This window comes from Winogradskyella aquimaris, from assembly GCF_042676105.1.
GTDB lineage: Bacteria > Bacteroidota > Bacteroidia > Flavobacteriales > Flavobacteriaceae > Winogradskyella > Winogradskyella aquimaris.
Genome location: NZ_JBHTJQ010000001.1, coordinates 57,672 through 114,288 on the forward strand (window position 1 = coordinate 57,672; position 56,617 = coordinate 114,288).

A 56,617-nucleotide genomic window follows, 5' to 3' on the forward strand; every position below is an offset into this window, starting at 1 on the left:
TCTTTAAGGCTTCTGGCTCTTCAGGGTTGGGTGATACTACAGTTGGAAAATCACCGTTAGGGTCTTTTTGTTCTTCAACAATATTTACATTGGTATAACCAGCTCGCTTTAGTGTTTCTGGAATAGCAATGATGGATGTACCATGAAGTGAAGTAAAGACAATGTTTAAATTTTCTTTGGCTTTTGCTGATGTATTAAAACTTCCGTTTTTGATAGAAGCCTCAATGAAGACGTCATCGACATCCTTACCGATATATTGAATTAAATCTTGGTTCGCTTCAAACTTAATTTCGGCATAATCTAGTTTATTGATTTCTGCAATAATTTCTCCGTCCTGTGGAGGAACTAATTGTCCTCCATCTTGCCAATATACTTTATAGCCATTGTATTCTGGAGGATTATGAGATGCTGTTAATACAATACCACAGTGACAACCTAAATGTTTTAGTGTAAACGACAATTCGGGAGTTGGTCTTAAGTCTTCAAACAGATAGACTTTTATACCATTAGCTGAAAATACATCAGCCACAACTTTACCAAAAGTTTTACTGTTGTGTCTACAGTCGTACGCAATCGCTACTTTTATTTGTTCGCCCGAAAACACCTGATTTAAATAATTACTCAGGCCCTGGGTATTCTTACCGAGCGTATATTTATTTATACGGTTGGTGCCAAGTCCCATAATACCGCGCATACCACCAGTACCAAACTCTAAATTTTTATAGAAACTTTCTTCCAAGCCCTTTGGGTCAGAAGCAATCATATTTTTAATTTGGTCTTGTGTGTCTTGATCAAACGTTGGCGTTAACCAAGTGTTTACACGTTTGAGTATTTCAGGTTTTATATAAATCATGGCTAATAGTATTATGTCACAAATTTAAAAAATCTTAGGACGCATCAATTTATCTTGAACGATTATTATGCTTTAGCTTCAAGATTTAATGCTTCCTTAATGTAATAGCGTTTTTGTTGACTTTTAGTCCTCAGAATGAGTTCTCCTAAAAAGCCTGCAATGAATAATTGCGATCCTATGATCATAGTCGCTAAAGCGATATAAAACTGTGGTCTTTCTGTTATTAGTCGTCCTGTGGGATTAAAAAATAATTTGTCTAAACCTAAATAAAAGGCAAAGCCAAAACCGATGATAAACATAATCACACCAAGTGCACCGAACAGATGCATAGGACGTTTTCCAAAACGTGAGATAAACCAAATCGTTATCAAATCCAAAAAGCCATTGATGAAGCGATTCATTCCAAATTTTGTGTGACCGTACTTTCTGGGCTGGTGCTTAACGATTTTTTCACCAATCTTTATAAAACCAGCATTTTTGGCTAATACAGGAATATAACGATGCATTTCTCCGTATACTTCAATGTGTTTTACCACTACGTTGCTATAGGCTTTAAGTCCGCAATTAAAATCGTGTAGTTTTACTCCAGAAGTTCTCCTTGCCGCCCAATTAAAAAGTTTTGAAGGTATATTTTTAGAAATTACCGAGTCATAACGTTTCTTTTTCCATCCTGAAACCAATTCGTATTGATCCTGGGTTATCATCTTGAATAACGCTGGGATTTCATCAGGGTTATCCTGCAAATCGGCATCCATAGTTATAACAACATCACCTTTAGCTTGGGCAAAACCAGCATGTAAAGCTTGAGATTTGCCAAAATTTTTTAAAAATCGAATGCTTTTAACATTAGAATTTCGTTCAACGAGTTGAGAAATAACTTGCCACGAATTGTCAGTACTACCATCATCAATAAATAAAATCTCATAAGAAAACGAATTGGATTGCATCACAGATACAATCCAATCGTGTAATTCCTTTAAAGAATCCTCTTCGTTAAGTAGTGGTATTACTACTGATATATTCATATTTTGAATGGTCTAATTTTGTAGACTTCAAAAGTACGTAAATTATTTAAGCGTTAGTTGTCGCTTTTCATTACAAGACCAGCGATCAACGAAACAATAAGGCCGAATACCAGAGAACCAATAATAGACATTAAACTGAAAAAACCAGGATTCATAAACATACCGCTTATTTCCATGGCTTGGTCTACTTGAGCCTGTGTCATTTCTGGATTTTGTTCTGTCATTTGTTGGTATGCTGTTTCTTTCTGCATTTCTATAAATTCAGGATAAATAAACTCATAGTGCACATAAGAGTAGATAGCAGTAATTAGTCCGCCAACCACAGCAATGGCTAAACCCACTTTGATGGCCTGTCCAAGTGTTAAGGAATTTGCATTGGAGTGTTTGTATGCCTTTATTCCATATACGAGTACTAAAACTCCTAGTACAAAACTTGCTCCAGACAAAATCCAGCTTTTATCCAGGTTAGCAACATACATAATAATGAGTACGGCAATACTTATTAATGCTGAGTAAAGACCATATGTGTATGCAATCGGTTTAATGGGTGCAGTTTCATGTTCCATAATTTAGATGAGTTTTAAAGTTAATTGACAAGTTAGTACTCAAAGATACTAAATTGTTACACTAAAAAGGTGAAATAAAAATTCTTAAAAAGATTGTAGAATTACAAAATTTACTTAAATTTGCACCTCGAAAAAATCGAAATTATTTAAAGATATTAGTGATGAAAGCAGGAATACATCCAGAAAATTATAGAGTAGTAGCATTTAAAGATATGTCTAACGACGATGTGTTTTTAACTAAGTCTACCGCAGAGACAAATGAAACTATTGAGGTTGATGGTGTTGAATATCCATTAGTAAAATTGGAAATTTCTAGAACTTCTCATCCTTATTACACTGGTAAATCTAAATTAGTAGATACAGCTGGTCGTATTGATAAATTCAAAAACAAATACGCTAAGTTTAAAAAATAATCTTAGTTTACATATAAACGTTAAAAGCCTTTCTAAAAACAGAAAGGCTTTTTTGTTTTCTGTAATTCAATTACTTTTGATTAGTAACAGTGCTTTAGGTTCAATGATATATTTAACTTGCACTTAAAACTTCAAGCGTAGCATGAACTATATACTTTTTGACGGACCATACAGGGGCAACCTCTTACCCTTCACATATACAAGACCAGTTGCAGATATTAGAGTGGGTATACTAACGATTCGCCAGAAATGGGAATCATTTTTAGAATATACCACTACAACGGTTACTGAGGATTATTTGTCTGATAAGTTTCCAATGGTAGAAATGGAAGAGAATATCATGATTAATGCTTCTTTTTTGCCAAATTCTGAAGTTATAGAGGTGATTAAAAACTTAAGTGATAACCAAGCAGTATTTAAGGGGGAAGATGTTATTGCGTTTTTCACCAAAGAAGGTGATGAGGTCACTGACTTTTCAAGTTTTGAAGCCATTGAATTTGAGGGCGATATTTTAAAAATTGAAAATACTTGGGATATTTTTTCAAAAAATGGTGAGGCTATCGAAGAAGATTTTAATCTAATCACAAACGGGAGGAAATCTGAGCCAATTCCAGCAACGGTTAAAACCTTGAATCCTGAAAATATTTTTATTGAAAAAGGTGCAAAGCTTAATTTTGTAACACTAAACGCCAGTTCAGGTCCTATTTATATAGGTAGGGAAGCTGAAATTATGGAAGGATCTGTCGTTAGAGGACCTTTAGCGCTTTGTCATAATGCCACCCTAAAATTAGCAACTAAAATTTATGGACCAACTACAGTAGGACCACATAGTAAAGTGGGAGGAGAGGTTAATAATTCTGTAATTTTTGGTTTTACAAATAAAGGACACGATGGGTTTTTAGGGAACTCTGTATTGGGTGAATGGTGTAATATTGGTGCAGACTCTAACAATAGCAACCTAAAAAATAACTATGCAGAAGTACGATTATGGAATTACCAAACCGGTGGTTTTGCCAAAACTGGTTTACAGTTCTGTGGACTAATGATGGGTGACCACAGTAAATGTGGTATAAATACCATGTTTAATACTGGTACAGTTGTTGGTGTAAGTTCAAATATCTTTGGAAGTGGATTTCCTCGAAATTTTGTGCCGAGTTTTTCTTGGGGAGGTAGTAAAGGCTTCGTGACCTACAAAACCAATAAAGCTTTTGAAGTTGCCGAGGTAGTTATGGCGCGAAGAAATGAGGAGTTTACGGATAAGGACAAAGCCATTTTAGAACATGTTTTTGAAGAAACAAAACAGTACAGAAGAGAATAACAACACCTATTAACAAATGAAAGCCAAATTTACCCTATTTACAGTATTATTATGTTTTATTTTCGGATTTTCACAAAGTGAAGATGTTGAGATAAAAAAATTGAAAATCAATACCGATTTAGATCATTTTGCAGCACGAGTTGTAGGTGATAAGGTGTTTTTTAGCCACAATCTTACCACAAAAAGAGGTCGAGCCATTAAAGATAAGTACGATGGTTTTATTTACATTATGTATGAAGCTCCCTTAAGTGCTGATGGTGAAATTAAGGACGAAAAACCAATAACAAAAACGGAATTGGGTCGTTTTAATATGTCTTCGGCTACCTTTTCCAAGGATGGAAAGTATATGTACTTTACCACGAATCAAATCGATAAAGGCACCAACAAGCTAAAAGGTGTTGACACCTATAATTTACAAATACAACGTGCGGAATATGAAGAAGGTAAGGGGTGGACGAATTTTGAAACCTTACCATTTTGTGATCCAGATCATAACTATGCGCATCCAGCCTTAAGTCCAGATGGGAGTACCCTTTATTTTATTGCAGATGTAAAAGGTACTAAGGGGAAATCTGATTTATATAAAGTTTCTGTGTCTAACCATAGCACCTATGGAGAGGTGACAAGTTTGGGTGAAACCATCAATTCATCACGTACCGAAATTTTTCCGTTTGTGAGCGCAGATAACAAATTGTATTTCTCTTCTGACAGGAGAGGTGGAAAAGGCGGTTTGGATATATATGTTTATGATTTAGACACAAATGATGCCAAGCAAGAGCCAAAACCTTTAGAAGAGCCTATAAATAGTAGAGGCGATGATTTTTCCTTTTTCTTGAATGAGGATTTAACCACGGGTTATATTTCATCAAGACGCTATAAAGGCGAAGGTGGTGATGATTTGTATTATTTTGAGAAATTCTGATTTTTAAAGTATTAAATAGTTTATCAAATTACTAATCAATTTTCTTTACTTCTTTCAATTCCAATAAATTAGTAGCATTAATCCCTAGCCCTTTTATTTCTTTTCTGGTAAAACGTACCACTTCGTCATAAAACATTGGGACAATAGGTGCCGCACTCATGACCAAAGAATCCATTTTGGTATAAAGCTCAGCTCTGACTTCGGGATTGGTTTCCAAATAGGAAGCTTCGTACATATTATCAAATTCGCTATTAGAATAATGCGTATAATTGGGTCCATCTGGCGCAAAGTTCTTACTGTAATACAGTGATAAGTAATTTTCAGCATCGGGATAATCGGCAATCCAACTTGCTCTAAAAAAATCAAGTTGCCCATTAGCTTTTGCATCTTTTAAACTTGAAGCAGGAATCACATCGACATTGACACTGATTCCAATTTTTTGTATTTCACGTTGAATAAATTCACAAAAGCTCAGATAGTTGCTTGTTGTGGTTAAGGTCACTTCGGGATTTTGAATACCGGTTTCAGATTTAAATTCTAAGACCAACTGTTTTGCCTTTTCAGGTTGATAGGTAAAGCCTACAGAATCATCAAAACCTGGCAGGCCTTTAGGGATAAATCCTCCGGTGGCTGGTATGCCAATACCATTGCGTAAATAGGTAATCATTTTGGTTCTATCAAACCCAAGGTTAATAGCTTGTCTTAGTTTAAATGCCTGAATTTCTGTAACCTCGGTTTCCATAAAAAATGCCAGATACTCAGTGTTCAGGTATGGACCTCGGATCATATTAACATCATCAGCATATAGTTCCCTAAGCTTTCCTTCGGCTGTTAAAATTTCATCTTTGTATGATGCATCCAATCCCGATACAAAATCGATATTGCCTTGTGCAAACTGTAAAAACTCACTCTGTTTATCGGGTAAAAATGTAATGGCTACAGCTTCGAGATACGGTAATTGCTCACCTTTAGCATCTCTTTCAAAATAGTTGTTATGACGTCTAAAAACAAGCTTAATATTTTCTTCCCATCGTTTAAATTTAAAAGGACCCGTACCTATAGGATTCGACCTAAAATCACTACCATAATGGTCTACGATTTCCTTTGGTACTACCGAGCAATACTTCATGGTTAAAAGTCCTAAAAAAGCAGGAAATGCTTGTTTTAATTTTATTTGAAACGTGGAATCATTCAAAGCTGAATAGCTTTCAACTTTTTTAAGAACCCAACTTCCAGGTGAGGCCAGTTTTTCATCTTTCAACCTATTAAAGCTATATTCAAAATCTAAGGCGTTAACCGTTCTTGTTGAATCTTTACCAAATGCAAAATGCTTATGGAAATAAACATCTTTCCTAAGGTTAAACGTGTAAGTTTTGGCGCTATCAGAAACGTTCCAGTTTTTAGCTATACATGGCTTTACGTTAAGTTGGTCATCCATTTGTACCAAGCCATTAAACAATTGATGTGTAGCCCAGATATCCGCCAGATCTTTAGAAAATGCTGGATCTAGAGACCCTATATTTTTATGCTCATTATATCTAAACACCAGATGGTCTTTATTGGCGTTGTTTTTGGATGAACAAGAAAACAAGGCAACACATAAAAATAAGTGACTGAATAATAAGAATTTACTGAGTTTTTGCATCTAACTATTATGTTGTAAATTTGCAAACTTGGTAAAAATACAAGAATGAACCCAACAAAAAAAGTTGCATTTTACACTTTAGGTTGTAAGCTTAATTTTTCTGAAACTTCTACAATAGCAAGAAGTTTTAAAGATGAAGGTTTTAACCGTGTAGACTTTAGTGAGAAGGCAGACATTTATGTAATAAACACTTGTTCGGTTACGGAAAATGCAGATAAACGTTTTAAAACCATTGTAAAGCAAGCCCAAAAGGTAAACCCTGAGGCCTTTGTTGCTGCCATAGGATGTTATGCTCAGCTTAAACCTGAAGAACTAGCTGATGTGGATGGGGTGGATTTGGTACTTGGTGCAACCGAAAAGTTTAAGATTACGGATTATCTGAATGACTTAACCAAGAATGACTTTGGTGAAGTGCATAGCTGTGAGATTGCAGAAGCCGATTTTTATGTTGGAAGTTACTCTATTGGAGATAGAACAAGGGCGTTTTTAAAAGTGCAGGACGGCTGTGATTACAAGTGTACTTACTGTACCATTCCACTAGCAAGGGGGATTTCTCGTAGCGATACTATGGAAAATGTTCTTAAAAACGCCAGAGAGATTTCTGAGCAAGGTATTAAAGAAATCGTTTTGACAGGTGTAAATATTGGTGATTATGGTAAAGGAGAATTTGGCAATAAAAGACACGAGCATACTTTTTTGGATTTAGTTACAGAGTTAGATAAAGTAGAAGGTATTGAGCGTTTACGAATTTCCTCAATAGAGCCAAATTTATTGAAGAATGAAACAATAGAACTGGTATCAAAATCTAGAGCATTTGTACCCCATTTCCATGTGCCTTTGCAAAGTGGTAGCAACGATATTCTTAAGAAAATGAAACGTCGTTATATGCGGGAATTGTATGTAGATCGTGTTTCAAAAATAAAGGAAGTGATGCCGCATGCGTGCATTGGAGTGGATGTTATTGTTGGTTTTCCAGGTGAGACTGACGAAAACTTCTTAGAGACGTATAACTTTTTAAATGAACTAGATATTTCTTATCTGCATGTATTTACCTATTCTGAGCGAGATAATACCGAAGCTGCAGAAATGAATGGTGTAGTACCCAAAAATATAAGATCAAAGCGAAGTAAAATGCTTCGTGGCCTTTCGGCAAAAAAACGAAGAGCCTTTTATGAAAAGCAAGTAGGAACCACAAGAACCGTTTTGTTTGAAGGTGAAAACAAAGAAGGCTACATTCACGGCTTTACAGAGAACTATGTCAAAGTAAAAGCTCCTTGGAATCCAGAATTAGTGAATACATTACATAAAGTAGAGTTAACCAAAATTGATGATGACGGTTTGGTGAGATTTAATCTTGTCTCTCAATTGGAATTAAACCGAGCTTAATAAATTAGTATATTTGTTTATATTAATTTATAACAGAATGATTATGAAAAGGATACTGTATTTAGCTCTAATTTTTTTAGGATCATTTTTGGTAACGGATTGTAGTAAGGACGATCCTATTCCTGAACGTTTGGAGGTGACCATTAACAACCAAGACTTAGTTTTCAATTCCATCTTGGTGGATCGTCAAGGATCTAATAATAGTAGATATTTTACAGCAGTAATTAATTATAGTACAGGCAGAATTATAAATTTTTATGCTAACGTAGGGGACGAGGGCAGTGTACAAAATTTTACCTATACGATTCGCGGTAAGGTCTATAAGCAATTACAAGACAGCGATTTCCTCAATACGAATATTAGCGTAAATACCAACGCTCGATTTACCATGACGTTTTCAGGTGTACTTTCTTCATTTAATACTGTGACCGAATCTTATGAAACCATAGAACTCACTGATGGTTTTATGGATGTAGAATATTAAAAAACCCAAAGCAGTTTGCTCCGGGTTTTAATAGTTTTATTAAAAATTACAAATACAAAATTATATTCGAATACCAACGGGTAGCATTCTTTTGTATTTTCTATTGCTTCTTACAAATTTTGCAATCTCAGGGCTTGTTGGCACGACGCTGATATTTCTTTCTTTAATATCATCGAAAACCATTGCTAAAAACTCTTTTTCAAATTCCGCAGACTTTATAGATGCGGGAATAACCATTTTTGTTAAGAAGATCTTGCGCTCTTGCAGAGAATATTCAATAACGGCCATGTCGTTTTCAACCTTTAATTCATATTGACGCAGAAAGTCATTATCAATCAGTTCAGCAGTTTCTGTCATAATTTCCTTGTTTTATGTTAGCGGTTGGCAAGTAGATACTATAAATTATTATAGTTTTGCTGTGCAAAGGTACAAAAAATTGACGTAAATCTTAAGGCAAGGTTGTTAAAACGTTAAATTATAAGTCTTTAAAATGTCAAGTCGAAGACTTAGATTAATTTAAGAACGAAAAAGATAGAATATGCCCTCCCATATCACACATGTTTATTTAATGCCAGGAATGGCTGCAAGTCCAACTATTTTTGAATATATAAAATTACCAGAAGATAGGTATGAAATTCATTGGTTAGAGTGGCAAATGCCAGAAAAGGATGAAACTTTAGTTGCTTATGCTAAACGGATGTGTCAATTTATAAAACATGACAATGCCGTTTTGTTAGGCGTTTCTTTTGGTGGTATGTTGGTACAGGAAATGAGTAAGTTTTTGAAGCTTAAGAAACTCTTTGTGGTATCGAGTGTAAAATCGCACCATGAGTTACCAAAACGAATGAAAATATTAAAATATACCAAGGCGTATAAGATTTTACCAACGCAATTAGTGGGTAATATAGAGCTTTTGGCCAAGTATGCTTTTGGTGAAACCATTAAAAAACGTGTGGATCTATATAAAAAATATCTTTCTGTAAATGACAAAGTGTATTTAGATTGGGCTATAAAACAAGTAGTGTGCTGGGATCAGGAAGAACCGAATCCAGATGCTATTTATATTCATGGCGATAAGGATATCGTGTTCCCTCATTCATGTGGAGGCGATTGTATTGTGATCAAAGGTGGAACGCACATTATGATCATTAACAAGTATAAATGGTTTAATGAAAATTTGCCAAAACTTATAGAGTCGGGTACTTGAAAGAGTTCAGTAGATTACTTACATTTATAAAAAAATTATGAGAGGTATGAAGATTTTAAAAAATATATTGGCAGTAGTAGGTCTTGTATGTATGTCTGGATTATTTATTTTTTCTATGCAGAAAGCGCCTTCAGACGACACTATAGGAAAGGAAGAAACGTTAATAAACGATTATAATGTTTATGCATTGGAAATGCCTGAAGGTCTGAATTTTGCAGGTGAAAAGGTGCCTGTCGAAAATCCGGATATTTATGAGCGTATGGACAGGGAACTCTTAGTAAATACCTATTGGCAATCCAATGGTTTGCTGCTTTTTAAGCGCGCTCAGAAGTATTTTCCTATTATAGAACCTATTCTAGAGAAGAATGGAGTACCAGATGATTTCAAATACCTAGCGGTAATAGAAAGTGGATTAATACCTACAGCGGTATCACCTGCGGGTGCCAGAGGATTTTGGCAAATAATGAAGGCTACTGGTAGAGAAAACGGACTTGAAATTAATTCTAATGTCGATGAACGCTATAACATAGAAATGGCCACGGAGGTGGCTTGTAAATATTTAAAGAAAGCCAAAGAAGAGTTAGGGTCATGGACACTAGCTGCAGCTGCATATAATGCTGGTAATGCTGGTATATCTAGACGTTTAGAAGAGCAAGGAGTTAGTGATTATTATGATTTACTACTTGGTGAAGAAACAGGACGATATATTTTTAGAATTGTAGCTTTAAAAGAAATTTTAAATCATCCTTCTAAGTATGGATTCAACTTTAATACTAGTGACTTATACAAATATATCCCAACTTACAAAGTTGAAGTTGATACGGCTGTTACGGATTTTTCAGAATTTGCTAAGCGATTTGGTATAAATTATAAAATACTTAAGATTCATAATCCTTGGTTGCGAGAAGGACATCTTAACAATAAATCCCGAAAATTGTATACCATTGACATACCGAAAGAAGGGTATTATAATGTGCAACCATAGTACTTGGAATACATAAGGGAACATATCTGGCAGATTCTTATTGCGCTAAACTACATATTAGCATTGTCTGCCGTGATTGCAGTACTTTTTAAAAAAATAAACCCAACAAAAACCTTAAGTTATATTATTGTTTTGTTGGTTTTTCCTTTTTTAGGGTTAATCGTTTATTACCTTTTTGGGCAAGAGTACCGTAAATCTAAAATTTTCAACAGGAAAAATGTTTTAAATCAATCGGTTGTAAAACAAATTCAGAAGGAACTCGAATTAGATACCAAGACCATTGAAAGTGTAGATGAATTATTAGAGGAAAAATCCAAACTCATCAGGCTTCTTTACAATAGTGAGAATTCAAAAGTCACCATAAAAAATAGCGTAGAACTTATTAAAGATGGTGACCATAAAATGGAACTTTTATTTGAGGATTTAAGAAATGCCAAACACCATATACATATTGAATATTTTATAATTAAAGATGATACAATTGGATCCAGGTTTCTTGATTTGATATGTAGTAAAGCCGAGGAAGGTGTTCAGGTAAAAATGATTATAGACGATGTTGGCAGCGCTATTTCTTCAAAGACAAAACGCAAGTTGAATCAAAGTGGTGTGGAATTGTATAAATTTATGCCCGTTTTGTTTTCGAGATTTACAGGTAAGATGAATTACCGTGACCATAGAAAGATTGCTATTATAGATGGTAACGTTGGGTATGTTGGTGGTATTAATATTTCAGATAATTATATAAACTCCAAGAATAAAAGGTATTGGCGAGACACTCATATTAGGGTTGTTGGTGAAGCCGTAAGACAACTTCAAATTTTATTTTTTACAACCTGGGACTTTGTAAGTGATGGCAAATTGAATATTTCAAAAGATCACTTTCCTGAAAATCAAGTTGAGGAAAATGTGGCCTTACAAGTTGCCGCTAGCGGACCAGATACAGACTGGTCTAACATTATGGAAGCCCTTTTTGTCGCCATTACCAATGCCGAGGAATATATTTATATTACAACCCCATATTTTATTCCAAATGATGAAATTGTTACAGCTTTACAGGTTGCTGCAAGAAGTAACATAGAGGTTAAACTCATAGTGCCAAAAGTATCGGATTCTTGGATTGCAGAATACGCAACTAACTCTTATTTAGAAAAGCTTTTGGAGGCTGGAGTGGAGGTTTATCAATATACCAAAGGTTTTGTACATGCCAAAACAATCGTTATCGATGGTGTTTTTAGTACCGTAGGTACTGCAAATATGGACTACAGAAGCTTTAATATTAATTTTGAAGTCAATGCTTTTATTTATGACAAAAAGTTTTCTGAAAGTCTTAAAAGTGATTTTAAATCAGACCTTATGGACACTCAACAAATACATTTAGAGACATGGGTGAACAGGTCTAGAAGAAAAAGGCTTATAGAAGCCTTAGCACGTTTAGCCGCCCCACTATTATAAAATTATCGTCTGCTTCGTCGGTTTTGTCTTGCAGAAGTCGGTTGTCCGTAATGTTGTTTTGGGATGGATGCTTTTTTCATTTGCTGTTTCATCATCTTAATTTGGTCGGCAAGCATATCACGCTTATCCAGTTTTTCCGCCTCAGATAACAACTTTTGTGCCTCTTGCTTACGTCGCTTTGAAAAGGCGATACCGGCTAAATTCAATTTTGCCATGGCTAAATCATGATCCATTGATAGTCCAAGGCTTATGGCTTTTTTAAAGTATTTCTCGGCTTCGTTCATATTGGTTTGGGAAACCATAATACCATTAAGGTAGTTTAGATAGCCTTGTTGCTTTTTAACAAGTGCTGCTTGAGGGTTCTTTATTTTATCTAGCCATTTTTTAGCACCATCAAAGTCTTGTTTTCTTAATCTAAAGAATGCCAGAAGAATCAGTTCATTCTTAAAGTAAAGAAAAATAAATATGGTGGAAAGTAGGATATACATAATACCATTGCCAATATAACCTTCGGTAAACTGATAAATTGCATAGCCTATTATAAGTGCAGCAAGAACTAATTTTATATTTTTATTGAACATTGTTCCGTTTTTTTAAGGATGGCAAAGTTAATAAAATTCTATAGAAATATTTTTAATTTCAGACTTGCTAAAGTAAAAACTTGTTGTATATTTGCACCCAGTTTTTGAGAGACCTCAAACAAAAAAATAGTTTACTCAGATTATAAAAAGATAAGACATGCCAAAAAGAACGTTTCAACCGTCAAAGAGAAAGAGAAGAAACAAGCACGGTTTTAGAGAAAGAATGGCTTCTGTTAACGGAAGAAAAGTTTTAGCACGTAGAAGAGCTAAAGGAAGAAAAAGATTGTCTGTATCTTCAGAATTAAGACATAAAAAATAATGATTAACAATTGTTAATATTTTAAAGGTGTTACTTAGGTGTAACACCTTTTTTTATACCCAATCGATATTTATTTTTGCAAACCAAAAGATAATCCCATGCCTAAAAACAAAAACATCAAATCTATTTTACTAATCGGTTCAGGACCAATCATCATAGGTCAAGCCTGTGAGTTTGACTACTCAGGATCACAAGCGTTAAGATCATTGAGAGAAGATGGTATCGAAACGATTCTTATCAATTCCAATCCTGCTACAATAATGACAGATCCAACAATGGCGGATCATGTATACTTATTGCCTTTAACAACAAAATCTATTATAAATATTTTAAAAGAACATCCCCAAATAGATGCTGTATTACCAACTATGGGTGGACAAACGGCATTGAATCTATGTATAGAAGCTGATGAAAAAGGGATTTGGGAAGATTTTGGTGTAGAAATTATTGGTGTTAATATTGATGCTATTAATATCACAGAAGACAGAGAAAAATTTAGAGAGCTAATGCTTAAGATAGGTGTAGGTATGGCGCCACAAGCAACAGCAACCTCCTTTTTAAAAGGAAAGGAGATAGCTCAAGAATATGGTTTTCCTTTATGTATTAGGGCCTCATTTACATTAGGTGGTGCAGGTGCTTCTATCGTTTATGACGAAAAGGAATTTGATGAAGCGCTTACCAGAGGTTTAGAGATTTCACCAATTCATGAGGTGATGATTGATAAGGCCATGATGGGATGGAAGGAATATGAGTTAGAGCTTCTTAGGGATAGAAATGACAACGTAGTGATTATCTGTACCATTGAGAATATGGATCCTATGGGAATTCACACTGGTGATTCCATTACAGTAGCACCTGCTATGACCCTGTCGGATAAGACATTCCAGAAAATGCGAGATATGGCTATCCATATGATGCGTAGTATTGGAGACTTTGCTGGTGGTTGTAACGTTCAGTTTGCTGTAAGTCCAGACGAAGATGAAGAAATCATTGCCATTGAGATTAATCCACGTGTATCGCGTTCCTCTGCATTGGCAAGTAAAGCTACAGGATATCCAATCGCTAAAATAGCCGCTAAGTTGGCGCTAGGTTATACCTTAGATGAATTAAGCAATCAGATCACAAAATCTACATCGGCATTATTTGAACCAACATTAGACTATGTTATCGTAAAAATACCTCGTTGGAACTTTGACAAATTTGAAGGTTCTGATAGAACTTTAGGTTTACAAATGAAAGCTGTAGGTGAAGTGATGGGAATAGGTCGTTCCTTCCAAGAAGCTTTGCATAAAGCCACTCAATCCTTAGAAATAAAACGTAATGGCTTAGGTGCTGATGGGAAAGGTTACAAGAATTATGACCAAATTATTGAAAAACTGACTAATGCAAGTTGGGATAGGGTTTTTGTTTTATATGATGCTATTCAAATGGGAATTCCTTTAAGTCGTATTCACGATATCACAAAAATTGATATGTGGTATCTAAAGCAATATGAGGAACTATTTGAATTAGAAAAAGAGATTTCTACCTATACAATAGACACCATTCAAAAAGAACTGTTACTTGAAGCGAAACAAAAGGGTTATGGTGACAGACAAATAGCACATATGTTAAAGTGTTTGGAAAGTGAAGTTCACAACAAACGTAGGGAGCTTAAAATAAACCGTGTTTACAAACTTGTAGATACATGTGCTGCGGAGTTTAAAGCGCAAACTCCTTACTATTACTCAACTTTTGAAAGTGAAGTAGAAACAGCAGACGGTCAGGTTTCTGTTGCTAACGAAAGTATTGTAACAGATAAAAAGAAAATTATTGTGCTGGGTTCAGGTCCAAACCGCATTGGTCAAGGTATTGAGTTTGATTACTGTTGTGTACATGGTGTCTTAGCCGCAGCAGAGTGTGGATACGAAACCATTATGATCAACTGTAACCCTGAAACGGTTTCAACAGATTTTGATATCGCAGATAAACTATATTTTGAACCTGTCTTCTGGGAGCACATTTATGATATTATCCAACACGAAAAGCCAGAGGGAGTCATTGTACAGCTTGGTGGACAAACGGCATTAAAGCTTGCTGAAAAGCTAGAACGCTATGGTGTTAAGATTATGGGAACTAGTTTCCAGTCTTTAGACTTAGCTGAAGATAGAGGAAGTTTTTCAACCCTGTTAAAAGAGAATAATATCCCATATCCAAAATTTGATGTCGCTACGAATGCTGAAGAAGCACTCAAGGTTGCTGAAGAATTAAATTTCCCAATTCTTGTAAGACCCTCATATGTCCTTGGAGGTCAAGGAATGAAGATTGTGATCAATAAACAGGAATTAGAAGAACACGTTATTGATTTATTAAAATCCATTCCTGGAAACAAGTTGTTATTAGACCATTATCTCGATGGAGCAATTGAAGCCGAAGCAGACGCAATTTGCGATGGTGAAAATGTGTACATTATTGGTATAATGGAGCATATAGAACCTTGTGGAATACACTCTGGTGATAGTAATGCCACATTACCACCATTTAATTTAGGTGAATTTGTGATGCAGCAAATTAAAGATCATACCAAGAAAATAGCATTGGCTCTGAACACTGTAGGCTTAATCAATATTCAGTTTGCTATTAAGGATGACATCGTTTACATTATTGAAGCGAATCCAAGAGCCTCACGTACTGTACCATTTATAGCTAAAGCCTATAAAGAACCCTATGTAAATTATGCAACCAAGGTGATGTTAGGCGATAAAAAAGTTACTGATTTTAATTTCAATCCACAGTTGGAGGGTTATGCCATTAAACAACCTGTATTTTCATTCAATAAATTTCCTAATGTGAATAAAAAATTAGGACCAGAAATGAAGAGTACGGGTGAAAGTATCTTGTTTATTGAAAGCCTTAAGGAAGATGAGTTCTACGATTTATACTCTAGACGAAAAATGTATTTAAGTAAATAATGGCATAGTTTTAGCTGAATTTTAATAGAATTTGCTATAAATTATTAACTTAGCTAAAAATTGGATTGTATGGTTAGAACTTTACTTTTATTAATACTTACATTATTTATGGTGCCTGTGACGAATGCACAGGTTACCTTAAATCAAGTTGACGACTTTCAAGATGGCACAACTCAGGAGTGGCGTATAGGTGGAGCTGGTAATGCTACGAATGGTCCTATAAACGTTGCTGATGCCGGACCTGCAGGTGCAGGTGACAATTGTTTGCAATACACATCCTTGGGAGGTAATGGAGTTGCCAGTAAAATGGTGTTTTACTCTCAAAACCAACAATGGAGCGGTGATTTTTCGAGTGAGAATGTAGACCGCATAAACATGGATGTTAATGTACAGACCAATGATCTAAACCTAAGAATTGCAATGCAAGGTACCAATGGTACTAGAATATGTTCTACGAACGCTATAAATGTTGTGGCTAATGGTACGTGGTCTAATATTACATTTCCTATATCTGCTGCAGATTTTACAGTAGTTAGTGGTGGAGGTGATGCTGCTTCAGTTTTATCAAGTGTTTTTACTGTTAGGATATTGAGCAGTGCTTCACCGACTTGGGATTTGCCTGATGTTATCGCTGCCACCATACAGGTTGATAATATTACGGCTTCATCATCGCTAAGTGTTACGGATTTTGAAAGTAACACCAAGGAATTTACGATTTCACCTAATCCTTCAAAAAATAAATTAAATGTAATCTTACCATCAAATGAAGAAATGGATATCGAAGTATTTGATGTTTTAGGTAAGCGTGTTTATAAAGGGGTGCTATCACAAATATCATCTTCAGTCAATGTATCAAACTGGAAGAGTGGTGTTTATTTGGTGAGAGTATCTAATGATCAGGTTTCTCAAACTAAAAGGTTCGTGAAACAGTAAGCACAAATTTTAATAATAATGATAAAAAAAGCAATCCTAAATATGGGTTGCTTTTTTTTGTGTTAGTTGTCAGGAAGATTTATTTTCACTCTATAGCCTTTAAGTTTATCAAGATAATTTTCTAGTGAAAAATTGCTATGGTCAAATTCTTCTTGCCTATGCTTTTTGGTTTCCATGCGTTTTAACGCCTTCAAAAAACGTTTCACCTCGGTTTTGTCATTTAAAATGAGACCAGGAACCGTTTTGGCCTTTCCTTCTTCAGCCTTGGCAACCATTGTGAAATACGAGGAATTACAATGTTTTATAATGCCGCTTTGAATATTTTCAGACTCTACCCTTATACCAATAACCATTGATGTTTTACCAACATAGTTAACAGATGCTTTCATGGTTACGAGTTCACCAACTTCAATAGGGTTGATAAAATCTACGGTATCTACAGACGCCGTTACACAATAGGATCCAGAATGTTTAGAAGCACATGCAAAGGCAATCTGATCCATAAGATTTAATATAAATCCACCGTGAATTTTACCGCTAAAATTAGAGTGTGAAGGCAACATTAATTGCGAAATCTGTATCCTTGAAACGTCAACTGTTTTGTACATGAGATTATATTATAATTCCTCCGATGCTCTTTTTATAATATTTTCAGGAAGTGATTTTTTGGCTTTAGCTCCCATTTTTTTGATTTTCTCGACTCTAGAGATCAAGTTACCTTTACCCTCTACCAATTTGTTCATTGCGGCAGAATAATCACTTTTAGCTGCGTCAATCTTTTTGCCAACACCAGTTAAATCAGTAACTAGACCTTCAAATTTATCATATAGGGCTCCAGCTTGTTTCGCAATTTCTATAGCGTTTTGCTGTTGTTTTTCGTTATTCCACATGGTATCTATGGTCCGTAAAGTCGCTAATAGGGTGGAAGGTGTAACAATAACAATGTTTTGCTCAAACGCTTTTGTATAAAGGGTGTTATCTTCATTAATAGCTACTGCAAAAGCAGGTTCAATTGGGATGAACATCAAAACGAAGTCAGGGGACTCAATATCATATAAATCTTGGTAGTTTTTGGCTGATAACTGATCTACATGCTTTTTAATAGAGTTAACATGTGCTTTTAAATACATAGGGCGTTCCTCTTCCTCGGCATTAACCAGACGTTCGTAATCCGTTAAAGACACTTTGGAATCTATAATCATCTTTTTATTATCTGGAAGATGAAGTACAACGTCCGGCATGACACGCGATCCGTCGTCACGCTGAAAATTTTGCTGTACAAAATATTCTCTGTCCTTTTCCAAACCAGACTTTTCCAAAACGCGTTCTAATACCAATTCGCCCCAATTCCCTTGGGTTTTACTATCTCCTTTTAAAGCTTTGGTGAGGTTGGTGGCTTCCTTGGCCATTTGTTGGTTAAGGTCTTTAAGTCCCAATAGTTGCTCTTTTAAAGCAGAGTGCATACTAATACTCTCTTTTTGGGAATCTTCGACCTTTTTTTCAAAGGTTTTTATTTTTTCTTCGAGCGGATTAAGAATGTTTTTAATGTTTTCTTTATTCTGAATGGTGAATTTCTCCGACTTTTCATCCAGAATTTTAGATGCCATTAATTCAAAATCTTTTCTGAGTTGTTCTTGTTGCTTTGCCAGCTCTTCGTCCCGTTTTAAATTCTGCTCTTGTAGATTATCGTATTCAGCATTTTTTCGAGTTAATTCGCTGTTTAAAAACTCTTTTTCTTTTCTGATGTCTTCACGTTCTTCTTCAATTTTAGAAATATTTTGTTTGAGTTCGCTTATCATTAAAGTCAATTGATTTTGACGTTCCTCAAGTGTGCTCTGTTCACTTTTGGATTTTAATTTTGTAAAAAGCATACCCAAATAAGCGCCAATGATGGCTGCAATACTAATGGCAATTAAAAGAATAAGTGTGTCGTTCATGTATAAATTAAGCGTATTGATCAAATATAAAGATTTCGCTTAAAATCTGAGATGTGAAGGTAGGCAAAAAAAGACTATTTCTTAACCCTAAAACTTCCAGATGTATTGTCAAAAGAGATTAAATCGTCCGGAAAAAGTGATTCGAAAACACCTTTGGTAATAAGGTTACATGGCTGATCATAATATACGCTTTGGTTTTGCATAACGATCATCATATCGCAAAGTTGGATGGCCAGATCAATTTCGTGAGATGAGAATACAATGGTTTTCCCCGTTTCTTTGGTCAACTTTTGGAGTAATTTTAAGATGTAGGCCTTGTGATACATGTCGAGATGGGTGGTTGGTTCATCTAAGACAATGATATCAGTGTCCTGGGCCAATGCTCGGGCAATCATCACTTTTTGTAATTGACCATCACTGAGCTGGTAACATTTCTTGTCCTTTAGCTCTGTGATATTTACCAATTCAAGAGCATTTTTTACAATCTCAATATCTTTTGTGTTCAAATTACCAATCCAATTGGTATAGGGATACCTTCCAAGCGCAATAAGTTCATATACTGATAGATTTTTTGAAGTGACCGTTTCGGTCAAAACGATACTTAATTGCTTGGCGAGCTCTAAAGCAGATACCGTCCGCAAATCTTTTTGATTTAGATATACCGTTCCGGATAATGCAGGCTGAACTTTTATAAGTGTTCTTAAAAGTGTCGATTTACCTATACCATTGGCACCGACCAAACCTATGAGCTGTCCTTTTTCAAGTTCAAAATTGATGTTTTTGGAAATGACCGTTTCTTCTTTTTTGGTTTTATAACCAATAGAAAGGTTTTCGGTTTTTAGAATTGTATTTCTTTTATTTTTTAGCATTAAAACATCATTTTACGTTGCCTTACCAATAGCCAAATTATTACCGGTGCGCCAACCAAGGCTGTAATCGCATTAATAGGTAGGGTATAATCACTTCCCGGAACTTGTGCAATGCTATCACAAACGAGCATGATAATGGCACCCAATAGAAAAACAGCAGGTAATAAAACTTTATGGTTTGAGGTTTTAAATATTTGCCGTGTTAAATGCGGAATAGCCAAGCCTATAAAGGCAATTGGGCCTGCAAAGGCTGTAATAGTACCAGCAATTAAACTGGTAGCTAAGATGATGATAAACCGACTTTGTTTGAGATTAATACCTAAACTTTTAGCGTAGTTTTCACCTAATAGAAGACTATTTAATGATTTTATAGAAGTCACACTTAAACTGATGCCGACAATATAAATTATAAAAAAGATACTAAGTTCTTGCCATGATAAATTGCTTAAACTTCCAAAACCCCAAAAAATGTATTGTTGTAGTTGTTCTGCAGAACTAAAATAAGACAGTACACTTACGACTGCAGCAGTGATACTTCCAAACATTAAACCAATAATCAATATAGCCATGGTATCCCTAACTTTATAAGACACTGCCAAAACGGCTAATAAAACCAAAAAACTTCCGAGGCTTGCGGCAATAACGATACTCCATTTAGAAACTAAGGCTGTGGCAAAAAAACCTCCAAATAAACCCGAACCAAGAATTATCAACGCAACACCTAAACTTGCACCAGAAGTTATTCCTAGAACAAAAGGACCAGCCAACGGATTTCTAAATAGCGTCTGCATGAGGAGACCAGAAATCCCTAAACCTGAGCCCACTAAAATAGCTGTGACAGCCTTGGGTAGACGATAGTTGGTTATAATTACCTCCCAAGTAGAATTATTAATATCACCAATTAGACTTCCTATGATGCTTTTTAAAGGAATATTTACGGAACCTAAACTTATATTAATAAAAAAGCAGGCTAAAAGCACTATGATTAGTAAAACATACTGAAAGCGATATGTCTTTTGTTTTTGCAATTATTGAAGAGGTTTAAAGAAACGAGGATTATAGTTTTCTAGTAGTTCTGGATGACCAATTTTTATAAGATCTTTTAATACCAAATCGGGTCTTGAAGTGCCTAATTCATAATATAAAACACCCCCTTTAGCACCTGTAGTTGTTGAAAATGTAAAAATAGACTTGTTTTTAAAGGCATCAAAATTTGTATATAGCTTACTCGCTTCTTCTAATTGCTGGTAGCTGGTGTAGTACGATGGACTTAACCAGATATCGGCTTGTTGCGCTTTTTCTAAAACGACCTCAAAGCTCAATGCTAAGCTCCCATTTCCAGAAGTGTCACCCCACAAATAATTAAGATTAGCGTCCTTTAAAAACTGAGCTTCCGGACTAGATCCATTTGGTAAATACCAAACTTCCTTGTGCATCGCTCCGCTTAGAATAGTCGGTTTGCTCTTTGCTTTATTAGCTAATTTTTTTGCATTTAGGTAGTTGGACTCAATAGACTTGAAAATAGAATCCGCTTCTGTTTCCTTATTGAATAAAGCTCCAAAGAATTTAATCCATTCGGCTTTGGCCAGTGGTGTCGATTCTACCCAATCCCCATTATAAATTACAGGGATACCAGCCTTTTTAATGGTCTCAAAACTCGTATTTATACCGTCCACTCCAAAACCAATTACGACATCAGGTTGAAGTTCTAGTAATACTTCGGTATTCAGGCCTTCATTTTTCCCCAGTTCTCTGACCAATCCATTGTCTATACGTTGTCTCGTTTTTTCAGAAGATATATAATCTGTACCAGGAAAGCCTACTAAAGTGTGTTCCATACCAAGCAATTCTAAAGCAGGGATATGCGTGGTGGAAGTCACTACAATTTTTGTTATGCTATCCGTTATAATGCCATCGTAAGCTTCCTTTTCAAACGTCATTTGTGCCAATTCATTTTTTGAAGCGATGAGGTATTTAGAGTTCTTTTTTGCTTCTGGCCATGGTTTCTTAATGGTTAAAATTTTATGGGAGGAATAATCTTGAATGGAAAATCCTTCTGCATGATTTAATATCAAATCGCCTTGGTCTTTATTAGGTAGATTAGGAAGAATTCTTGAGTTACCCTTGTCGTCCTTACAGTTGAGGAACAGGGCTAAAAAAAATATTAAAACAAGAGATTTTTTCATATGTAACTAATGTAACTCATTAATAGTTTTTGGAATTGTACATTTATTAAAACTTCTACAATGAGAGACAATTCAAATTTAACATTATATATCGTTGCAGCTGTTATTATTGCTCATTTTTTAGTTGGCTTCATTTATCTTATTTATAAAATGAATAAGAAAAAGGACAATTAATCTTTCCATGTATTTAGATTACACTATTTTTGTGGTGATATTTGGTTTCATTTAATTTTTATTGAATGAATTAAAAGGGAATTTGGTGAAAGTCCAAAACTGTTCCCGCAACTGTAAGCTATTAAGCTTGTTATTACCTTCATTGTCACTGGAAAACTTCTGGGAAGACCAATAGCAAGACGCAAGTCAGGAGACCTGCCAATTTCAACAAAGAAGTCAAACTTTCGGGATAAAAGTTTACTCGGTATTTGAGAAATAGGGTCTTTTGAGAGGTTCACATTCTCATCATCGTTGTATGTTCTCTCGAGCAATTTATGAATGAAATGAACAAAACAAAATTGTTTTGTAGCATATTGTGTTTTGGTATGCTAACAATTGGGTCTGGACAAATTGAACAGGATTCGGTTGAAGTTGAAAAATTGGATGAAGTGGTATTATCGGACTCGCGATTTGCTTTAAAACGTGAAAATTCGGGTAAAGTCATCACAAAAATCACTTCAAAAGAATTGGAAAAGTTACAGGGACAATCGGTCGCTGAAATTATTGGAAGAACGGTTGGTGTTGAAATTAACGGAGTTCGGAGTAATGCTGGGCAAAATCTAAGTTATTTTATTCGTGGAGGTAGAAATCTTCAGGTTTTAATTATGATTGATGGAATACAGGTTACCGATCCATCCCAAATTGCAAACGATTATGACTTACGTTTGCTTAATACAGACCAAATAGATTCTATTGAGATTTTAAAAGGTGCTTCCAGCACACTTTACGGAACTGGTGCGGCAACAGCCGTCATCAACATTAAATTAAAGGATCCTTCTAAAAAGTCATTTAATCTTAACTTGAGAAGTACGTTTGGTACCAATCAATCTTCTGATGAAGACAACTATGCATTAGAAGACTTTAGAAACAGTATTTCGTTAGATGGAAGCTTGGGTAGTTTTAACTATCTCGCCAGTTTCGGACAACAGTTTACAGATGGTTTGTCGGCTATTGAAAACGGTACAGAATCTGATGCTTTCAATAGTTATAATGGTAATCTTAAGCTGGGTTATAAGTTTAATAATGCTTTTAAATTTAATGCTTATGGAAGCTTTGATAATTACAAAGCAGATTTTGATGACAGCTTCAGTAGAATGGATGCTAACAACATTTCGTTTTCTAAACAATACCGTTTAGGATTATCTCCAGAATTTAATTATAACAAAGGAAGTATTATTGTTAATGCAGCGTTTAATAATGTAGATCGTGAAATTCAATCTGGTTTTCCATCTCTTTTTAATGCTCAGAGTATTGTTGTAGATGCGTTTAATAGATTCAAAATTAATGACACGTTCTATACAGTAGTTGGTTTGAATTTTCAGGAAAACCAAATGGAAAGTTACTCCATTCCTTTTGGGGAAACCGATTTTAACCAAGCTATAAATCCAGACAATGCACAATTTACAATAAATGATCCTTATGCCAATGTGGTTTATGTTTCAGATTTTGGTCTGAACGTTAATGCTGGATTTAGATTGAACAATCATAGTGAGTATGGTAGCCATTTGGTGTATAGCCTTAATCCATCTTATAAGTTTGATGTGGATTTTGGATACATTAAGGGTTTGGTAAGTTATAGCACAGCGTTTATAATACCTTCTTTGTACCAATTGTTTGAGCCAGCCTATGGTAACACTGATTTGGAGCCAGAAGAAAACCAGACCATCGAAGTTGGGGCAGAAGTATCCTTGGCAGATAAGGCTACATTCAGCCTTGTTTATTTTAATAGGAGAGAGGATAATTTTATAGATTTTGTAGATACAGGTAGTTTTGTTTATCAATATCAAAACATTTCAGATTCCTTTACTGCAAGTGGTTTAGAGTTTGTGGCTCAGGCAGAAATTGTTGAAGAATTAAATGTTAATGTAAATGCCACTTATACTTCTGTAGACAAGGATTTAAGTTTAAGAATCCCAGAAATAAAGGTGAATGCGAGAATAGATTATGCGCTTTCACAACAAACTCAAATGAGTCTGGCCTATCAATATAATGATAAGCGTGAAGATTCTTTTTTTAACAATTTAACGTTCAATAATGAAGTGGTGACTTTAGAATCATACGGTTTATTAGACTTTTATGTAAGTCATTCTATATTAGAAAATAAGCTATTACTTTTTGCTAACCTCACCAATATTTTAAATGAAGATTATCAAGAATTATTTGGGTTTTCAACAAGAGGGAGAGGTATAAATGTAGGATTCAGTTTAAAATTGTAGAAAATAAAATAGCCACCTCTAGGGTGGCTATTTTATTTAGTCTTCAAACATTAAACCTTCAATAGGAGAGTTTAATGTTTTTGATTTTAATTCTTTTATGACATTAGTTTCAAAAGTATCAATTCCTAATCTGCCACTCGAGGTAATGTCTACAATAGCAAAGGCCAATAAAGGATCGGATGAGGTCCCTAACGTTCCCAAATTCCCAGGGGTTTCAACATAAGGAATATCTGGTACAAGACCTGTAGCCGGTACCAGCACATCATTTACATTAGTTGAGTTGGCGGTTAAAGGAATTAGAGCATAGGTATGACCTGCATTGATATTTTGGGATTCAAAATCTGGGGAGTCAAACACCAATCGGTTAGATTGTGTTTTTCCAGCAGTTGTATCTCCAATATGAACCACTTCAATATACGGTCTTAAACTATTTATAATAAGTTCACTTGCTGATGCAGAGGTTGAAGAAGTTAATACATAAACTCTATTCAAATTGAGGCTGTTAATTGCAGAAGCATTAGATAATGTACTGGTAAACTCGTAATCTCTATTTTGGCTTTGTTGGTTGTCGTTATAGAACAATTTTGAAAACACCTGACCATTAAATTGACCAGTTACCATACTTGCCAAATGTACAGCTGTCTGTATACTTCCGCCACCATTATATCTCAAGTCTAAAATCAATTCCTCTACACCTGCTGATTGAAATTGTCCAAAAGCATCGTTTAGCTGATTGTCAAAAGTACTTGTAAAACCATTATACATGAGGTAACCTACAGTGGTGCCAGAAAAATTTAATACGTCAGCAATATGCACTGGATTTTCGGTATAAGCTTCTTTTGTCAAGGAAATACTTTCACCATTAAGGGTAATAGTATCATCATCGACCTCAGTAGTACCGTTAGTATTATAATCAGCAAAGTTTAACGTATAGGTATTAGGACTCAGTAATTCTACACGGTTAGCTACAGTGAGATTTGTTCCATTTACAGCTCTGAAAATTTGTCCTCTCGTAACACCTAAGTTATAAGCAACGCTGTTGTTTAAAACCAGAGTAACAGCACCAAACAACTCTGTTTCGCTATCAGGAAGAAAATAAAGTTTAAATTCTATACCATTACTTAGTATGGTTCCTTGCTGGGCATTTAAAACATCGAAGTAGTTAGGTACAATTCTACTGAATGGATCTAGAGGATCAAATTTTAAGGTTTCAAATAGCGCTTCGGGAGAATCAAACTCATCAAGATAGGTTTGATAATCTTCTGTTTTGTCATAACGATTTTCAATCCCATTAATGCCAAACCTATCGTTGGATAAATCAGGAACGTTATCATTATATAAGTAATATGCGTTCATGGCTTTCCAGACAAAATCCTTAATGTCTCCACTGGCGACAAGATTATCATCTCTATCCTCAAAACAACTTGTTAAGGTTAAGGAAAAGGCAATAGTTAAAACAAACAGATTTTTGAAAATTTTTCTCATAGCTCTCTTGGTGTCTTTTCTTAATAATAGCAATAGTTTACAGTATTAATGTAAAACTCTAAATTTACTTACATTATTATAAATAAAAAAACTTTGTAACAAATTGTAATGTACATCGTCGTAATGTTGAAGGTCGATAAAAACACCTTTAACCACCAATCAAAAAGTAATGAAGCAGGCAGATTTTGTAAGCTTAGTAATGCCATTTAAGGATAAAGTATTTCGTTTAGCCAAACGTTTGCTGGTTTCGCGAGAAGAGGCAGAGGATGCTACGCAAGAAATACTATTAAAGTTGTGGCGGAATAAAGAGAAGATAGAAGATTATAATAATATAGAAGCCTTCTCAATGACAATGACAAAGAATTTTTGTTTGGATAGATTGAAATCTAAGCAAGCACAGAATTTAAAAATTGTTCACAGTAATTATACGGATAACAATTCGTCATTACAAAAGCAAGTAGAAGCTAAGGATAGTGTAAGCTGGGTATCTCGAATTATGGAGGATTTACCAGAACAACAAAAGATCATAGTGCAACTGAGAGATATAGAACAATACGATTATACAGAAATAGCCAAAATGTTGGATATGAATGAAACGGCTGTACGTGTTAATCTATCAAGAGCAAGAAAAACAATAAGAGAAAAATTAACTAATACACATCGTTATGGTATTAAATAATATAGAAAAACTAATAGAAAAGTATAACAACGCTGAGACAACCCTAGCTGAAGAAGCACAGTTAAGAGAATACTTTACAAGCGAGGATGTTGCACCGCATTTAGAACATTACAAACCAATGTTCGTCTACTTTTCACAAGCACAGCAAGAGCAGTACACCAAAGACGTTCCATTAAAACCTAAGAGAACACTATTGTACCAATGGATTTCTGTCGCAGCAGTTGCCGTTCTTATGCTAGGTTTTATTATACCGCAGATTCTTGGTCCTTCGCAAGAAGAGTTAAGACAAAAAGAATTAGCAATGGAAACTTATAATAAAACCATGGAAGCTTTGAGTTTGGTTTCATTGGGCATCAATGAGGGTAAAGAACAGCTTAACTCGTTGGCTTTGGTTTCTGATAATTTAAATCAGGGCTTAGAAGAAGCTAGCCGATTGACTGAATTTTCAAAAGCAACAAATAGAATATTTAAAAACAAGTAACAAACCCACAAAAATTAGAGAATTATGAAAAAATTAATTGTAATAACAGCGCTTGTCTTGGCACCAATTGTGTCAAGTGCACAAAGTATCTTTGATAAGTACGAGGATATGCCAGAAGTTGCTTCGGTAATCGTAAATCAAAAAATGTTTAGTATGATTGCCACTATCGATATCGATATGGATGATCCGGAAGCACAGGCTTACATGGAGATGGTAAAGAAAATTACCGGATTAAAAGTGTTTACCACTGGAGACGAAAAAATATCAGCTGAGATGAAGACTACCGTTGAGAAATACCTTAAATCTTCAGATCTTGATGAATTAATGCGTATTAAAGATGGAGGTCAAACCGTGAAGTTTTATGTAAGAGAAGGCAAAGATGAAAATCACGTGAAGGAATTATTGATGTTCGTTTCTGGATTGAAAGAAATTACAGAAGGTCAAGACATTGAGATCAATGGCAAAAAGCGTGAAATAGAAACGGTTTTATTGACCTTAACTGGAGATATTGATTTAAGACAGATTTCTAAGTTGACCAACCAAATGGATATCCCAGGCGGCGACAATTTAAAGAAGGCTAGTGAAAAGAAAAACTAAGCTCATAATGAAACAATCAATCAATAACATAATGCTAATGTTGCTTTTGGTTGTAGCTTTTACAAGCTGCAACCAAGGGCCAACGTTACAAACGTATTTTGTGGATAACGAACTTAAAACAGGTTTTTTATCTGTAGATGCACCAGTGAGTTTACTTAATATAGACAACATTGAGCTAACCAAAGAGCAAAAGGAAGCCTACCAATCCATTAATAAACTGAATGTGTTGGCTTACAGACTTGATGCTAACAATACGGAAGAATACGACGTGGAACTGGCTAAGGTTAAAGCCATTCTCAAAAACCCTAAATACGAAGAACTAATGCGAGGTGGCAATAGTACGGATGGACGTTTTATGGTAAAATTTATTGGAGAAGTTGATAATGTTGATGAGTTAATTTTATTCGGTAATGCCAATGACAAAGGATTTGTGGTTGCCAGAGTTTTAGGTAACGATATGAATGCAGGTAAACTGATGTCTTTACAATCCGTATTAAAGGAAATGGATTTTGAAAATGCTAACCTAGGTGGAATAACAGATTTTTTTAAATAAGCTGACAATTATTTAAATGTTAATGTAAATCGTCTTGCGGCTTGTCCTCAGGACGATTTTTTATGGCGTTATTTTTCATAGTGAAAAATATGGCCACAAAGAATAAAGCCCCAAAACCCATAAATAATAATGCCTTGATAATAAAGTAGTCTAAAACTTCAGATAGACCAGCTACAAAAAAGCCAATCGCTACCAAACTAGATATGCTAAGGGAAATCGTGTCTTTATTTAAAGGAAAGAATTTCATATTCCTGTATAGTTGCTCGGTGAAATGGCTTTCAATTCGATCTTAATAGTATCCGAAACATCTAAAGTATCAATAAAATCCGAAATGGACGCTTTAGTAATGGCATCATTGGTTCTTGTTAACCCTTTTAAGGCTTCATAAGGATTTGGATAGCCTTCACGACGTAAAATAGTCTGAATGGCCTCTGCAACCACAGCCCAGTTATTTTCTAAATCCTGCTCAAACTTAGATTTATTCAAAAGCAGTTTTCCTAAGCCTTTAAGTGTAGATTTAAAGCCAATTAGGGTATGCCCAAATGGCACCCCTACGTTTCTTAAAACAGTACTATCTGTGAGGTCGCGCTGCATCCTAGAAATGGGCAATTTCGCAGCGAGATGTTCAAAAATAGCATTTGCAATACCCAGGTTGCCTTCACTGTTTTCAAAATCTATAGGGTTGACTTTATGTGGCATGGCTGAGCTACCAACTTCACCTTTTTTAATTTTTTGTTTAAAGTAATCCATAGATACATAGGTCCAAATGTCACGATCTAAATCGATAACAATGGTATTAATGCGTTTTAAGGCATCAAATAAAGCAGCCATGTGATCGTAATGCTCAATCTGAGTCGTTGGGAATGAATGCTGCAACCCTAATTTTTCTTGTACAAATCTTGTCCCAAAAGCTTTCCAGTCAATAGATGGATAAGCCACTTTATGCGCATTAAAGTTACCCGTGGCACCACCGAATTTGGCCGCACTTGGGACATCGTTTAAGAGATTAAACTGCTCATTTAGTCTGACCACAAAAACGTCAATTTCCTTTCCAAGTCGCGTAGGTGATGCGGGCTGACCATGTGTTCTAGCCAACATGGGTACGTCTTTCCATTCTTCAGCCAATTCTTTAATTTTCTTGATAAGTATAGTGTATTCAGGTACATAAACATTGTTCATCGCATCCTTAATACTTAATGGAATGGCTGTGTTATTTATATCTTGGGAAGTAAGTCCAAAATGAATAAACTCTTTATGGTTAGACAAACCTAAAGCATCAAACTTTTCCTTTATAAAGTATTCAACGGCTTTAACATCATGGTTGGTGACCTTTTCAATCTCTTTAATGGCAGCAGCATCGACAGGTGTAAAATTTTTGTAAATAGCCCTTAAATTCTCAAAAATACTATGAGAAACAGATGCTAATTGTGGTAATGGCAATTCGCAAAGCGCAATAAAATATTCGATTTCAACTAAAACGCGATACTTAATGAGAGCTTCTTCTGAAAAGTAGTTGCCTAAAGCGTTTACTTTAGATCGGTATCTACCATCTATAGGTGAAATTGCGCTAAGTGCTGTAAGTGCCATGTATTCTATAATTTTGAAGCGTCAAAGATAGGGAATCTGTCAGAAGTATGAGGTTAGAAGTCAGAAGTTTTTAGAATTTGATCGTAATCAATTTGGATTTATTTTTTTCAAAATATGCCTTGCCCTAGCTTTAAACCCTGAGCTTTGCATCTGAAAATCGCGCTCCAAAATCATGGCGAGTTCGGGATGAATCCAATCGTATTCAGTGCCTAATAGATAAAGTGAATTCATAGAATAGGCTTTAGGTGCAATTTTTTCGTCAGAAATCATCCAATCAAAACAAGCTTCAATAATTTTTTCTTTATGTATGTTGTTGAGATGTTGTTTTATTTTGGAATCCGTTTTTCCATAATAAGCCTTAGTTAGATATTCACAGATTTTTGCCATGGGTCGCACTGCAGAATCTAAATGTACTCTGGATACGTTTTGTGTAAAAACATCTAGATGAGGAATAATGGCTTCAAGATGTTCACCACACATAAACTCAAATACCCGGGCGGCTCTGCACGATATTTTATCATCCACATCAAATAAAATTTCCAAAAGGGGTTTTACCAATTCGGGATGACCTAAAACTAAATTGGCATAATGCAATCGTTTTTCGCGAGAGTGATTCACATAATTTAATTCCTCGTAAAGTTGGTCTTTTGTCAAAACGTTTCTTATTTTTAACGCTTCTAAATTAGTTAAAAAACCATGATAAAAAAATCACTTAAAAAAGTAGGTCTTGTTTTATTAGTCGTACTGATAATCGCACAATTTTTTGGGCCAGAAAAAAATGATGGAGATATTGCTTCGGTTGAGGCCTTTATAGCAGATACCAATCCACCTGAAGATGTTCAACTGATAATGAAGAGTGCTTGTTTTGATTGCCATAGTGACCATACACGCTATCCTTGGTACAACAATATTACTCCTGTAAATTATTGGTTGGCGGACCATGTTAAGGACGGTAAAAAACACTTTAATGTATCTAAATGGACCGACTATTCCGTTAAGAAAAAGGACCACAAATTAGAAGAGCTTGCAGAGGAAGTAGAAGAAGGCCATATGCCTTTACCAAGCTACACCTGGACGCACCGTGATGCTAAACTTAGCAAGGAACAGATTGAGGCTATAGAAGCCTGGGTTAAAACCGCTCGAATGAAGTATGCTTTTTTAAAAGATCCACAATAATTAGTGAGCAAAAAACTCTTAATTATCGGATTCGTTTGGCCAGAACCTAAAAGTTCTGCAGCTGGCAGCCGAATGCTACAGTTAATTGAGCAATTTCTCGATCAAGATTTTAAAATCACTTTTGCCTGCGCTGCCAAAACTTCCGATAATACTTACGATCTATCCCAACTCGGTGTAAATACGCAAAGCATAGTACTCAATGACGCTTCTTTTGATGACTTTATAATTAAGCTGCAACCAGATGTTGTGCTTTTTGATCGTTTTATGGTAGAAGAGCAATACGGATGGCGTGTAATAGAGCACTGCCCTCATGCTATGCGCATTTTAGATACTGAAGATTTTCATGGTTTAAGAAAGGCTAGGGAATTGGCTTTAAAAGAAGGAGTTGATGTTACAGTTGAGCACCTACAAAACGATACAACCAAGCGCGAAATTGCAAGTATTTATCGTTGTGATGTAAGCTTGTTTATTTCTGAAGCCGAAATAGATATTTTAACCCAACAATTTAAGATCGACCAAAGCTTACTGCATTATCTGCCGTTTTTGTTGGAGCCAATAAATGAAGAGAGGATAAACAGTTTACCAGCTTTTAAAGAACGTCAACATTTTATAACCATTGGTAATTTTTTGCATCCACCAAATTACGATGCAGTAGTGTATCTAAAGCAAACCATTTGGTCATTGATTCGCCAACACTTACCAAAGGCAGAGTTACATATTTACGGTGCTTATGAGTCACAAAAAGTGACACAACTGCATAACGAAAAGGAAGGTTTTTTAATTAAAGGGTTTGCAGAAGATGTCAATATAGTGATGCAACAAGCTAAAGTATGTTTGGCACCCTTGCGTTTTGGTGCAGGACTAAAAGGCAAACTTGTAGATGCTATGCAAAATGGTACACCTTGTGTGATGACTAACATTGCTGCTGAAGGCATGTTTGGAGAACTACAACCAAATGGTTTTATAGAAAACCATCCCAAGGCATTTGCGCAAAAGGCCGTTGAACTTTATACCAATGCAGAGTTATGGCAAGATAAGCAAGACTATGGTTTTGAGGTTGTGAATACGCGTTTTGATAAGGCCAAATTTGAAAATGACTCTGCACAAAAAATCCAAGACTTAAACACAGATTTAAAAAGACATCGTCAAAATAACTTTATGGGAAGCATATTGCAACATCAAACGTTACAAAGTACCAAGTATTTGAGTAAGTGGATAGCCGAGAAGAATAGGTGATTTCGTTTCGTGGTTTTTTACCGAACTTTGCTGGTTACACGCCAAATTAAAACTCAGCGAGGACTTTCAAGATTAGTTTAGAACAAGCAACCACTTGTCATTTTGTATTTTATTTCTTTCGTTTATAATGATTCTGAGTTATTTGATTTAAATATGTTTTTGTTCCAACCAGTTCAAATTGCAGTGCGTTCGGAAGTTCTGAGAATAAAGAAGCACCACCGCCCAATAAAATCGGAATTGTGGTAATTACCATTTCGTCAATTAAATCCTCTTTCAGAAAACTTCTTATTGTGGTTCCTCCGTCGATATAAAGTCTATTAAATCCTTTTTCATTGATTTGGTCTAAAATTTCCGTCAAAGTTCCTTTAACTAAAAATGCTTTCCCTTTATAAGCTTCAGGTATTCCTTTTAACTTATTGCTCAATACAAATACCGGTTTATCATAGGGCCAATCAATATCAAAACAGCAAACGGTTTCAAATGTTGTACGCCCCATCACAAGAGCGTCAATTTCATTGTTGAATTCTACATATCCCAAATCATCATGTTCTGGGTTTGGTATCGTATGTAGCCAATCAATTCCACCATTTTTGTCAGCGATATAGCCGTCCAAACTTGTCGCAATGAAAACACTATTCTTTTTACTCATTATTTATTGGGTACTGTTTTTCCATGTGAATTTCAACCTTTAGGATATCAAAGCCATTTACAGAATTGCATCCCTCCTTAACGAAGTTCGCCATAAAAAATAACTCTATCAAGTTTTTGTTAAAAACCTTGCTTAATTTCAAAATGTAAAATATATTTGTCATATAGTTAAAAGTATTTTACTAATTATAAAAAATATTTGTCAATCATGAATACGGAAAAATTAATGGAAAACGAGCGTAAACAGCTCTTAAAAATTGGAAAGTTTAGATTGCCACATGCGTTTATGACTCTAGGTGTAATTGTAACAATACTATCTATTATCATGATGTTTGTAAGAGCATGGGTTATGGATGGAGATACGGAATGGTTAAAACTCTTATTGCAAAAAACATTACTCGTTGGTATGTTGGTCATGTCGGTGTCTAAAGACAAATTTGAGGACGAAATGACCATCAGTCTTAGGGCACAATCCTATGCTGTGGCCTTTATTGTTGGTGTGGTCTATGCCTTGGTTATGCCATATGTGGAGTTTGGTGTCTCTAATGTGGTTCACTCTGGTGGTGAAGTGTATAAGGATTTAGGGGATTTTCAGGTATTGCTGTTTATGCTTATGATTCAACTTATGTTTTACCACACGCTAAAACGAACCAGATAATGGAAAATACGATTAAGGTAGAGCGTGCCATTCTGAACCTGACGCAAGGTGAACTGGCTGAAAAAATAGGAGTGTCACGTCAAACCATTAATTCCATAGAGGCTAATCGTTATGTACCTTCTACGGTGTTGGCTCTAAAATTATCGGAGGTATTTAACAAACCGGTTAATGACTTTTTTAAGCTGAGTGCGGATGATTAATTTATAGGTCAGTTCAAGTGTCTCGACATCAATTGTCGAGATGTATTACGAACTACGTGACATGCTTTCAAAACTTATTTTAAAAGCTTCAACATATGCTTCATACCTTCTGTGGCGGTTTTGGCAATCACTTTAATATTTTGGTTGCCAACCATGGCGGGTCTTGGATCAATGTAATAAATAGCGGTATCGGGTTGTACATAATGAATTAGGCTCGCGGCAGGATAGACTTGCATACTTGTGCCAATGATGATAAGAATATCAGCTGCATAACAGATTTTAATAGCGGTATCCATCATAGGGACGTCTTCGCCAAACCAAACCACGTGCGGACGCAATTGATAGCCTTTTTTACAGGTGTCACCAACATGAAGATCTTCAGTCCATACATGGATGTCATTGGTATTGCCAGAGCTTCTTATCTTTCGTAGTTCACCATGCAAATGCACCACATCGGTACTCCCAGCTCGCTCATGTAAATCATCTATATTTTGTGTTACAACGGTCACCTTATACTGTTCTTCCAGTGCTGCAATGGCCTTGTGCGCATCGTTGGGTTGCACCTCTTTAAGCTGTCTGCGTCTCTGGTTATAAAAGTCTAACACCAATTCTGGATTTTGTCTAAATCCTTCTGGTGAAGCCACTTTCATCACATCATGGCCTTCCCAGAGTCCATCATGGTCCCTAAAGGTCTTGACTCCACTTTCGGCACTCATACCAGCTCCTGTTAATACGACAATGTGTTTCATATTTTAAAAATAAAAAATATAACAACAATACGTATTTTTGAATTATGGCAGATTTAAAACTTTTAGAATATCTGGAATCCTATCTTACCGAAAACCGAAAAGAACGTTTTAAAACCGTTTTGGCGCAGCGCACCAAGTATTTTACGGTGGCCACGGAAGATGTCTACCAATTGCATAATACCTCTGCGGTTATACGTTCTTGTGATGTGTTTGGCATACAGGAAGTGAATATTGTTGAAGAAATCAATTCTAAACGCATTGATCGAGAAATTGCCATGGGAGCTCAAAAATGGGTCGATCTTAATCGGTACCACACCACAAAATCCTGTATCGAGGATTTAAAATCCAAAGGCTATCAAATCGTGGCGACCAGTCCACACGCCAAGGACTGTGATCTCATCGATTTTGACATTTCCAAGCGCTCCTGTTTTTTCTTTGGTAGGGAAACCGAGGGTCTATCTGAGCGTGTTGTGGAAGAAGCGGATTGCTTTTTAAAAATTCCAATGGTAGGCTTTACCGAAAGTTTGAATATTTCCGTCTCAGCAGCCATCATTCTTCAGCATGTGACATCCAAATTGCGTAAATCCGATATCAAATGGCAATTAACCGAAGCGGAACAAATTGAAAAACGTTTCGATTGGATTAAGAAGACCTTAAAGGATTATGATGCCATTGTAGAGCGCTACACAGCGAAGCTTTAATTTTTGTAACTTGAAGCATTATCATTAATACTTACGATTATGGTAGGATGGTTTGAAATTCCGGTAAACGATATGGCGCGTGCTAAAAAATTCTATGAAACTGTTTTTAAGGTAAAAATTCAAGAGGTTGATTTTGGTGGACTGCAAATGGGATGGTTCCCAAATCAAAACGGAGGTGAAGGTGCTACAGGAACCCTTATTAAACAGGAATCCTATATCCCAAGCCAGGAGGGGACGTTGGTTTATTTTATGTCTAAAGATGTTCAGAATGAATTGGATCGAATAGAAGCAGCAGGAGGTCAAATTTATCAGCCTAAAACCAAAATTTCAGACGAACATGGTTTTATGGGAGTCTTTATAGATACGGAAGGCAATCGGGTGGCGCTGCACTCCAATGCTTAGGTCTTATCTTTTTTATTTTTACGTTCCTTACTGCGTTGAATCACCTTGTATTCTTCGTAGCACTCGCTTATGGCATCCAAAATCTGTAAATCATTTGCTGTATTGATAAAGTCCTTAGAGTAATTACATTGGTTAACGATTTCGTCTAAATCGTATCTGTTTACACGCAGTAGAACCATGAGCATTTCGCGATCAAAACGTTTGGCCAATTGGTTTCTAATCTCATCATCTTCCTTAATCTTTCGGAGTTTCTGCATTTCGTTTGGTTTCTTTCCAAACATGTTATAAAGGAAGTCGGCAGGATTAAAAATAGCACCCAACACTTTGGTCGCAATATTGGGTTTTCCACCTTCATAAGCTTTACCATATAGGCCAGAAATACGATACTGGTTATTATTTCTAATCGGCACTTGCTTCATGTCTACTTCTAAGTAGCCTGTAAGTTCCAAGGACTTTACGGTCACCTCTTCCAAGGCCAATGCCAATTCGGTCATAACGATTTCGGTATTTCCAAATTTTAGCCAGTCGTTAGTGACTCTAACTTTTAAGGATTTGTAGCCTAAGTAGGAGAGGTGCAAAGTGTCGTTCACCTTCGCCTTTATTTCAAATGCACCATTGTCATCGGTGGCCGTACCTACAACTTGGTTGATGTTAACAATGTTAACCTCACTCAAAGGTTCTTGGGTTGTTGCACTGGTAATCGTTCCCTTAACGGTTGTGGGAAGTTTGGTGGCGGTGCTGTCTTGACTATAGCTGTAAACTGTAGTGAAGCATAAAAATATAAGTAGTAAGTAGCGCATAAATTTAAATACAACGTAAAGGTAAGAAACTAAACGGATTTCACCATTTGGACTACAAGATTTGACTAAATATTAACAACATGCATGCCATAAAAAAAAGCCTCTAATCAGAGGCTTTATGTTTATTTACGTCTTGAGCGACGTGGTCTGTCCGATGCTGAGCGTTTACCTTTCTTGGAACGGTCCGAGCGTCTTCCTCCTTGGAAACTGGAATCGTTACTACGTCTAGAGCGTTTTTCACCTCTTGGTCTATCATTACCTTTACGCTTGCCACGACCTCTATCGCGTTTACCGCCTCCGCCACGGCCTTTATTTTCGCTAACTTCTACATTTACGAAGCGCCCATTGTATTTAAAATCGGTAAAGAAGTCCAATACCTTTTTCTCATGGTCTTTGTCCGTGTTAAAAAATGAAAAGCTGTCTTTGACATCCACTTTAAAGACATCGTCTTTGCCCAGTTCCAATACCTCTTTCAAGAAATCCTTAAGCGCCATCCAATCGTAACCATCTTTACGGCCTACATTGATAAAGTAGCGCGTATCATTGCCCGAACTGCGTTCATCAGCATCATGACTGCCAGAATCCGATACCGATAAATCCTTAGACCCTTGATAATAGTTAAAGAAACGGGTAAACTCAACAGAGAAAAACTTCTTGATCAATTCCTCTTTATTGGTATCCTCAAACAATGCGTTGATGCTGTCTAAATATTTGTCAATTTCGTGATTGACTTCCGTGTTATGCACCTTTTTCGCTAAGCTCATCAGTTGCACTTCGCAGATTTCCATACCAGACGGAATTTCCTTTTTCTCAAACTGCTTTTTAATAATGCGCTCAATACTTTTAATCTTGCGTACTTCACTTTTAGCTACAATCACCATAGATACACCTGTTTTACCGGCACGTCCTGTACGACCAGAACGGTGCGTATAGGTTTCAATTTCATCTGGTAATTGGTAATTGATCACGTGTGTAATATCGTCTACATCAATCCCTCTTGCTGCCACATCCGTCGCAACTAGCATTTGGATTTGATTGTTTCTAAAGGATTTCATGACCAAATCACGCTGATTCTGACTTAAATCCCCATGTAAGGCGCCAGCATTATAGCCATCCTCAATTAGTTTTTCTGCGATTTTTTGGGTATCGCGCTTGGTTCTACAGAATACTACCGAAAAAATATCCGGATTGGCATCGGCCAGACGTTTTAAGGCTAAATAGCGGTCACGACCATTCACCACGTAATATTCGTGGGATACATTGCTGGTACTTTCGTTTTTATTACCTACTGTTATTTCAAGAGGCTGGTACATAAATTTTTTGGCAATGGTAGCCACCTCTTTGGGCATGGTTGCCGAAAACAACCAGGTGCTTTTATCGGCAGGTGTGTGTGATAAGATATCCGTAATATCTTCGTAAAAGCCCATGTTGAGCATTTCATCGGCTTCGTCCAAGACGCTGTATTGAATTTTGGAAATGTCTACCAGATTACGACTGATCATATCCTTCATACGGCCTGGTGTGGCCACCACGATTTGTGCTCCTTTTTTTATTTGTTTGGCCTGTTCGGTAACGCTAGCGCCACCATAAATGGCCACCACATTTAAGCCCTTACAATACTTACCATAGAGTTTGAGCTCGTTGGTAATTTGCAAACAGAGTTCTCTGGTAGGTGAGAGGATAAGCCCTTGAGTGGTTCTGCTGTTAATGTCAATTTTTTGAAGCATCGGAAAGCCAAAAGCAGCGGTTTTTCCTGTGCCGGTTTGTGCTAAAGCCACTAGGTCGCGCTCTTCTTCTAATAGTACCGGAATTGCTTTTTGTTGAATTTCGCTTGGTGTTTCAAATCCTAGATCTGAAATAGCGTCTAATAGGTCTTTGTTAAGACCAAGGTTTTGGAATGTTTCCATTGTTGTTGTTACTGTATGCGATAAATTAATGCAGTGTTACATTAGAAGCGTATCGACATACTTAAACCTAAACTTCTGGTAACACACCTCACTCTGAGGTCTTCACGGTTAGTTTTAAGTGCCGTGAATTTCGGCGCAAAGATAGTCTTTTATTTGGATTGGCAATGCGGTGGTGCGCTTATCGGTCTCGGCCATGAGTAGTTGCGTGGTTTAGCGTTTAACTTAGCAAGTACACACCAAACTGAAAATCCGCGAGGATTTTCAGAAGTAGGCGAGAACAAGCAATTACTTATAGCCATTGTTGTAAAACGTTTTTTTAGAAAGGCAAGTCATCGTCGACATTATCCGATGGTTTTATATTTTTCGAAACACGAATACTATTCACATATTTTTTCCAAAAGAATAAACCTTTGTTAGAGAACTTGTAATAAAAATTATTTTCCTCTCTTACTTCTTCAACTATACCTTGTATTAAATATTTTTCTTTGATTATTTCATTTATGCCGTGAGGAAATTCTCCGCCATTTCTAATCTTTACGCCTACATCTCTAAAATAATCGTATAAATCAGATTCCCTAAATTCTATATATTGGTTCTCATATATAGAATTCTGTGTATTTTGTTTGTTTTTACTGCTGTCAGAAATTAGCTTTTTTAATTCTTCATTCTCATTTTTCAATGTTTCTAATTCCATTGATTGAGATTTTAAATATACCTCTCTTTCGTCTAATTGATTTCGTAGCTGCTCGATTTGCTTATTAAAATCAGCTTTATCTCTGTAACTGGCTTTTAAATCTTCTAACTTGCTTTCTTGGATGGCAATCTCTTGCTTGCCCTCGTAATCAAAGACTTGTTGTTTAATAAGATTTTTCTTTCTACCAATTGTTGATTTTCTTACTAATTCGTCGACTGCCCACATAAAATATGGAAGGACTATAACATATATCAAAGCTATTCCAAATGGTATAAGAAAATAAGTGCCAACAGTAGCATAATTATTTTCTATGTAATTAATTCGGTTTTCGACATTTTTGTCAGAGAATAATAAAACTGTTATAGGTCTCCAATTTATAGCTATCCAAGAGATAATAAAGGTTCCAATTAAAGGATTTTTAATTCTATCCTTTGATGATTCAAAAAATGACTTTAGTATTTCTTTCATTTGTTGGTTAGGTCAAAATGTTTTACAACGTTTAGGATATGAACTCGTTTTAATGGTTTATATCCACCGATAAGCGAAGGTCGCCATTTTAAACCATAATATCAATACGTAACTTCACGTATTTTTTTAGTTCAGGGCTTTGTCACGGTAACGCGACTGCCGTATCAGTTTCATGGAGCGCAATAAATCGAGATAATCCGAGGCCATCGCTTCATCATCTATAGCTTCTGCATCCATCTTATTAAATCCATGGATTATATAAGTGTCTTTTGGTTTCCGCAGTACGATATAAATATCTTCCCTAGAAAACTTAAATAAGGTACGGTCGGCCTCAAAAATAACATCGCCCACCAAAAAGCTGGGTGCATTCATTTCCTTATGCAGTAAGTCCAATCCTGTGCGTTCTTTGGCATAGCCATACAGCTTTTGGATAAAACGTATGGTTTCGGCATTACAGGTGGTGCTTAAGGGTTCTAAGGTTTCGGTTTCAAAGTAATTATGGGCATCCTTAAAAAATTGGTTCACTACCCTAAGTATGGAGTCTACGGCTGGCCGCGTTTTAACCTCCTGTTTATAGTTTATAATTTTTTGCTGTGCCCTTTGGATGCGCTCTGTTGTGGCGTAAATGTCATTTTCGCCCATAACTTTCCATTTGCCATCGTACTTACATACCTTAATGTTGTAGTATTCGTAACCGCTCATTTGGCAACTGCCACAGCTGTCATTGACTTCCACAGATTTAGCCCAAATGTTTAAATCGGCTTCGATGATTCGGGTTTTGAGCATCTTAGCGTAGTTGTGGTTCAGCATAAGAAGCTTGTACAAGGAATCTTCGGTAACGGACTTTATTAAAAGGGTGTCGCCCTGTTTTAGGGCTTTGCGTGCTCGTATAAAGGTATTGCAGGTCTCACGCACTTTAGCGGCTTCATCTTGTGCGTAACTAGAGCATGCCAACATGAGCATGGTGATGACTACTATGTAGGTGTATTTAATTTGAAGCATCCGTAAGGGTGTTTAAAAATTTAATAAGCTGTTGTACGGCCTTACCACGATGGCCAATTTTGTTTTTTTCTTCCAAAGGGATTTCGGCAAAGGTTTGGTCGTAGCCCTCAGCTTTAAAAATAGGGTCGTAACCAAAACCTTGCGTGCCCTGTTTTTCGGTCGTAATCTCGCCTTTGCAAATACCTGTGAAGGTCTTGAGTGCTCCATTGAGGTGCAAAGCAATGACCGTTTTAAATTGGGCTTTTCGTGAGGTCACATTTTCTAGTTTTGCCAGTAGTTTGTTCATATTGTCCTCAGCGCTGCGTTGCGGACCAGCATAATGTGCCGTATCCACACCAGGCGCGCCATTAAGGGCATCGACTTCCAAGCCTGTGTCGTCCGCAAAGCAATCGTAACCGTAATGGTCTTTTACATAACTGGCTTTTTGTTGGGCATTGCCCGCAATCGTGCCCGTAGTTTCGGGTAGCTCCTCGTGGCAACCAATGTCCTTAAGGCTTAATAGGGTAATGTGCTTGGGCACTAAGGCTTGTACCTCTTTAATTTTGTTTTGGTTATTGGTGGCAAAGACAATCTGCATCATATGGATGTAATAGGAAGGTAAATATACTTTAATATTCGTTTTTGGGTTTGGGATGTCTTAAATTTATAACTCTAAAATGTGAACAATGCGGTTACTTATATTGTTTTGTGCGCTGTCTTTAAGCGCGTTTGGCCAAACGGTGGTCAAAAAGGTGGACTCCAAATGGATTATGGAAGTGGATGGAATGCCCTTTGACATCAAAGGTGTCACTTTTGGGTATCATGATGATGTAGCCAATTACGATACCTATTTTAAGGATTTAAAGTCCATTGGTGTCAATACCATTAGAACTTGGGGTACGGATGAGAACACACCAGCGCTATTGGATGCGGCAGAACGTTACAACATCAAAGTGATGCTCGGTATCTGGTTGCGCCATGGCCGACCTGGAATGGAAGATGATGACAGTTTTGACTACCTCACGGACAACGAAGGTATGGAGGCCATGTACAATGCTGCTATGGAAACCGTAAATACTTATAAGAATCATCCTGCTGTTTTAACTTGGGGAGTGGCCAATGAAGTGTACTTAAATATGGCGACGGATGAAGAAAAGCTGGTGTATTCAAAGTTTTTGGAGTGCGTGTGTAGCAACATAAAGCAATTGGATGCCAATCATCCCATAACCTCTGTTGAGGCTTGGACGTTTGGATTGGATTGGTGGGAACAATACGTGCCATCCTTAGACATTTACGGTTTAAATAGTTATGGTCCTGGTGCGGGTGTGCTTCAGGATGAATTGGATAAACGCCAAATTGATAAACCCTATATCGTCACCGAGTTTGGAGTCACAGGCGAATGGGATGCACCAGCCGATAAAAATGGTGTAAAAATAGAACCTTCGGACAAGGAAAAATACGATGCCATTGTTAAGGGCTACAGCAACTGGATTAAAACCAAACCCTCGTGTTTGGGCGTGTATGTATTTCATTACAGTAGTGGTACCGATTTTGGTGGTGTGTGGTTAATGACCCATTTTAATGACTTGTACCGACCACAATATTGGGCCATACGTGAAGCATTTACAGGTAAAACACCGGACAATAGTGTGCCTGTTATTGAAGCCTTCAGTTTGCCAAATGAGACTTACAACAGCACGACTTGGATTCCTGTGGAGTTGCAGGTTACCGATGCAGAAAATGAAGCGTTGGCTGTTAGCTTTTATTATAATCAGCGTGAAGGCAGTCGAAGGCGCCGAAATCAGATGCTGCCCTTAAATTTTAGAAGCAACTTGGAGCAGGGTTTTGAGATTCAGTTACCGCGTGAAAACGGAGCTATAAAAGTCTATGCCTTCGCGAAGGATACCTATGGCAATTTAGGGATTGCTTCAACATCCATTAAGGTTAAAGATAACATAGCAGCTAAACGGGAGTTTAAGGTACCCAAGGCAAAGTTGCCATTTTATGTTTATAAGGATAATGAGCACGTTCCCTATTTCCCATCAGCTTATATGGGAAATTACAGGGCCATGGAGGTTGATTTAAACCATACAGCGCAGGTACATTCCGGTAAAACCGCTATTGCCATTAGTTACAACGTAGGTTATGATTGGTATGGATTTGCGATGGTAGATCCTGCCAATGACTGGGGAGATATTTTGGGTGGTTATGATATTTCTGGCGCTAAAACCTTTAGTTTTTGGGCAAAATCGGACAGTAGCAATGTGATGGCGACAATAGGCTTTGGTCTTATTGAAAATGATAAAACCTATTACGATACGGCCAAAAAGTCTATTGAAATTAAATTAACCAAGGAATGGAAGAAATATACCATTAAAACCAAGCGATTGGACTTGTCTTGCATACGGTCGGGACTTGTTATTTTTTCTAGTGGTACTGGATTACCACACAAAATTTATATCGATGATGTGGTGTTTGAATAGGGGTTATCCTGTGGTGTCCCTATAATGCAACGGTCTGCTTGCCCGAACCATTTTACCCGATTCCTAGAAGCAATCTTATAAATAACATCTCTTGGAACTCTTGGAATGTACCCTAAAACGCCTGAAAGTAATTGGTACTTGGGCAGTTTGCCCAAGATTTTTAAAAAGCCGTCCGAATGGGTACTTATGCCGTTATCATCAATAAGAATGACGGTTGTGAGTTCCTCTAATGGAAAACCATATTGGGATAGCAATGCCTGACCGCATGGCGACTGAAAAGCAACAAACTGAAATGTATGCTTGGGTGCCGACTTTAACAGCCAACGTACAACACCATTGCATAAATTACACGCACCATCAAAAATAATAATATTGGCTTTGCTTTGGTTGTTCATAAAGCATTCGGTTGTAAAATAATAGTCGATACAGGCGTTTTAAACTTTCATAATGTTTGGATTTTAAAGATTATTTATGATAATTATCAGTAATCCCAAGCGTTAAAAGTTGTATATTAGATAAAGGAATTATTAATTAAAACAAGTATAAATATGACGGTAAATTTTCAATACGTAAATACAGATGTAAGTGAGACATTATCAGCATTTACCAGAGAAAAGTTAGAGAAATTATCCAATAAATTTGAATTTTTAATATCAGCGCAGGTGTACATCAAACACGATGACAAAGACCACGACGCAGGTAAAATATGTAATATAGAATTGAGTCTTCCAGGACCGCGAATTTTTGCAACGTCCAACAAGCCATCTTATGAAATGGCTGTCAATGAAACGATTAACGATTTAACACGTCAACTAAAAAAAAGAAAAGGAGTATTTAAAACATTTTAAAATTGAGATAAAACGCTTAGACGTTTGATTATAACAGAGGGTTTACTCGGTTGGTTATCTATGATGATATGGTTCGTTCTTTAAAATAGTAAACCCTCTGTATAATTGTTCTATAAAAAACAAACGAACCATTTGATGCGAAAACGTCATTTTAGATAGTCCTAATGTTCCGTTGGCTCTATTGTAAAGGTCTTCGGAAAAGCCATAAGGTCCACCAATCACAAAAATCAAGGTTTTAATTCCGGAATTCATGTGTTTTTGTAAATAGTTAGAAAACGCAATGGAATTCATTTGCTTTCCATTTTCATCCAATAAAATGAGTATATCGGAATTTTGGGTTTTGGCAAGTATGAGTTCGCCTTCCTTTTCTTTCTGTTGGGTCTCTGAAAGGTGTTTTACATTTTTGAGATCCGGTATAATCTCAAATTCAAACTTTATATAGTGGTTTAAGCGCTTTTGATAGTCTTCAATTAAGGTTTGAAGGTTTTTATTATCTGTTTTGCCTATGGCGATGAGTTTGATATTCATAGTCTATTGTCACTTCGAGTGATTTCATTTTTGATAATCATCGAAATTGTAATTGTATCGAGATGTCTAATGTTAACCGTTCTCTATACAAATTTATTGGTTTTGCTTATAAATTCACTCGAACAGACCTAAGATTTATTAAACTTTTCAAATTTCAATTCCTATTTTTACATGAAATAAATGTGTAATGATTTCAAAAGAACAATTCCAACACGAAATAGATTTAATTATTGCCAATGCCATTAGAGAAGATGTTGGTGATGGTGATCATAGTTCCTTGGCATGTATACCAGCTTCGGCAGTGGGAAAAGCCAAACTTTTAGTAAAGGACAATGGAATAATTGCTGGAATTGATTTTGCAAAACAGGTTTTTAACTATGTGGATAAGGACATGAAAGTAGACGTGCTCATTGAAGATGGAAGTCAGGTAAAGCATGGAGATGTTGTGTTTTATGTGGAGGGTTCTTCACAATCTATTTTAAAAGCAGAACGTTTAGTACTCAATGCCATGCAACGCATGAGCGCCATTGCCACTAAAACAAAAACTTTTGTGGATTTATTGGAAGGTACGGGAACCAAAATATTGGATACGCGCAAAACCACACCAGGTATTAGAGCTTTGGAAAAATGGGCAGTTAAAATTGGAGGTGGCGAAAATCATCGATTTGCACTCTACGATATGATCATGCTAAAAGACAATCACATCGATTTTGCTGGTGGTGTGGCTAAAGCCATTGAAAAGACGAAACAATACCTAAAAGATACCCATAGAGACCTTAAAATCATCGTTGAAGCACGTGACCTCGATGAGATTAAAGAAATCCTAGATTGTGGTGGAGTGTATCGCATTCTAATAGATAACTTTAATTATGAAGATACCAGAAAAGCCGTAAAACTTATTGGTGACCAATGTCTTACGGAATCCTCAGGTGGTATCAATGAAAAAACGGTAAGACGTTATGCCGAATGCGGTGTCAATTATATTTCTTCGGGAGCATTGACACACTCGGTATACAATATGGATCTAAGCTTAAAGGCAGTTTAGTATGACAAAGCCCATAGAAGATAAGCTCGACAAAATACCTGTAATAAATTTATTGGTACGCTTTTTTAAGCAGATTAGATTGCCAGGTTTTGAGGGTTTGTCTATTTATGATTTGTTAGAGCTGTATGTTATGGGTATTGTAAAAGGTGCTTTAACAACTAGAGCCAGTGCCATAGCCTTTAGTTTTTTTACGGCAATTTTTCCGTTTTTACTGTTTGTCATTATCTTAATGCCATATATTCCTATTGAAGGCTTTCAAGAACAATTTGAGCTTTTTTTAAACGATTTTCTACCACCCCAAACATCAGAGTTCTTTTTTGCTAATATTTTTGAAAATATTAGTGGAGGTACAGGTGCGGGATTATTATCATCTGTGTTTTTGCTATCTATGCTCTTAATGGCCAATGGTGTTAACGCCGTGTTTTCAGGATTTGAGAATTCGTATCACGAGCAATTGACGCGTAATGTGTTTCAACAATATTTATATGCGCTTGGAGTAGCGCTCATTCTAGCATTTTTAGTACTCCTAACGGTTGCGTTTTTTGGTTACGCCCAAATTTATATTATCACACCTTTAAACAATGCTTTGGATACAGAAAGTGCCACCAGTGAACAGTGGATTAGCACCGTAAAATATCTGTTTTTTGTAGTTATGGTGTATATAGCAACAGCGACATTATACTACTTTGGCACCAAGGAAGGAAAACACACCCGTTTCTTTTCGATTGGAGCCTTGCTCACCACCTTACTGATTATATTAACCTCATTTCTCTTTGGAATCTACATCGATAATTTTTCGCAATACAATAAGCTGTATGGGTCAATAGGCGCCTTGTTAATTTTGCTATTGTACCTTTGGTTGAATTCCAACATTTTATTGTTAGGGTATGAGTTGAATGTATCATTACGCAGACTTAAAAAGATCAATACCAATGAAGAATAAACTTTTTTTAACTATACTATTAGCCTTAATTGTCAATACCATGGATGCTCAAAATATTTTGGGCAAATGGAAAACGATTGATGATGAAACTGGCAAGGAAAAATCTATTGTTGAGATTTATGAAAAGGATGGGAAAGTTTACGGAAAAATCGTTGAGTTATTAAATCCATCAAAAGAAAATCCTAAATGTTCTAAGTGTGATGGTGATAAAAAAGGACAGCCCATTTTAAACTTGGTTATTATTGAAGGAATGGAAAAAGACGATGAGGTTTATGAGGGTGGTACCATTCTTAATCCTGAAAATGGTAAAGTTTACAAATGCCGTTTAAAATTAGAAGAGGATATGGATACCTTACAGGTGAGGGGTTACTTGGCTTTCTTTTATAAAACACAATACTGGAAACGTGTTAATCCATGACCCATTTTCTTGATGTCATATTACCTATTCCGCTTCAGAAGGCATTTACCTATCACATCACTGCAGCAGAAGCAAAATTTCTAAAACAGGGAATGCGAGTGGCAGTGCCCTTTGGTAAGAGTAAAATTTACACCGCTTTAGCTTATAAGGTTCATAACAATCCGCCAGCGGCTTACGAAGCAAAGACCATTCATCAAATTTTAGATGAAGAACCGATTGTTACCGAATTACAATTACAGCATTGGCAATGGATAGCCAATTATTATATGTGCAGTTTGGGTGAAGTCATGCGTGCTGCCATGCCAAATGCTTTTCTCATAGAAAGTGAAACAATTCTTATTAGAAATACCAATACCGAAATATCAGAAGCAGATCTAAAGGACGATGAATTTTTAATCTACGAAGCTTTACAATATCAGTCGTCATTGAAAATAGAGGATGTGGTTTCCATTTTGGATAAAAAACGGATTTTACCCGTTGTAAACCGCTTGGTTGAAAAGGGAGTGTTGCAATTGCAGGAGGAACTTTATGAAAAGTATAAGCCAAAACTCGTGCGCTATGTTAAACTTCATGAAGCACATAAATCTGAAGAAAAGCTACAGGAATTATTAGAAATTTTAAACCGTGCACCGAAGCAACGTGAGGTTATATTGACGTTATTTAGCCTTGAAGCGTCAGAACATAAACCGATAAAGGTCTCTGAATTAAGTGAACGCAGTGGAGCGTCTTCAACTATCATTAAAGCACTAATAGATAAATCTATATTAGAGGAATATTACATTCAAACAGATCGGATCCAATTTGAGGGCGATGGCAGTGAACAGACTAAGCAATTAAGTAAGGCTCAAACAAGCGCATTGGAAGAAATCAAAGCTTCTTTTGAAACCAAATCCGTCACTTTATTACATGGTGTAACCTCTTCAGGTAAAACGGAAATCTATGTAAAACTTATCGAAGACCAACTTAATTTAGGTAAGCAAGTACTGTATTTATTGCCAGAGATTGCCTTAACAACACAGTTGGTACAACGTTTACAAGATTATTTTGGCGAAAGGGTTGCCGTTTTTCACAGTAGGTATTCCAATAACGAGCGTGTTGAGGTCTGGCAAAATCTTAAAAACAATTTAGAAAAGGCACAATTAGTAATAGGAGCACGTTCCTCGTTACTCTTACCGTTTTCGAATTTAGGATTGGTTATCGTAGATGAAGAACATGAGCAGTCTTACAAGCAATTTGATCCAGCACCGAGATACCATGCCAGGGATGCCGCTATAGTTTTAGCTAGCATTCATCAAGCGAAAACCATTTTAGGATCAGCCACGCCAAGTTTGGAAAGTTATTTTAATGCAAGCCAAGGTAAATATGGTTTTGTGGAATTAAAAACACGTTTTAATAATGTGCTTATGCCAGATATCGAGTTGGTTGATTTGGCAGATAAGTACAAGCGAAAGCGCATGAAAGGTCATTTTTCGGATCGCCTGATTGAAGAGATGGATGAGACCTTGAATGAAGGATTTCAAATTATAATATTTCAAAATAGAAGAGGGTTTTCGCCAATTGTGGAATGTACGACTTGTGGTAACTCACCGCAATGTCCCAATTGTGATGTTAGCTTAACTTACCATCAATATAGAGATCAGTTAAGGTGTCATTATTGTGGTTATAACACTGTAATGCTTAAAAATTGTCAGGCTTGTGGAAATGCCACTCTAGACACCAAGGGTTTTGGAACCGAGCAAATTGAGGAAGAGGTTAAGGTGCTCTTTCCAGATAAGAAGGTGGCTCGTATGGACTTGGATACCACACGAGGAAAACATGGCTTTGAAAAAATTATTACGAAACTTGAACAACGAGAGATCGATATTTTGGTTGGCACGCAAATGCTCACCAAAGGACTGGATTTTAGACATGTAAAGCTGGTTGGTATAATGAATGCTGATAATTTACTAAATTTCCCAGATTTTAGAGCGCACGAGCGAAGTTACCAATTAATGACGCAGGTAGCAGGTAGGGCAGGACGAACCGATATCAGAGGTAAGGTGTTGATTCAAACGTATAACCCTCATCATAACATTTTACAGCAAGTATCTACAAACGCATACAAGGAAATGTATGCAGAGCAGATGAATGATCGCTATAACTTTAAATATCCGCCGATTTATCGTTTAATTAAAATTACATTAAAGCATAAGGATTACAATCGAGTTAATTTGGCAGCCGATTGGTATGCCAAATCTCTGAGACAAGTGTTTAAGACAAATGTCTTAGGGCCAGAGTTTCCACCAATATCCAGAATTAGAAACCTGTTCAACAAAAATATCTTAATTAAGATTCCTCAAAATCAGTCACTCAGCAAAACAAAGGAATCCATAATGAAGATAGATAACAGTTTTAACGCCATAAAAGATTTTAGGTCGGTAAGAGTTGTCATCAACGTGGATAACTATTAAGCAATAAAAAATCCCAACAAGTGCTGGGATTTGATATCAATGTGTAATGAGATATTCTGAAACGTGTAGTGTTCTACATATTGTTCAAAGCATCTACTAATTGTGTTTTCTTATTTCGACTCAAAGGAATCTCATAAGCGCCTACTTCAACATTTTTACTGTTAAAGCGATCGATTTTATCTAAATTCACGATATACGATTTGTGAATTCTCAAAAACTTTCCTTCGGGTAATTCCTTTTCAAAAGCTTTCATTGTAGATAAAACAACAAGGCTGTTTTCTTCCGTTACAACTTTTACATAATCGCCTAGTGCTTCAATCCATTTAATATCCTTAATGTAAACTTTACGCTTTTTAAGGTTACTCTTTACAAAGATGTGTTCACCGTCAGTTTCGTTAAAGTCTAATTTTAATTTGTGCTGCTCAATAGCTTTTTCAACAGCAGTATTAAAACGTTCTTTGGTGATTGGTTTTTGAAGATAGTCGGTAGCATCGTAATTAAATGCCTTAAAAGCATATTCGGTTTTACCTGTAACAAAAATAATTTGGGGTTTGTTGTTGAGTACATCTAGGAGTTCAAATCCGTTTAATACTGGCATTTCTATATCTAGAAAGATTAGATCTACCTTGTGTGTATTAAGTCCGTTTTTTGTTTCTAACGCACTGCTGTACTCTGCAATAAGGTTAAGTGAAGAGTGATTCTCAATTAACTTTACAATAGAGAGGCGCTGAATCGCAGAATCATCAACAACTACACAGTTTAAAGTCATAACATTAATATTTATTAGGTTAAGATATCGACAATAGTACGATAATTTCGGTTAAAAAACAAATTTTACCGACAAACAGTAAAATTTAACATAATCTTAAGTGTAAAATTTGTTAGAAACTTTCCTTTCAAAAACGTTGCCAAAATTAGAAATATTGTTTATTTTTGCAGCCGTTTTAACAATAAACAAATTTAGTATTATTATGAATCATTATGAAACTGTTTTCATTTTAAATCCCGTTTTATCTGAAGACCAGATAAAGGAAACAGTAAAGAAGTATGAAGATTTCTTAACTGATAAAGGTGCTAAGATGATTGCCAAAGAAGATTGGGGCTTAAAAAAATTAGCCTATCCAATCCAAAACAAAAAGAGTGGTTTTTATCACTTATTTGAATACCAGGTAGCTGGTGAAGTTATTGAACCTTTAGAGTTAGAGTTTAGACGTGATGAGCGTTTTATGCGTTATTTAACTGTAAAATTAGACAAGCACGCAATTGCTTGGGCTGAGAAAAGAAGACAAAGAAACAAACAAAAAGCTTAATTATGTCATCAATAGAACAACAAGCCAAAGGAAAAAAAGACAGTGAGATTAGATATCTTACTCCTTTAAATATAGAGACACAAAAAACGAAAAAGTATTGTCGTTTTAAAAAGTCTGGTATCAAATACATAGATTATAAGGATCCAGATTTTTTATTGAGTTTTGTAAACGAACAAGGTAAATTGTTACCAAGACGTTTAACGGGAACTTCTTTAAAGTACCAAAGAAAAGTATCTGTGGCCGTAAAGAGAGCTAGACACTTAGCTTTAATGCCATATGTTGCGGATTTATTAAAATAAAATATCATAACAATGGAACTTATATTAAAACAAGACGTTGAAAATTTAGGATTTAAAGACGATATTGTAACGGTTAAGAACGGTTATGGTAGAAATTATTTAATTCCACAAGGACATGCTGTAATGGCTACTCCTTCGGCTAAAAAAGTATTAGCTGAGACTTTAAAGCAACGTGCATTTAAAGAAAAATCGATTATAGCAGATGCTGAAAAGACAGCTGAAGCTTTAAAAGCCTTAGAAATTAAAATCACTGCAAAAGCTGGTACTGGTGCTACAGCAGGGGACAAGTTATTTGGCTCTATTACCAATATGGACTTAGCAGAAGCGTTAAGAAATGAAGGTCACGAAGTTGATAAGAAATACATTTCTATCAATGGTGGTAACATCAAACGATTAGGTCAGTACGAAGCTGTTATCCGTTTACACAGAGAAGTTACAGTAGATTTCACCTTTGAAGTTATTGCTGAAGCTTAATCGACATAGAATAACATTATTAAAACCGTTTAGTTGTCTAAACGGTTTTTTTATTCAAAATCTTTATTAGAAGAATTTTACCAATAGTAATAAGTTTTTTTTAAAATGTTATAGTTGATGAAACGTTTTTTTCTGCTCTTCATAATTATAGTTGGTTTTGTTGCCTGTAGGGATTCTAAGGTCAACCAACAAACAGCTGGATCAAAATCGAGACTCATTGAGGTGTTTAGAGCTTCAAGTTCAGATTATCCAAATATCAGTGTACATAGGGGAGGAAAAGGATTAAAATACTATCCCGAAAACTGTTTGGAAACCATCAGATATATCAACGATAGTATAACGGCAATTTTTGAAATTGACGTTGCGCAAACCAAAGATGGTCAGTTGGTTTTAATGCATGATAATTCTATTGACAGAACAACAACAGGGTCTGGTTTATTAAAAAGTCATACGTATAAGTCCCTAAATCAATATGTTCTGGTAGACGATTATGGGAATAAAACCAAGTATAAAATTCCTTTGTTTATAGATGTGTTGAATTGGTGCAAAGCCCATAACGTTATTTTAACGGTAGATATCAAGCGTTCTGTAAGTCAAAAAAAGGTTATAGATGCGATTAAAGAGGCTAAAGCAGAAAATATCTGCGTCATCATTACATATGACCTAGAACAAGCTAAATCGGCTTATGCTCTGGCACCAGAACTCCTTTTATCTGTTTCTGCCAGAAATGATCAAGAACTTAAGAGGCTTTTAGCTTCAGAAATCCCAACTAGAAATATGTTAGCTTTTACAGGAACGCGATTGTCTGATACATCATTATATCAAAGACTTCAGAATGAAAATATAGTTTGCATGTTAGGGACACTGGGCAACCTGGATAGACAGGCAGAAGCGAGAGGAGACTATTTATATGCTCAGTGGTTGGCAATGGGTGTAAATATTATTGCTACAGACAGACCATTTGAAGTTTATAGTGCCATAAAAAAATAGCCATCATGAAATACGCAAGATTAACAAAAGAACAGTTTGAAGAGTTACATCAGGAATTTATTAACTTTTTAGCAACACAATCTATCACAGCAGAAGAATGGGAAGACATTAAAAAAAATAAGCCTGAGGCGGCAGAGCAGGAGTTGGATGTATTCAGTGATTTGGTCTGGTATGGTGTATTGAGTAAAGTAGAGTACTTAGAGCATATTTCATCAGACCAGATTCATTTGTTTAAGTGTCGAGAAAAAGACATGCATTTAATAGCCCTTAAGTTAAAAGCTGAGAAAGCTGATTTAACAACAAAAGAAGGATTTCAGTGGCTAAGAGATAATTTATTGTCGGACGATATCGAGTTTTTTAATGCGAAAAAGGAGTATTCAGACGACAAGCATCAAGATATATTCAAATTAATTCAACAAGGTGCTAATATTACCAAAGGTGAATTATTTCAGTATTTTGAAAAGTTGATTAAAGGTTAGATTATTGGTGTTCTAAACTAGTTTCAGAATCAAGGGCTTTATTATAAAGTAGATCAAATACTGCGTTTACAGAAGTTTACTCATATCTCAAAGACTCAATAGGGTCTAGTTTAGCAGCTTTTGTTGCGGGATATAATCCAGATATAATTGCTACAATAAAGGCAATGCTTGTAGCCCAAATCATGGCCACCCAAGGGGTAGAAAACTCGAGTTGAAATCCAGAAGCAACTCCCCAACCAATGAGAATTCCCAATACAATACCTAAAATTCCGCCAAGTTGGCCAATAATGATAGTTTCCATAAAAAACTGAAATGCAATGGTACTGCGCTTGGCTCCTAAGGCTTTACGAACACCGATTTCACGTGTACGCTCACTCACAGAAACCAGCATGATATTCATCAATGCAATAGTAGAACCAAAAATAGTAATGATGCTGATTATCCATGCCGCCACATAAAGTGCATTCGTATTTTCTGCTACACGGTTAATAAGATCCTCACTACGTTCTATACCAAAATTATTTTCCTCTATAGGGCTCAATCCTCTGGCATTTCTAAAGGTAATTATGGCATCGTCCTGAGCGCCTTCTAGCATGTCGGTTTTGTCTACTTTAACACTTAAAGTATAATTGATGTTTGGATTGGTGAAAATAGATCTTGCCTTCTGAATAGGCATAATCACTCTTAAATCCTGATTATTACCAAAGGTAGACCCCTTTTCTTTTAAAACCCCAATGACTTTAAATTTAGAACCTCTTATACTAATGGTTTTGTCAATAGGATTTTCCTCAGGGAACAAGGCTTTTTGTAAGTCGCTACCAATAACACAAACGGCATTGTTGTTTTCTACATCAGCAAAATTCAATGACCGACCGTTTTCTATTTCCAAACCTGAATTTTCAATATAATGTTCGTTTGAACCAATAACAGCAACTTCAGGATCGGTTTTTTTATTCTCGTATTTTACTTCGGATGCAGAAGAACCGTAAAATGAAACCGCGACTTTTGTAAAGGGATAGTTATACGTATCAATAAAATCTTTTACATTTCTATAGCTAATAACAGGATTGACCTTTTGACGCTCTCTACTGCTTTGGCGTTGTGCCCTAAACTCGTAACGTTGAAAATTAAAGGTATTGGCACCCATAGACGAAAAATTACTGGAAATGGTGTTTTCTAAAGCCGATACGCCACTTAAAATACCAACCAAGGCCATAATACCAATGGCGATGATTAAAACCGTTAATATGGTACGTAGTAACTGGCTTTTTATTGAGCCAAAAGCTATTTTTACATTCTCTCTAGCTAATGAAAACATAGTTGTGTTTAAAGTTAGTTGGGTTATAAAACCATAAGACGCCCCAAACAGCATAAAGTTACTATAAATTTAAAATTACTTGGGTTTGCCTCTAAAAATTATAATATTTTTGTGACAAATTAAACGATAACATGGCGCAAAAACCAAGTATTCCAAAAGGTACCAGAGATTTTAATGCCCTAGAGGTTGCAAAACGTTCTTATATCATGAATGTGATAAAAGAGCAATTTGAGTTATACGGATTTCAACCTATTGAAACACCAAGTTTTGAAAACTCAGAAACCTTAATGGGAAAATATGGTGATGAAGGGGATCGCTTGATTTTTAAGATTTTAAATTCAGGGGATTATTTAAAGAAAATTTCTAACGAAGATTATGATTCAAAGTCTGAAACAAGAATTACACCAAAAATTTCAGAAAAGGCCCTTCGTTATGATCTTACTGTCCCTTTTGCACGTTATGTGGTACAACATCAAAATGAGATAGAGTTTCCGTTTAAGCGTTATCAGATACAACCTGTATGGCGGGCAGACCGTCCGCAAAAAGGACGTTTCAGAGAGTTTTACCAATGTGATGCGGATGTCGTAGGTTCAACATCATTGTTTCAAGAGGTTGAGTTTGTACAATTGTACGATGCCGTGTTTACGGCTCTCGACTTAAAAGGAGTGACTATCAAAATAAACAACCGTAAAATTTTGTCCGGTATTGCAGAAGTTATTGGCGCACAAGACAAATTGATAGATTTTACCGTTGCTTTAGATAAGCTCGATAAAATAGGAGAGGAGAAGGTTAAAGAAGAAATGCGCGGTAAAGGGATTTCAGAAGACGGTATATCTAAACTGCAACCATTATTTTCATTACGAGGTGATTTTGGAACTCAAGTAAAAAGTTTAAAATCAATTTTAAATACGTCTAAAGTTGGACTAAAAGGAATAGAAGAATTAGAGTTTATAGATGCTGCTATTACCAATCTTGGCCTTAAAACGGCAACACTTCAACTAGATGTTACCTTAGCCAGAGGACTTAATTATTACACTGGTGCCATTTTTGAAGTTGCTGCACCAGAAGGCGTAAAAATGAGCTCAATTGGAGGTGGTGGTCGTTATGATGATCTTACCAGCATATTTGGAAAACCAGATACCAGTGGAGTAGGTATAAGTTTTGGTTTAGATCGTATTTATTTGGTTTTAGAAGAACTTAATTTATTCCCTAAAACTATTGCTGATGCTACCAAGGTACTCTTCATTAATTTTGGAGAGAAAGAAGCTTTGACTTGTTTAGAAGCGGTGACAAAATTGCGAGAGCATGGGGTTAAAGCTGAATTATATCCAGATGATGCAAAAATGAAAAAGCAAATGACACATGCCAATCGTCGAAATATACCTTACGTCGTGTTAGTGGGAGAAGAGGAACTAAATTCTGGTATGTATACCCTTAAATATATGAAAACGGGTGAGCAACAGAAATTAAAGCTTGAAGAGCTATTATCTTCTTTGAAATAAGAACAATATCAATATCAAATGAAAAAGCCCTGAATTACTCAGGGCTTTTTCGTGGTTAAGATTTAAGATTTGGGGCAAAAATTACTTAACTAAAACTTTTTTAGTCGATACTGAACCGCTTACAGTATATAACTTAATAACATAAGTTCCAGTACTTAAATTCTTAACATCATATTCAGAGTAACCGCTCTCTGAAATATTTTCAATTTTTTGGACTGATTGTCCTAGCATATTAAATAGTTCTATAGATCTTACGTCTATAAGGTTAGGATTTATTAATATGATTTTTTCTTTGTCATTAGAATATAATACATCTAAGGTGTTATTTTCTTCATCGTCTATGCCCAATAACTGAGATTCTGTAGCAAATGTAATTTCAAAACGATCTAAGTATTCACCCTCCGTTAAGAAAATTTCATAATCACTTACTCTCAAATCATGGTATAGGTTAAGTGTTTTGTCGTGTAGATAAATGTTAATATCGTTAGGAACATTTTCTAAAGCATTTATTGTGAATTTGCTAATACCATCGTTACTTGTTTTAACACCTAATGGGTAAACAGTGGTAAGACTAGCATTATCATTAGCCTGAATAATGAATTTTTCATCTCCGATCATCCAGAAGAAATCATCAGTCTGGTCTTCATTTAGGTGAGCATCAAATGCCCAATCGACACCTTCAGTCGCACTTTCATCAATGGTTAATAAAAGTTCTCTCTGTAAATGCATGGTATTACTTGCTCTATAGCCAATTCTAAATTTCATTCTATCATCTATCTCTTCTTCTTGGTTGTTAGTACCAGTTGTTCTCATGAATACAGAAGCAGTTCCACCTTCTTTAGCAAATGCACGTTGATCATTTTCGAAGTTGATATTTCCATTGCTAATCCCAGTAACAAAGAATCCTTGACTCACAGGCACATATCTGCCAGGTGTTTTGGTTCCTACACCGACCTGAGCTACATCTGGATCTGGTGCTGGTGCTGGTACACCACCTGAAAGGTTATAAACAGCATAACCACCTTGGTATTCTTGAAGAATGTGTGAACCACCTCCCCAATGTTCCC

At 36.0% G+C, this 56,617-nt stretch carries 61 protein-coding genes and 1 riboswitch (2 of these 62 only partly in view); of the genes, 34 read left to right on the forward strand and 27 right to left on the reverse strand.

Annotated elements, in window-relative coordinates; translation table 11 throughout:
• From ACFQ1K_RS00225 to ACFQ1K_RS00235, 3 genes are all read right to left on the reverse strand, one after another.
• Positions 1-853, reverse strand: partial view of a phospho-sugar mutase gene (locus ACFQ1K_RS00225; RefSeq protein WP_320556101.1) — the 5' portion only. The gene continues 875 nt to the left of window position 1, outside the view; 853 of the gene's 1,728 nt are visible here — the first part of the coding sequence; its start codon is at positions 851-853; its stop codon lies off the left edge, out of view.
• A 65-nt stretch (positions 854-918) separates the two neighbouring features.
• The gene (locus tag ACFQ1K_RS00230; RefSeq protein WP_320556102.1) at positions 919-1,878 is read right to left on the reverse strand and encodes a glycosyltransferase family 2 protein; all 960 of its coding nucleotides are present in this window, start codon (positions 1,876-1,878) and stop codon (positions 919-921) included.
• Between the two features lie 53 nt (positions 1,879-1,931).
• Entirely contained in the window at positions 1,932-2,444 is a 513-nt protein-coding gene (locus ACFQ1K_RS00235) for a DUF4199 domain-containing protein (protein ID WP_320556103.1), read from the reverse strand.
• A gap of 161 nt (positions 2,445-2,605) precedes the next feature.
• Here ACFQ1K_RS00235 and ACFQ1K_RS00240 point away from each other — a divergent pair, with 161 nt between their 5' ends.
• The 3 genes from ACFQ1K_RS00240 to ACFQ1K_RS00250 all read left to right on the forward strand — a co-directional run bounded on the left by ACFQ1K_RS00240 (position 2,606) and on the right by ACFQ1K_RS00250 (position 5,097).
• A complete protein-coding gene (locus ACFQ1K_RS00240; RefSeq protein WP_243471464.1) occupies positions 2,606-2,857 on the forward strand; it encodes a type B 50S ribosomal protein L31 in 252 nt (83 codons plus the stop codon).
• 142 nt (positions 2,858-2,999) lie between these two features.
• A complete protein-coding gene (locus ACFQ1K_RS00245) occupies positions 3,000-4,175 on the forward strand; it encodes a GlmU family protein (RefSeq protein WP_320556104.1) in 1,176 nt (391 codons plus the stop codon).
• A 16-nt stretch (positions 4,176-4,191) separates the two neighbouring features.
• On the forward strand, positions 4,192-5,097 hold the full coding sequence (locus ACFQ1K_RS00250) for a TolB family protein (protein WP_320556105.1): 906 nt from the start codon (positions 4,192-4,194) through the stop codon (positions 5,095-5,097).
• A 31-nt stretch (positions 5,098-5,128) separates the two neighbouring features.
• On the opposite strand, the gene ACFQ1K_RS00255 is transcribed toward ACFQ1K_RS00250, so the two are convergent.
• Positions 5,129-6,742, reverse strand: coding sequence for an ABC transporter substrate-binding protein (locus ACFQ1K_RS00255; RefSeq protein WP_320556106.1), 1,614 nt, complete (start codon positions 6,740-6,742; stop codon positions 5,129-5,131).
• Positions 6,743-6,787: 45 nt separating this feature from the next.
• Here ACFQ1K_RS00255 and mtaB point away from each other — a divergent pair, with 45 nt between their 5' ends.
• Positions 6,788-8,128, forward strand: a complete 1,341-nt coding sequence (gene mtaB, locus ACFQ1K_RS00260) for a tRNA (N(6)-L-threonylcarbamoyladenosine(37)-C(2))-methylthiotransferase MtaB (protein WP_320556107.1) — start codon at positions 6,788-6,790, stop codon at positions 8,126-8,128.
• Positions 8,129-8,171: 43 nt separating this feature from the next.
• Complete coding sequence (locus tag ACFQ1K_RS00265) at positions 8,172-8,612, forward strand: hypothetical protein (RefSeq protein ID WP_320556108.1); 441 nt, start codon at positions 8,172-8,174, stop codon at positions 8,610-8,612.
• Positions 8,613-8,672: 60 nt separating this feature from the next.
• Here ACFQ1K_RS00265 and ACFQ1K_RS00270 read toward each other — a convergent pair whose 3' ends face one another.
• Complete coding sequence (locus ACFQ1K_RS00270; RefSeq protein WP_320556109.1) at positions 8,673-8,969, reverse strand: N-acetyltransferase; 297 nt, start codon at positions 8,967-8,969, stop codon at positions 8,673-8,675.
• Positions 8,970-9,150: 181 nt separating this feature from the next.
• Here ACFQ1K_RS00270 and ACFQ1K_RS00275 point away from each other — a divergent pair, with 181 nt between their 5' ends.
• From ACFQ1K_RS00275 to cls, 3 genes are read left to right on the forward strand one after another with little or no spacing between them, the layout of a single operon-like run.
• Complete coding sequence (locus tag ACFQ1K_RS00275) at positions 9,151-9,819, forward strand: alpha/beta hydrolase (protein WP_320556110.1); 669 nt, start codon at positions 9,151-9,153, stop codon at positions 9,817-9,819.
• A gap of 46 nt (positions 9,820-9,865) precedes the next feature.
• Entirely contained in the window at positions 9,866-10,804 is a 939-nt protein-coding gene (locus ACFQ1K_RS00280; RefSeq protein WP_320556111.1) for a lytic transglycosylase domain-containing protein, read from the forward strand.
• A gap of 3 nt (positions 10,805-10,807) precedes the next feature.
• On the forward strand, positions 10,808-12,256 hold the full coding sequence (gene cls, locus ACFQ1K_RS00285; RefSeq protein WP_320556112.1) for a cardiolipin synthase: 1,449 nt from the start codon (positions 10,808-10,810) through the stop codon (positions 12,254-12,256).
• Positions 12,257-12,258: 2 nt separating this feature from the next.
• On the opposite strand, the gene ACFQ1K_RS00290 is transcribed toward cls, so the two are convergent.
• On the reverse strand, positions 12,259-12,837 hold the full coding sequence (locus ACFQ1K_RS00290; protein ID WP_320556113.1) for a DUF2892 domain-containing protein: 579 nt from the start codon (positions 12,835-12,837) through the stop codon (positions 12,259-12,261).
• Positions 12,838-12,994: 157 nt separating this feature from the next.
• Here ACFQ1K_RS00290 and rpmH point away from each other — a divergent pair, with 157 nt between their 5' ends.
• From rpmH to ACFQ1K_RS00305, 3 genes are all read left to right on the forward strand, one after another.
• Positions 12,995-13,156 (forward strand): 50S ribosomal protein L34, encoded by a 162-nt coding sequence (gene rpmH / locus ACFQ1K_RS00295; protein ID WP_155089503.1) that lies wholly within the window; start codon positions 12,995-12,997, stop codon positions 13,154-13,156.
• Between the two features lie 98 nt (positions 13,157-13,254).
• The gene (gene carB, locus ACFQ1K_RS00300) at positions 13,255-16,107 is read left to right on the forward strand and encodes a carbamoyl-phosphate synthase large subunit (RefSeq protein ID WP_320556114.1); all 2,853 of its coding nucleotides are present in this window, start codon (positions 13,255-13,257) and stop codon (positions 16,105-16,107) included.
• 69 nt (positions 16,108-16,176) lie between these two features.
• Positions 16,177-17,040 carry a T9SS type A sorting domain-containing protein gene (locus tag ACFQ1K_RS00305; protein WP_320556115.1) on the forward strand — a complete coding sequence of 288 codons (864 nt, stop codon included), beginning with the start codon at positions 16,177-16,179 and terminating at the stop codon, positions 17,038-17,040.
• A gap of 62 nt (positions 17,041-17,102) precedes the next feature.
• Here the strand turns inward: ACFQ1K_RS00305 and ACFQ1K_RS00310 are convergent, their stop codons facing one another.
• The 5 genes from ACFQ1K_RS00310 to ACFQ1K_RS00330 all read right to left on the reverse strand — a co-directional run bounded on the left by ACFQ1K_RS00310 (position 17,103) and on the right by ACFQ1K_RS00330 (position 22,032).
• Positions 17,103-17,648, reverse strand: coding sequence for an acyl-CoA thioesterase (locus ACFQ1K_RS00310; protein ID WP_320556116.1), 546 nt, complete (start codon positions 17,646-17,648; stop codon positions 17,103-17,105).
• A 9-nt stretch (positions 17,649-17,657) separates the two neighbouring features.
• Positions 17,658-18,977 (reverse strand): DNA recombination protein RmuC, encoded by a 1,320-nt coding sequence (gene rmuC, locus ACFQ1K_RS00315; protein ID WP_320556117.1) that lies wholly within the window; start codon positions 18,975-18,977, stop codon positions 17,658-17,660.
• 74 nt (positions 18,978-19,051) lie between these two features.
• Positions 19,052-19,846 (reverse strand): ABC transporter ATP-binding protein, encoded by a 795-nt coding sequence (locus tag ACFQ1K_RS00320; protein WP_320556118.1) that lies wholly within the window; start codon positions 19,844-19,846, stop codon positions 19,052-19,054.
• The gene (locus ACFQ1K_RS00325) at positions 19,846-20,874 is read right to left on the reverse strand and encodes a FecCD family ABC transporter permease (RefSeq protein ID WP_320556119.1); all 1,029 of its coding nucleotides are present in this window, start codon (positions 20,872-20,874) and stop codon (positions 19,846-19,848) included. Before ACFQ1K_RS00325 ends, ACFQ1K_RS00320 begins: the two co-directional genes overlap by 1 nt.
• Positions 20,875-22,032, reverse strand: coding sequence for an ABC transporter substrate-binding protein (locus tag ACFQ1K_RS00330; protein WP_320556120.1), 1,158 nt, complete (start codon positions 22,030-22,032; stop codon positions 20,875-20,877). It lies immediately after the preceding gene.
• A gap of 199 nt (positions 22,033-22,231) precedes the next feature.
• A riboswitch (cobalamin riboswitch) is annotated at positions 22,232-22,423 on the forward strand.
• A gap of 148 nt (positions 22,424-22,571) precedes the next feature.
• Here ACFQ1K_RS00330 and ACFQ1K_RS00335 point away from each other — a divergent pair.
• Positions 22,572-24,461, forward strand: a complete 1,890-nt coding sequence (locus tag ACFQ1K_RS00335) for a TonB-dependent receptor plug domain-containing protein (protein WP_320556121.1) — start codon at positions 22,572-22,574, stop codon at positions 24,459-24,461.
• 36 nt (positions 24,462-24,497) lie between these two features.
• Here the strand turns inward: ACFQ1K_RS00335 and ACFQ1K_RS00340 are convergent, their stop codons facing one another.
• The gene (locus ACFQ1K_RS00340) at positions 24,498-25,946 is read right to left on the reverse strand and encodes a S41 family peptidase (protein WP_320556122.1); all 1,449 of its coding nucleotides are present in this window, start codon (positions 25,944-25,946) and stop codon (positions 24,498-24,500) included.
• A 169-nt stretch (positions 25,947-26,115) separates the two neighbouring features.
• On the opposite strand from ACFQ1K_RS00340, the gene ACFQ1K_RS00345 reads away from it, so the two are divergent.
• Genes ACFQ1K_RS00345 through ACFQ1K_RS00360 form a run of 4 tightly spaced genes read left to right on the forward strand, consistent with a single transcriptional unit; the run spans position 26,116 to position 28,256 of the window.
• A complete protein-coding gene (locus ACFQ1K_RS00345; protein ID WP_320556123.1) occupies positions 26,116-26,625 on the forward strand; it encodes an RNA polymerase sigma factor in 510 nt (169 codons plus the stop codon).
• Complete coding sequence (locus ACFQ1K_RS00350; RefSeq protein WP_320556124.1) at positions 26,612-27,106, forward strand: hypothetical protein; 495 nt, start codon at positions 26,612-26,614, stop codon at positions 27,104-27,106. The genes ACFQ1K_RS00345 and ACFQ1K_RS00350 overlap by 14 nt, the downstream gene beginning before the upstream one ends.
• Before the next feature lie 24 nt (positions 27,107-27,130).
• Positions 27,131-27,703, forward strand: coding sequence for a DUF4252 domain-containing protein (locus ACFQ1K_RS00355; RefSeq protein ID WP_320556125.1), 573 nt, complete (start codon positions 27,131-27,133; stop codon positions 27,701-27,703).
• 7 nt (positions 27,704-27,710) lie between these two features.
• Entirely contained in the window at positions 27,711-28,256 is a 546-nt protein-coding gene (locus ACFQ1K_RS00360) for a DUF4252 domain-containing protein (protein WP_320556126.1), read from the forward strand.
• Positions 28,257-28,275: 19 nt separating this feature from the next.
• On the opposite strand, the gene ACFQ1K_RS00365 is transcribed toward ACFQ1K_RS00360, so the two are convergent.
• The 3 genes from ACFQ1K_RS00365 to ACFQ1K_RS00375 all read right to left on the reverse strand — a co-directional run bounded on the left by ACFQ1K_RS00365 (position 28,276) and on the right by ACFQ1K_RS00375 (position 30,497).
• Complete coding sequence (locus tag ACFQ1K_RS00365; RefSeq protein WP_320556127.1) at positions 28,276-28,503, reverse strand: hypothetical protein; 228 nt, start codon at positions 28,501-28,503, stop codon at positions 28,276-28,278.
• On the reverse strand, positions 28,500-29,843 hold the full coding sequence (purB, locus tag ACFQ1K_RS00370) for an adenylosuccinate lyase (RefSeq protein WP_320556128.1): 1,344 nt from the start codon (positions 29,841-29,843) through the stop codon (positions 28,500-28,502). The genes ACFQ1K_RS00365 and purB overlap by 4 nt, the downstream gene beginning before the upstream one ends.
• Before the next feature lie 87 nt (positions 29,844-29,930).
• On the reverse strand, positions 29,931-30,497 hold the full coding sequence (locus ACFQ1K_RS00375) for an adenylosuccinate lyase (protein ID WP_320556129.1): 567 nt from the start codon (positions 30,495-30,497) through the stop codon (positions 29,931-29,933).
• A gap of 42 nt (positions 30,498-30,539) precedes the next feature.
• Here ACFQ1K_RS00375 and ACFQ1K_RS00380 point away from each other — a divergent pair, with 42 nt between their 5' ends.
• Both ACFQ1K_RS00380 and ACFQ1K_RS00385 read left to right on the forward strand, forming a co-directional pair.
• The gene (locus ACFQ1K_RS00380) at positions 30,540-31,019 is read left to right on the forward strand and encodes a heme-binding domain-containing protein (RefSeq protein WP_320556130.1); all 480 of its coding nucleotides are present in this window, start codon (positions 30,540-30,542) and stop codon (positions 31,017-31,019) included.
• Between the two features lie 3 nt (positions 31,020-31,022).
• Positions 31,023-32,255, forward strand: a complete 1,233-nt coding sequence (locus tag ACFQ1K_RS00385) for a glycosyltransferase (RefSeq protein WP_320556131.1) — start codon at positions 31,023-31,025, stop codon at positions 32,253-32,255.
• A gap of 109 nt (positions 32,256-32,364) precedes the next feature.
• On the opposite strand, the gene ACFQ1K_RS00390 is transcribed toward ACFQ1K_RS00385, so the two are convergent.
• On the reverse strand, positions 32,365-32,904 hold the full coding sequence (locus ACFQ1K_RS00390; RefSeq protein WP_320556132.1) for a dihydrofolate reductase family protein: 540 nt from the start codon (positions 32,902-32,904) through the stop codon (positions 32,365-32,367).
• Between the two features lie 207 nt (positions 32,905-33,111).
• Between ACFQ1K_RS00390 and ACFQ1K_RS00395 the strand changes: the two genes are divergently transcribed.
• The gene (locus tag ACFQ1K_RS00395; protein WP_320556133.1) at positions 33,112-33,561 is read left to right on the forward strand and encodes a hypothetical protein; all 450 of its coding nucleotides are present in this window, start codon (positions 33,112-33,114) and stop codon (positions 33,559-33,561) included.
• Positions 33,561-33,761, forward strand: a complete 201-nt coding sequence (locus tag ACFQ1K_RS00400) for a helix-turn-helix transcriptional regulator (RefSeq protein ID WP_320556134.1) — start codon at positions 33,561-33,563, stop codon at positions 33,759-33,761. Before ACFQ1K_RS00395 ends, ACFQ1K_RS00400 begins: the two co-directional genes overlap by 1 nt.
• A gap of 74 nt (positions 33,762-33,835) precedes the next feature.
• On the opposite strand, the gene ACFQ1K_RS00405 is transcribed toward ACFQ1K_RS00400, so the two are convergent.
• Positions 33,836-34,510: an SIR2 family NAD-dependent protein deacylase gene (locus ACFQ1K_RS00405; protein WP_320556135.1), complete on the reverse strand. Its 675-nt coding sequence runs from the start codon at positions 34,508-34,510 to the stop codon at positions 33,836-33,838.
• 44 nt (positions 34,511-34,554) lie between these two features.
• Here ACFQ1K_RS00405 and ACFQ1K_RS00410 point away from each other — a divergent pair, with 44 nt between their 5' ends.
• Both ACFQ1K_RS00410 and ACFQ1K_RS00415 read left to right on the forward strand, forming a co-directional pair.
• Entirely contained in the window at positions 34,555-35,211 is a 657-nt protein-coding gene (locus ACFQ1K_RS00410; RefSeq protein ID WP_320556136.1) for a TrmH family RNA methyltransferase, read from the forward strand.
• A gap of 39 nt (positions 35,212-35,250) precedes the next feature.
• Entirely contained in the window at positions 35,251-35,613 is a 363-nt protein-coding gene (locus ACFQ1K_RS00415; protein ID WP_320556137.1) for a VOC family protein, read from the forward strand.
• Here ACFQ1K_RS00415 and ACFQ1K_RS00420 read toward each other — a convergent pair.
• The 5 genes from ACFQ1K_RS00420 to ACFQ1K_RS00440 all read right to left on the reverse strand — a co-directional run bounded on the left by ACFQ1K_RS00420 (position 35,610) and on the right by ACFQ1K_RS00440 (position 41,061).
• Positions 35,610-36,413: a carboxypeptidase-like regulatory domain-containing protein gene (locus ACFQ1K_RS00420; protein WP_320556138.1), complete on the reverse strand. Its 804-nt coding sequence runs from the start codon at positions 36,411-36,413 to the stop codon at positions 35,610-35,612. The two genes, ACFQ1K_RS00415 and ACFQ1K_RS00420, sit on opposite strands and share 4 nt — an antisense overlap.
• Before the next feature lie 122 nt (positions 36,414-36,535).
• Complete coding sequence (locus tag ACFQ1K_RS00425) at positions 36,536-38,320, reverse strand: DEAD/DEAH box helicase (RefSeq protein WP_320556139.1); 1,785 nt, start codon at positions 38,318-38,320, stop codon at positions 36,536-36,538.
• A 316-nt stretch (positions 38,321-38,636) separates the two neighbouring features.
• Positions 38,637-39,482, reverse strand: a complete 846-nt coding sequence (locus tag ACFQ1K_RS00430; protein ID WP_320556140.1) for a hypothetical protein — start codon at positions 39,480-39,482, stop codon at positions 38,637-38,639.
• 126 nt (positions 39,483-39,608) lie between these two features.
• Positions 39,609-40,484: a hypothetical protein gene (locus ACFQ1K_RS00435; RefSeq protein ID WP_320556141.1), complete on the reverse strand. Its 876-nt coding sequence runs from the start codon at positions 40,482-40,484 to the stop codon at positions 39,609-39,611.
• Positions 40,471-41,061, reverse strand: a complete 591-nt coding sequence (locus tag ACFQ1K_RS00440) for a non-canonical purine NTP diphosphatase (RefSeq protein WP_320556167.1) — start codon at positions 41,059-41,061, stop codon at positions 40,471-40,473. Before ACFQ1K_RS00440 ends, ACFQ1K_RS00435 begins: the two co-directional genes overlap by 14 nt.
• An 88-nt stretch (positions 41,062-41,149) precedes the next feature.
• On the opposite strand from ACFQ1K_RS00440, the gene ACFQ1K_RS00445 reads away from it, so the two are divergent.
• The gene (locus tag ACFQ1K_RS00445) at positions 41,150-42,946 is read left to right on the forward strand and encodes a glycoside hydrolase family 2 TIM barrel-domain containing protein (protein ID WP_320556142.1); all 1,797 of its coding nucleotides are present in this window, start codon (positions 41,150-41,152) and stop codon (positions 42,944-42,946) included.
• Here the strand turns inward: ACFQ1K_RS00445 and ACFQ1K_RS00450 are convergent.
• Positions 42,919-43,341 carry a thiol-disulfide oxidoreductase DCC family protein gene (locus ACFQ1K_RS00450; RefSeq protein WP_320556143.1) on the reverse strand — a complete coding sequence of 141 codons (423 nt, stop codon included), beginning with the start codon at positions 43,339-43,341 and terminating at the stop codon, positions 42,919-42,921. The genes ACFQ1K_RS00445 and ACFQ1K_RS00450 overlap by 28 nt on opposite strands.
• A gap of 153 nt (positions 43,342-43,494) precedes the next feature.
• Here ACFQ1K_RS00450 and ACFQ1K_RS00455 point away from each other — a divergent pair, with 153 nt between their 5' ends.
• Positions 43,495-43,794, forward strand: a complete 300-nt coding sequence (locus tag ACFQ1K_RS00455; RefSeq protein ID WP_320556144.1) for an HPF/RaiA family ribosome-associated protein — start codon at positions 43,495-43,497, stop codon at positions 43,792-43,794.
• Positions 43,795-43,848: 54 nt separating this feature from the next.
• On the opposite strand, the gene rlmH is transcribed toward ACFQ1K_RS00455, so the two are convergent.
• On the reverse strand, positions 43,849-44,322 hold the full coding sequence (gene rlmH / locus ACFQ1K_RS00460; RefSeq protein ID WP_320556145.1) for a 23S rRNA (pseudouridine(1915)-N(3))-methyltransferase RlmH: 474 nt from the start codon (positions 44,320-44,322) through the stop codon (positions 43,849-43,851).
• Positions 44,323-44,509: 187 nt separating this feature from the next.
• On the opposite strand from rlmH, the gene nadC reads away from it, so the two are divergent.
• The 4 genes from nadC to priA are packed head-to-tail and all read left to right on the forward strand — an operon-like array spanning position 44,510 to position 49,178.
• Entirely contained in the window at positions 44,510-45,367 is an 858-nt protein-coding gene (nadC, locus tag ACFQ1K_RS00465) for a carboxylating nicotinate-nucleotide diphosphorylase (RefSeq protein WP_320556146.1), read from the forward strand.
• A 1-nt stretch (position 45,368) separates the two neighbouring features.
• Positions 45,369-46,310, forward strand: coding sequence for a YihY/virulence factor BrkB family protein (locus tag ACFQ1K_RS00470; RefSeq protein ID WP_320556147.1), 942 nt, complete (start codon positions 45,369-45,371; stop codon positions 46,308-46,310).
• Positions 46,300-46,728, forward strand: coding sequence for a DUF2147 domain-containing protein (locus ACFQ1K_RS00475; RefSeq protein WP_320556148.1), 429 nt, complete (start codon positions 46,300-46,302; stop codon positions 46,726-46,728). The genes ACFQ1K_RS00470 and ACFQ1K_RS00475 overlap by 11 nt, the downstream gene beginning before the upstream one ends.
• Positions 46,725-49,178: a replication restart helicase PriA gene (gene priA / locus ACFQ1K_RS00480; RefSeq protein WP_320556149.1), complete on the forward strand. Its 2,454-nt coding sequence runs from the start codon at positions 46,725-46,727 to the stop codon at positions 49,176-49,178. Before ACFQ1K_RS00475 ends, priA begins: the two co-directional genes overlap by 4 nt.
• A gap of 73 nt (positions 49,179-49,251) precedes the next feature.
• Here the strand turns inward: priA and ACFQ1K_RS00485 are convergent, their stop codons facing one another.
• Positions 49,252-49,947 (reverse strand): LytR/AlgR family response regulator transcription factor, encoded by a 696-nt coding sequence (locus ACFQ1K_RS00485; protein ID WP_076620930.1) that lies wholly within the window; start codon positions 49,945-49,947, stop codon positions 49,252-49,254.
• Positions 49,948-50,149: 202 nt separating this feature from the next.
• On the opposite strand from ACFQ1K_RS00485, the gene rpsF reads away from it, so the two are divergent.
• From rpsF to ACFQ1K_RS00510, 5 genes are all read left to right on the forward strand, one after another.
• Positions 50,150-50,488, forward strand: a complete 339-nt coding sequence (gene rpsF, locus ACFQ1K_RS00490) for a 30S ribosomal protein S6 (RefSeq protein WP_320556150.1) — start codon at positions 50,150-50,152, stop codon at positions 50,486-50,488.
• Positions 50,488-50,787, forward strand: a complete 300-nt coding sequence (rpsR, locus tag ACFQ1K_RS00495) for a 30S ribosomal protein S18 (protein WP_320556168.1) — start codon at positions 50,488-50,490, stop codon at positions 50,785-50,787. The genes rpsF and rpsR overlap by 1 nt, the downstream gene beginning before the upstream one ends.
• 12 nt (positions 50,788-50,799) lie before the next feature.
• A complete protein-coding gene (rplI, locus tag ACFQ1K_RS00500) occupies positions 50,800-51,261 on the forward strand; it encodes a 50S ribosomal protein L9 (RefSeq protein WP_320556151.1) in 462 nt (153 codons plus the stop codon).
• 117 nt (positions 51,262-51,378) lie between these two features.
• Positions 51,379-52,251: a glycerophosphodiester phosphodiesterase family protein gene (locus tag ACFQ1K_RS00505; RefSeq protein ID WP_320556152.1), complete on the forward strand. Its 873-nt coding sequence runs from the start codon at positions 51,379-51,381 to the stop codon at positions 52,249-52,251.
• 5 nt (positions 52,252-52,256) lie between these two features.
• Positions 52,257-52,730: a DUF6495 family protein gene (locus tag ACFQ1K_RS00510; protein WP_320556153.1), complete on the forward strand. Its 474-nt coding sequence runs from the start codon at positions 52,257-52,259 to the stop codon at positions 52,728-52,730.
• Positions 52,731-52,806: 76 nt separating this feature from the next.
• On the opposite strand, the gene ACFQ1K_RS00515 is transcribed toward ACFQ1K_RS00510, so the two are convergent.
• Entirely contained in the window at positions 52,807-54,048 is a 1,242-nt protein-coding gene (locus ACFQ1K_RS00515) for an ABC transporter permease (protein ID WP_320556154.1), read from the reverse strand.
• A gap of 131 nt (positions 54,049-54,179) precedes the next feature.
• Here ACFQ1K_RS00515 and hisS point away from each other — a divergent pair, with 131 nt between their 5' ends.
• On the forward strand, positions 54,180-55,550 hold the full coding sequence (gene hisS / locus ACFQ1K_RS00520) for a histidine--tRNA ligase (RefSeq protein ID WP_320556155.1): 1,371 nt from the start codon (positions 54,180-54,182) through the stop codon (positions 55,548-55,550).
• An 81-nt stretch (positions 55,551-55,631) separates the two neighbouring features.
• Here the strand turns inward: hisS and ACFQ1K_RS00525 are convergent, their stop codons facing one another.
• Positions 55,632-56,617, reverse strand: partial view of a LamG-like jellyroll fold domain-containing protein gene (locus ACFQ1K_RS00525; RefSeq protein ID WP_320556156.1) — the final stretch only. It continues 5,623 nt past the right edge of the window; the window shows 986 of its 6,609 coding nt (coding positions 5,624-6,609); its start codon lies off the right edge, out of view; its stop codon occupies positions 55,632-55,634.

Coding starts and splice junctions, on each gene's coding strand:
- ACFQ1K_RS00230 (WP_320556102.1), bottom strand. CDS start 1,878: ATGAATATATCAGTAGTAATACCACTACTTAACGAAGAGGATTCTTTA.
- ACFQ1K_RS00235 (WP_320556103.1), bottom strand. CDS start 2,444: ATGGAACATGAAACTGCACCCATTAAACCGATTGCATACACATATGGT.
- ACFQ1K_RS00240 (WP_243471464.1), top strand. CDS start 2,606: ATGAAAGCAGGAATACATCCAGAAAATTATAGAGTAGTAGCATTTAAA.
- ACFQ1K_RS00245 (WP_320556104.1), top strand. CDS start 3,000: ATGAACTATATACTTTTTGACGGACCATACAGGGGCAACCTCTTACCC.
- ACFQ1K_RS00250 (WP_320556105.1), top strand. CDS start 4,192: ATGAAAGCCAAATTTACCCTATTTACAGTATTATTATGTTTTATTTTC.
- ACFQ1K_RS00255 (WP_320556106.1), bottom strand. CDS start 6,742: ATGCAAAAACTCAGTAAATTCTTATTATTCAGTCACTTATTTTTATGT.
- mtaB (WP_320556107.1), top strand. CDS start 6,788: ATGAACCCAACAAAAAAAGTTGCATTTTACACTTTAGGTTGTAAGCTT.
- ACFQ1K_RS00265 (WP_320556108.1), top strand. CDS start 8,172: ATGAAAAGGATACTGTATTTAGCTCTAATTTTTTTAGGATCATTTTTG.
- ACFQ1K_RS00270 (WP_320556109.1), bottom strand. CDS start 8,969: ATGACAGAAACTGCTGAACTGATTGATAATGACTTTCTGCGTCAATAT.
- ACFQ1K_RS00275 (WP_320556110.1), top strand. CDS start 9,151: ATGCCCTCCCATATCACACATGTTTATTTAATGCCAGGAATGGCTGCA.
- ACFQ1K_RS00280 (WP_320556111.1), top strand. CDS start 9,866: ATGAAGATTTTAAAAAATATATTGGCAGTAGTAGGTCTTGTATGTATG.
- ACFQ1K_RS00290 (WP_320556113.1), bottom strand. CDS start 12,837: ATGTTCAATAAAAATATAAAATTAGTTCTTGCTGCACTTATAATAGGC.
- rpmH (WP_155089503.1), top strand. CDS start 12,995: ATGCCAAAAAGAACGTTTCAACCGTCAAAGAGAAAGAGAAGAAACAAG.
- carB (WP_320556114.1), top strand. CDS start 13,255: ATGCCTAAAAACAAAAACATCAAATCTATTTTACTAATCGGTTCAGGA.
- ACFQ1K_RS00305 (WP_320556115.1), top strand. CDS start 16,177: ATGGTTAGAACTTTACTTTTATTAATACTTACATTATTTATGGTGCCT.
- ACFQ1K_RS00310 (WP_320556116.1), bottom strand. CDS start 17,648: ATGTACAAAACAGTTGACGTTTCAAGGATACAGATTTCGCAATTAATG.
- rmuC (WP_320556117.1), bottom strand. CDS start 18,977: ATGAACGACACACTTATTCTTTTAATTGCCATTAGTATTGCAGCCATC.
- ACFQ1K_RS00320 (WP_320556118.1), bottom strand. CDS start 19,846: ATGCTAAAAAATAAAAGAAATACAATTCTAAAAACCGAAAACCTTTCT.
- ACFQ1K_RS00330 (WP_320556120.1), bottom strand. CDS start 22,032: ATGAAAAAATCTCTTGTTTTAATATTTTTTTTAGCCCTGTTCCTCAAC.
- ACFQ1K_RS00335 (WP_320556121.1), top strand. CDS start 22,572: ATGCTAACAATTGGGTCTGGACAAATTGAACAGGATTCGGTTGAAGTT.
- ACFQ1K_RS00340 (WP_320556122.1), bottom strand. CDS start 25,946: ATGAGAAAAATTTTCAAAAATCTGTTTGTTTTAACTATTGCCTTTTCC.
- ACFQ1K_RS00345 (WP_320556123.1), top strand. CDS start 26,116: ATGAAGCAGGCAGATTTTGTAAGCTTAGTAATGCCATTTAAGGATAAA.
- ACFQ1K_RS00350 (WP_320556124.1), top strand. CDS start 26,612: ATGGTATTAAATAATATAGAAAAACTAATAGAAAAGTATAACAACGCT.
- ACFQ1K_RS00355 (WP_320556125.1), top strand. CDS start 27,131: ATGAAAAAATTAATTGTAATAACAGCGCTTGTCTTGGCACCAATTGTG.
- ACFQ1K_RS00360 (WP_320556126.1), top strand. CDS start 27,711: ATGAAACAATCAATCAATAACATAATGCTAATGTTGCTTTTGGTTGTA.
- ACFQ1K_RS00365 (WP_320556127.1), bottom strand. CDS start 28,503: ATGAAATTCTTTCCTTTAAATAAAGACACGATTTCCCTTAGCATATCT.
- purB (WP_320556128.1), bottom strand. CDS start 29,843: ATGGCACTTACAGCACTTAGCGCAATTTCACCTATAGATGGTAGATAC.
- ACFQ1K_RS00380 (WP_320556130.1), top strand. CDS start 30,540: ATGATAAAAAAATCACTTAAAAAAGTAGGTCTTGTTTTATTAGTCGTA.
- ACFQ1K_RS00390 (WP_320556132.1), bottom strand. CDS start 32,904: ATGAGTAAAAAGAATAGTGTTTTCATTGCGACAAGTTTGGACGGCTAT.
- ACFQ1K_RS00395 (WP_320556133.1), top strand. CDS start 33,112: ATGAATACGGAAAAATTAATGGAAAACGAGCGTAAACAGCTCTTAAAA.
- ACFQ1K_RS00400 (WP_320556134.1), top strand. CDS start 33,561: ATGGAAAATACGATTAAGGTAGAGCGTGCCATTCTGAACCTGACGCAA.
- ACFQ1K_RS00405 (WP_320556135.1), bottom strand. CDS start 34,510: ATGAAACACATTGTCGTATTAACAGGAGCTGGTATGAGTGCCGAAAGT.
- ACFQ1K_RS00410 (WP_320556136.1), top strand. CDS start 34,555: ATGGCAGATTTAAAACTTTTAGAATATCTGGAATCCTATCTTACCGAA.
- ACFQ1K_RS00415 (WP_320556137.1), top strand. CDS start 35,251: ATGGTAGGATGGTTTGAAATTCCGGTAAACGATATGGCGCGTGCTAAA.
- ACFQ1K_RS00420 (WP_320556138.1), bottom strand. CDS start 36,413: ATGCGCTACTTACTACTTATATTTTTATGCTTCACTACAGTTTACAGC.
- ACFQ1K_RS00425 (WP_320556139.1), bottom strand. CDS start 38,320: ATGGAAACATTCCAAAACCTTGGTCTTAACAAAGACCTATTAGACGCT.
- ACFQ1K_RS00430 (WP_320556140.1), bottom strand. CDS start 39,482: ATGAAAGAAATACTAAAGTCATTTTTTGAATCATCAAAGGATAGAATT.
- ACFQ1K_RS00435 (WP_320556141.1), bottom strand. CDS start 40,484: ATGCTTCAAATTAAATACACCTACATAGTAGTCATCACCATGCTCATG.
- ACFQ1K_RS00440 (WP_320556167.1), bottom strand. CDS start 41,061: ATGCAGATTGTCTTTGCCACCAATAACCAAAACAAAATTAAAGAGGTA.
- ACFQ1K_RS00445 (WP_320556142.1), top strand. CDS start 41,150: ATGCGGTTACTTATATTGTTTTGTGCGCTGTCTTTAAGCGCGTTTGGC.
- ACFQ1K_RS00450 (WP_320556143.1), bottom strand. CDS start 43,341: ATGAACAACCAAAGCAAAGCCAATATTATTATTTTTGATGGTGCGTGT.
- ACFQ1K_RS00455 (WP_320556144.1), top strand. CDS start 43,495: ATGACGGTAAATTTTCAATACGTAAATACAGATGTAAGTGAGACATTA.
- rlmH (WP_320556145.1), bottom strand. CDS start 44,322: ATGAATATCAAACTCATCGCCATAGGCAAAACAGATAATAAAAACCTT.
- nadC (WP_320556146.1), top strand. CDS start 44,510: ATGATTTCAAAAGAACAATTCCAACACGAAATAGATTTAATTATTGCC.
- ACFQ1K_RS00470 (WP_320556147.1), top strand. CDS start 45,369: ATGACAAAGCCCATAGAAGATAAGCTCGACAAAATACCTGTAATAAAT.
- ACFQ1K_RS00475 (WP_320556148.1), top strand. CDS start 46,300: ATGAAGAATAAACTTTTTTTAACTATACTATTAGCCTTAATTGTCAAT.
- priA (WP_320556149.1), top strand. CDS start 46,725: ATGACCCATTTTCTTGATGTCATATTACCTATTCCGCTTCAGAAGGCA.
- ACFQ1K_RS00485 (WP_076620930.1), bottom strand. CDS start 49,947: ATGACTTTAAACTGTGTAGTTGTTGATGATTCTGCGATTCAGCGCCTC.
- rpsF (WP_320556150.1), top strand. CDS start 50,150: ATGAATCATTATGAAACTGTTTTCATTTTAAATCCCGTTTTATCTGAA.
- rplI (WP_320556151.1), top strand. CDS start 50,800: ATGGAACTTATATTAAAACAAGACGTTGAAAATTTAGGATTTAAAGAC.
- ACFQ1K_RS00505 (WP_320556152.1), top strand. CDS start 51,379: ATGAAACGTTTTTTTCTGCTCTTCATAATTATAGTTGGTTTTGTTGCC.
- ACFQ1K_RS00510 (WP_320556153.1), top strand. CDS start 52,257: ATGAAATACGCAAGATTAACAAAAGAACAGTTTGAAGAGTTACATCAG.
- ACFQ1K_RS00515 (WP_320556154.1), bottom strand. CDS start 54,048: ATGTTTTCATTAGCTAGAGAGAATGTAAAAATAGCTTTTGGCTCAATA.
- hisS (WP_320556155.1), top strand. CDS start 54,180: ATGGCGCAAAAACCAAGTATTCCAAAAGGTACCAGAGATTTTAATGCC.